The organism is Arthrobacter sp. D5-1, assembly GCF_017357425.1.
Classification (GTDB): Bacteria; Actinomycetota; Actinomycetes; order Actinomycetales; family Micrococcaceae; genus Arthrobacter.
On record NZ_CP014571.1, the window covers coordinates 1,363,539 to 1,421,209 of the forward strand.

The following is a 57,671-nucleotide window of genomic DNA, read 5'->3' on the forward strand; positions in this document are numbered from 1 at the left end:
TCCCGTCGTTCGACGCCAGCTTTGAACAGTTCGCCGCCGACCTGAAAGCTGCCGCCGAGAATACCGACTGACGTCAGAGGCGGCCCCCCCTTGACTAAATAACTGAGTGAACTCATAATTGAGTTAAGTCAGTTAATTAGTCATTGGAGAACCCCCGTGAAAGCCTTCGTCCTCAATCAGTACAAGGAACCCCTGCAGCAGATCGACGTCCCGGAGCCGGTGCTCGGTGACCACGATGTGCTGGTTGAGGTTCACGCGGCCGGCCTGAACCAGCTGGACGAGAAGATCAGGCAGGGGGAGTTCAAGCAGATCCTCCCGTACAAACTGCCGCAGGTTCTTGGCCATGACGTTGCCGGTGTGGTCCTGCAAGTGGGGCCCCAAGTGCGGTCCTTTTCGCCCGGCGACGAGGTATTCGCACGCCCCGGCAAGGACAGCATTGGCACCTTCGCGGAGCGTATCGCCGTGGCCGAGGAAGACCTGGCCATCAAACCGGCCACCGTCAGCATGGAGGAAGCGGGCTCACTTCCGCTGGTGGCTTTGACGGCGTGGCAGGCGCTGGTGGAGCGCGGGAACGTTGGCCCCGGCCACAAGGTCTTCATTCATGCCGGTGCCGGAGGAGTGGGCTCCATCGCCATCCAGCTTGCTAAGTACTTGGGCGCAACGGTAGCTACCACGGTCAGCGCCGGGAACAAGGACTTTGCCCGCGAGCTCGGTGCTGATGTGGTGATTGACTACCGAACCGAGGACTTCGTGGAGATCCTTCACGATTACGACCTCGTCCTGGACAGCCTTGGCGGCGAGAACCTGGAGCGGTCCTTGAAGGTCTTGAAGAAGGGTGGCAAGGCTATCGGCATCGCGGGCCCGCCGGATGCCGGCTTCGCCCGCCAGCTGGGTGGTAACCCTGTACTGCTGGGTGTGACCACCCTGCTGAGCTCGGGTATTCGCCGCAAGGCCCGCCGCCTTGGCGTCACCTACGAGTTCCTTTTCATGCGCGCTGATGGCGGCCAGCTGAAGGAAATTGCTGCGCTCATCGACGCCGGCCACATCAAGCCTGTACTGGGACGCGTGGTGCCGTTCGATCAGACAGCCGATGTCCTTGCTTCCCTGGAAAAGGGCGGCGTCCGCGGCAAGACCGTCGTCAGCCATCTCTAACCACAAACCAACACCCCGACAGGACAAACATCATGAGCAGTGAACAACAGTCGTATATGCAGGTGCCGGCGAAGACGGTGACGGCCAACGGCGTTACCTACGCGTATCGGGAGATGGGTCCCAAGGGCGGGGTTCCGGTGGTCTTCCTGATTCACCTCGCCGGGACCATGGACAACTGGGATCCACGCATCATCGATCCCATCGCCGCCGAGCACCATGTGATCACCTTCAGCAACCGCGGAGTGGGCGCCTCCACGGGCAGCGTTCCGGACAGCATTGAAGGCATGGCCGACGACGCCGCTGCCTTCATTCAGGCCCTCGGCTATCCTCAGGTGGATCTCTTCGGGTTCTCCCTTGGCGGCATGATCGCCCAGGCGCTGGTCCTCAAGCACCCGGGGCTTGTTCGCAAGATGGTGCTCGCAGGCACGGGCCCTGCCGGTGGGGAAGGCATCCAGAACATCATCGGAATCACCTACTACGACGTTCTTCGGGGCACCCTTACCCGGCAGGACCCCAAGGAGTTCCTGTTCTTCAACCGGAACGCCGCCGGTAAGCCGGCCGCCCGGGCCTTCATCAATCGTCTCAAGGAACGCACCACCAACCGCGAGGCACCCTTCAAGCTCGCCGCATTCCAGACGCAACTGAAAGCCATCCGCCGATGGGGATTGTCGCCGTCGGCAGATCTGGGTGTCATCACCCAACCGACGCTGATCGCCAACGGTGACAATGACCGCATGGTGCCATCTGTCCTCTCGAGTGACCTGCACCGCCGGATTCCGGGCAGCGAACTGGTCATCTACCCCGACTCCGGGCACGGTGGCATCTTCCAGTTCCACGACAAGTTTGTCCCTGTAGCCCTCGAATTCCTGGGCCGCTGATACGGTAGCTGAATGCAGCCTGCGCCCCAGACCCTTGGCCGACGTGAACGGAATAAGCAGGAGAAGCTTGACCGCATCACGGCGGCAGCCCGTGAGCTTTTCACCCAGTATGGAGTGGATGAGGTCACCACCCAGCAAGTAGCTGAAAAGGCCGACGTCGGTTCGGGAACCTTGTTCCTGTACGCCAAGACCAAGGCGGAGCTGCTGCTGCTGGTGCACAACGTCAAATACGCCCAAGCGCTGACCAATGGGGTGGACGCAGCGTCCGCTGAAACGGCGGTGCTCGACGCGGTGATGGCCATCATCCGCCCCATCATCGAGTGCAACCGCGTCCAGATCGAGAACGGCCGGACGTACCTGAAGGAGATTGTCTTCGGGGATCCGGCGGAGCCGCACCACGCAGAAGCGTTGTCGCTGACCATACGCACGGAAGAAGCTATTGCCGGCATCCTGGGCCGCGACGAGCAACTGCTGGCCCGCGACCCCGCCAAGCTGGCACGGATCATCACAGCGATCATGTTCATCAGCATGACGTCCTCGGCCACCAAAGAACTAACAGACGCCCAGGTTGGCGACGAGATCCGGGATCAGATCAGCGTGCTCCTGGGCGCCTGACTTCTTAGCTGGGCTTAGCGGTTGAGGAAAGCCTCGTGCTGGCGGTGGGCTTCCTTCACCTGCTCGCGGATCGCCTCCACGTCCTTGGCCTTGTTCCGATACTTGAGCGGCATCTGGACGATCTGCGCTTCCTCGGCGGTCAGTGCGCGGTAGATGCGCTCGCGCTCGTTGGCGTCAGCGGTGTAGTCGAGGTCCAGGTAGTCCACGGCATGGCGGCGGGCGTTGTTGATGGCCGTCTGGGCCTTGCCCGCCGGGCTGATCAGTGAGAGCACCACGGTGACGATCAGGACGCCGATGATCACACTCAGCGAGAGGCCGGTGGTGATCTCGATGACGTTGACGTGCTCGCCGTCGTTGATGAACGGCAGGTTGTTCTCGTGCAGGGCGTGCAGGATCAGCTTGACGCCGATGAACGCGAGGATGGCTGCCAGGCCGTAGGAGAGGTAGATGAGGCGGTCCAGCAGGCCGTCGATCAGGAAGTACAGCTGGCGCAGGCCCATCAGGGAGAACGCCGTAGCGGTGAAGACGATGAAGACGTTCTGCGTGAGGCCGAAGATTGCCGGGATGGAGTCAAGCGCGAACAGGATGTCCGTGCCACCAATGGCCACCATGACCAGGAGCATGGGAGTCAGGGCACGCTTGCCGTTGACGGTAGTGAAGAGCTTGTCGCCGTCGTACTTATCCGTGGTGTGGAAGAGCTTCTTGGCGAGCCGGATGATGAAGTTGTTGGCTTGGCCGTCACCGTGGTCGCCGGGCTTGAGCAGGTTGCCTGCCGTGAGCAGCAGGATGAGGCCGAAGATGTAGAAGACCCACGCGAACGAGTTGATCAGCGCGGCGCCCAGGAAAATGAAGCCGGTGCGGGCGATCAGTGAGAACACGATGCCGAAGAGCAGGACCTTCTGCTGATCCTCACGCGGCACCCGGAAGCTCGCCATGATGATGAGGAACACGAACAAGTTGTCGACCGAGAGGGCCTTCTCCGTGATGTAGCCGGCGAAGTACTCGGACCCCATTTGGCCGCCGCCGAAGATCAGCACCAGGACGCCGAAGAGCACAGCCAGGCCCACGTAGATGGAGGACCAGATGGCCGCTTCCTTGAGCGAGGGGACGTGTGCCTTGCGGATGTGGAAGAAGTAGTCGAAGGCCAAGAGCGCCAAAATGACGACGATGGTGATGCCCCAGATGAGGGGAGAGACGGTCATATGATCCTGCTTTCGTGAGGCGCGCGAGTGGTGTTGCTCACCGAGGGTCAAACTCTTGGAATCAAATTTACCGGGAGTGGTGGGGCGGGCGCTAACTAGGCTTTCATGGGAAAGTACTTGACAATGTGGAAAGTACTTTCCTAAGTTTGGGGAATTCATCTGTACAACTTTGGGGGAACCATGAACGAGACCACCGGAAATATGTCAGCAGCCGAAGCCCGCGAACTCCTTGCGAGAGCTGACTCAGTGGGTGCCGCCTCGATCAACGCAGCAGCTTGGCCCGTTGCCGTCCTGTTCACCAGCCTCGCCATCATGGGTTCACTGCTCATGATCGGGATGCACATCGTCGCCCATACCGGTTACGGCGCTGCGTTGCTGGCGTGTTCTGTCGGCGCCTGGGGTGCGATCTCCGCATGCATTTGGCCCATGTTCCAACGGTCCACCAAGGCCGGATTCACCAAAAGGTTCCTCACATCGCTGGTCGGGTATTTCGCGCTGTACGTCGTAGCACTGGTGGTTGGTGCCTACTTCTTCCGCGACGGAAACCTGTGGTTCTACATCCCGGCCGCTGTCGCGCTGGCCGGCATTGGCCTCGCCGCCGCCTTCCGCGAGCTGCGCGCATGAGCACGCCGGCGGAACACCCGCGCCACCAGCTCAACGAGGTCGTCCACTCACCGGTCCGTTTCTCCATCATGGCTGCGCTCGCTAAGGCCGAGTCGCTGGACTTCAAGGACCTGCGCGATGCGATTCAGGTCAGCGACTCTGTCCTCAGCAAGCAACTGGCCATCCTGGAGAAGGCCGAGTTTGTGAAGATCAAGAAGAGCTTCGCCGGGAAGTTTCCGAGGACCTCTGCCAGCCTGACGAACGCTGGGCGGGGCGTGTGGGCAGCGCACCTGCAGACGCTACGGGACATTGCGGGCGGCTGAGGGGTTTTTGTTGTTGGTGCACGACGGCGGCTGGTTGCGTGGGTGGGTCAGCTAACCTCCCGCGGCCAACTGCCACTCGTCCTGGTTATGCGGCCTGTGCCAATGCTGACGGGGCTCCCCGGATTCGCGGACTACGTGGTTGAGCCAGAATGTGGTGCCGGGGTTCCATCCGGCGATGACACTTGCCGTTCCTTCCACAGGGTCCACGTCGAGCGCCCGCCCAGCAAGGTGCAGGTAGCCGATGATGGGGAGGTGCACAGCGTCCCATCGTGAGCTTGCCCGTTCCCAGTCGGGGATAACCCATCGGCCATCGCGACCTGTAGTCCGGAACCAGTCATGTCTACGAGATGCAGTCACCTCGAGTGGGAACATCCTGCACAGCTCGATCCAGACCTTTACGGACTCGATTTCCAGGATCCTGCCCGTTCCTGCGACAGGGATGGCGGTGGCGTTCTCCCACCCCAACGAGTCCTCCACCAGATTCAGCCCCTGGGGAATCTGACCGGTTGACTGCATGAGGTTGTGGGGTATCGACCACCACTCGCCGCCCACGTTGGCCCTGATGTCTGCAGGGCGTTCCCATGCAGCGCGGGCCTCTCCGGTTCGTTGATTGCGCGCCCACTCTGCCAGCTTCGGACGGGGATTTCCGTCGAGTGGCGCAGGGTCTCCCGCAGAGCGCCAATCGATGCTCCACTGCCTCACCTCAGCCTCAAGGGTCCACGATTCTGCCGCAGATGTCCCGAGGACGCCCTCCGCGACGTGGCATAGGGCATTCGTTATCTCGGGTGCGGCGGCGAGGATGTCTTCGCCGTCGGGCTCCTGCCAGTATCTGGCAGCGTCCACTGCGCGTTGTAGGGCGTGTTGAACCAGATCGTCCGTGATGTTCCGAAAATCCAAGGCCCTGATCAGTGCTGCGAGCTCATCCACCGTCGGCTCCGGCGGGGGAGACGGCGCCTCTCCGGAGGGATTCATGGTCAACAAGACTCGGGACGTGCCGGCGCCGGGATCGAGGTTGTATCCCAGATGGAAGACGGCGATCCGGATGTCCTGGTCCAGCTCCATCGCGAGTTCGAGGCACAGGCGACGGCCTCGCGGGCCCTGCAGCAGTGAATCCATGGCACTAAAGGGTTCTGCGGAGGCGTAGGCCTCCGCTCATGTTAGTCAGCCGAGGCTTCGCGTAGAGCCACACCACAACTCCGAACAGCGGCACCACGAAAAACAGCAACACCCACATGATCCGGGCAGTTTGATCGAGACGGTCCTGCTGTAGGACATCGAAAATAGCCCAAATGTTCGCTCCCATGACGAACACCGCGGACAATCCCGCCAGCGACGCCAAGACCCATTCCCAAGCTTCCATGCCATCCCCCTGAACCGGCAGCTTCCGTACAAAGTAGCACTGGCGCTGCAGATGCACGACGGCGGAGCCGCCTTGGGTGCCTGCCGCTTAGTCGCGCTTCGGTTGGGTCAGATCAGCGCTGTCATGACGTTCCAGCCTTCCCCGATCTTCTTCCGTGGTTCGAGGTTTCGGCTGCCGACGCCGGGGTAGAGCCAGAGGTCCCCGTTGGCATCACGGGCGATGATCTGCGAGTAGCCCGGGTAGTGGCCGTCGAATCTTCCCGTGGAAATGATCGCTGTCATGGCATTCCAGCCTTCGCCTACCTGCATGCGGGGCAGCCACCCGCCCTTGCCGTCGCCGGGGTAGAGCCACAGCCGTCCGCTGGTGTCGCGTGCCATGACGTCCCGTTTGCCGTCCTCGTTGAAATCGCCGCGGCCGATCAGCGCTGTCATCACGTTCCAGCCGACGCCGATTTGGGTGCGGGGTTTCCAGCCGCCAGTGTGATCGCCGGGATACAGCCAAAGCCGACCTTCGACGTCTCGGGCGATGACGTCCGCACAGTAGTCGCCGTCGAAGTCGCCAGGGCCCATGATGGCGGTCATGGCGTTCCAACCGACACCCACCTTGGTCCGGGGTTTGAGGTATCCGTAGCCGCCGGGGTAGAGCCACATGTCGCCATTGATATCGCGGGCAAGGATGTCGTCGTTGAACTCGCTTTGGAACTTGCCCGCACCGATGATTGCAGTCATCACGTTCCAGCCCTCGCCCATCTTGAAGCGGGGCTTCTTCCAGCCGCCCTGGCCGTCGCCGGGATATACCCAGAGATCCCCTGCAGTATCTCTGGCGAGGACATCGTCGTTGTAGCCCGTGTTGATGTTGACGTAGTCCCAGTTGTTTGTTGGGACATTTGCTGCACGGGTGCCCGGCTGGCCTGCCTGTGCTGGAAGGGCAGCTGTGCCCAAGAGCAATGCCGCGGTCGCGGCCAGGGTTGTCCCTATGAAGAGTGGGCGCCTTCGATTTTCGGGTGTTTTATGGCATGAATTCTTGCTCGACTTTGATCTGAACATCACTGTTACCCCCAGTAGCAACATGTACATCAAACGATTCACCGGAGCATAGTCCTGTTGGGTGGCTTTTGTTAGTGGTGGGGAGGTTCGGCTGGCTAACGGTCGCCAGGTAACGCTGCAGTCCGCATGTTCATACCTGTGCATTTCGTTGCCCCAAACGCACAGCCCGCAAGAAACTCCTTGAGGAAACCCACTCAATGAGGAGCCACACTTGCACCCACACCCCATGGCCAGACGTCTGGCAGCAGTAGCCGCATCAACCGCATTAACGGCAGCGGCGCTGGCAACCGGAATCGCAGCCAGCCCAAGCGCAACCGCAGCCGAACTACCCCCGCCACCCACCGGCGTCGTCTATGCCAGCGACGTTCCGTGGTCGAGCATGACCAACGGTTGGGGACCGGCGGAACTGGACATGAGCAACGGTGGCCAAGCGGCGGGCGATGCGAATCGCCGGCCGCTGACCATCGGCGGCACTGTCTATCCAAAGGGCATTGGCACGCACGCAGCGTCGTCCATTACGTACAACCTTGGCGGGCAATGCCGGCAGTTCCTCGCCCAAGTTGGTGTGGATGACACTCAGGGTGACCGCGGTCGAGTGGACTTCAAGGTGCTGGTGGACGGAGTGGAACGGTTTACGGGGGAGCGGAAGGGGACGGACGGAGCCCTCCCCATCAACGTGAACCTGGAGGGCGGCAGCACGCTGCAGCTCAAGGTGGAAACCGGCCCGGAAGGGAACGGCAACGATCACGCCGACTGGGCCGATGCCAAAATCAACTGCTCGGACGCGTTCATCGCAGCACCGCTGCGGGTCGAGGGCTCAGCCGGGACCAATCTCAACGGGCTGGTCCCCGGAACGCCAGCTACCGTCGTCGTGCGTGACCTCAAGCCTTTGAGCCCCGTCAGCCTGGGCCTCCGGGGCGAAAAGATGGCCGACGCCGTTGCTGACGCCACCGGCGCGGCAGCCTTCACCTTTGTGGTGCCGGCCGGAGCCGCAGGCGGGGCGACAGAACTGGTCGCCACGGGCACGGGTCCGTTCGATGTGGCCACCACGGGCAGGATCGGCGCGTTCATTGTGCAGATCAGCGATGCGAAGTTTTATGTGGACTGCTCGGTCCGGACCCCAGGTAATGGCAGCCAGGCAAGCCCGTTCAACTCGATCGCACAGGTCAACGGCCACGGCCCGTTCAACGCCGGCGAGTCGATCCTGTTCCGGGCCGGCACTGACTGCATCGGCGCACTCACGCCGGCGGGCACCGGCGTCGCCAACCATCCCATCACGCTCTCCAGCTACGGGGACGGTGCGAAGCCCACCATCAACGGCGGTGGTGCTGTAGCGGCCATCCAGATCACGAATGCCAGTCACTGGACCGTCAGCGGATTGCATGTGGTGAACCCGTCGGACACTCCGGTGCGCAGGGTTGGGATTCTCTTCGAGAACAGCGGAACGGCGCAGACCGCAGGAATTGTGGTCACGGGAAACCACGTGGAGGACGTGGCAGGGTGGCGGAACAAGGCGACGAACGGCGCTGGCTTCGCGCAGTCGGCCGGCATCATGGTGCGGACGTGGGGCAAGGGATCGGTGGACGGCATCACCATCACCGATAACGAGGTCAACGACGCTGCCGGTGGTGGCGTGAAGATCTCAGCTCCCGATACCACCGAGCGCTACAACACCAAGGTTTACGTTGCGCGGAACGAGATCCATGATGTGGGCGGCGACGCGATCGTGATCCATAACTCTGACGCGCCGCTCATCGAGCACAACAGGGGTCTGAATCTCGGCCAGGGCGCCCACCCGTACGAAGGCGGCAACTTCGCGGGCATGTGGCCGTACAACTCCAAGAACCCGGTGTTCCAGTTCAACGTGGTGGGCAACAGCACTACCTCCACGTACGACTCCACCGCCTGGGACTGCGACATGAAGATCGTGGGAACCTGCCTCTTCCAGTACAACTACTCGTACGGGAACGCCGGCGGCTTCTACCTCAACTGCGTCTCCAACTGCGGCGGCGGCGCTACTGCAGCGAACGTGGTTCTGCGATACAACGTGGCACAGGACGACTGCCGTCTGGGCGGCAGCAGCAGCGGTACCGGCAAGCACTACATCTACAACAACACCTTCTACTGCCCGTCGCGTGTGTTTTTGGACGACATGACCGGCCCACGCGAGGTGCGGAACAACCTGTTTGTGGCACCGGGTGGTGTTCTTAAGCCCGCTGCTGCTGTGTATGCGAACAACGCGTACTTTGGCGGGATCCTGCCGCCCTCGGGGGAGATTGGTTCGGTGCTGGGTGATCCCAAGTTGGTTGCCGGTGGCAGCGGCCAGACAACACTGGATGTTCCCGGGTACCGGCTTGCTTCCGGGTCACCGCTGATGGGTGCCGGTGTTCGGATTAACGACGACGGCGGCAGGGACTTCTTCGGTAACCCCACCTCGGGTGCCGGTTCCGTTGGGGTGCCGGGGGCGGCGCCGAATATCGGGGCCTATCAGGGGCCTGGTGTTGCTGTTGCTCCTTTGCCTTTTGCTTCATTGGTGAATCAAACCTCGGTTGCGAATTCGGCTAATCCCCGGAATGGGGCTGTTACGTCCGATCGTCGGACGTTCTCTGAGGAGGCGTTGGCCGCTGCCGGGCTTGGCTCGGGCGAGCCGTATTCGGCGTTTGGCGTCTCGTCCGTGTGGCATCCGACGGCTGTGGGGACGCCGGATACGTTGAAAGCTGCTGGTCAGGAAGTGGCTCTGTCAGGACGCGGACGGACCTTGCTGGTGACGGGATTCTCCACAGGCAACGTGACCTCCGGAGTGGCGACCGTTCACTTCACAAACGGGCAGAGCAGGACCGTGACGATTTCGCTGCCGAACTGGCGCACCGGGGTTGCTACGGATACTTCGGTGGTGGTGGCTGAGTCGGCGTACCACCAGCGGCACACGCAGGCTTACATCGGTGGGCCGTCGACGGTGGTGCGGGTTGATGAGCCGGCCCGCGTCTTCGCCACAAGGATCGACATTCCCCCTGCTTTTGAGGTGTCCAGCGTGACGCTGCCGCAGGGGAGCGCACTGGTGAACGAGGGGCTGAACATCATGGGTATTGCTGTGGGGAATGTTCCGCCTGGGTTGAGGTAGTTTCGTTGGTTGCTTGAGAGCCGAGTGTGGGATCCGCAGGGGCGGGTCCCACACTTGTTTCATCGTGGGGTGCTAGTGAAGGTGGTGCCCGGAAGAGGCCATCCCGGCTCCCTCGCGAACCCCTAGACGCGGCTAGCGGCCACTCATTTTTGGGCGTTTCGGCACCTAGTTTCGCTCTGACAGCACCTAGCTAGGAGAATTTCGCCACCTAGCCGGCATGTGGCGGGCGCACAATGTGCGGGTCAACAAAGACCGTTCTTCACTAGGAGGAAGCATGATGTCGGAGCAGGCAAACAGACATTTCGTGGCCTTCCAGCGCAAGCATCTGGTGAAAATGGCCGATGTGTTGAAAATGGCCGATGCGTAGGGCTAAACGGTTCTCGCTATGTCTGTCCTTGATTTTCGGCGCGGGCATATCATCCGTGGGTCTGGTCCCTGCGCCGCTCGTGTACTTTGTTGGCCTCCTCCTTATGTGTCTCCTCATCGCTGCCACGACGTACTACCGGCGTTGGCGATGGGTTCCACTTGGGGTGGGGCCGGCACGTTCGGCCGCTTTGGGGGTGGGGTGCGTGGCGGCGATGAGTGCGGCATCAATGTTCAGGGGAGGCGAATGGAGTTTTGTTCTCATTCCCATGCTCAGCGTCGGGGGAACCGTTGGCATGTTCCACTGGCTGACCAGACGCGGGCGCTTCGTGAGCTCAAAGGGATCGGACCTCGCCTGAGTGCGAGGTCCGGTTCAGACTGCCTTCGTCAATAATGTGCCTGCCGATCACGCGGCGCCCAATCGAAAGAGGGAATGATGAGCAAGGTTCCGCATCCGCTGCAAGTTGTGATGTCATTCGTCATGGCCGTCATCTTCGCGACTTGGCAGCCTTTCGCGTGGTGGCGTGTCGCTGCTGCTGTACTCATGCTGGGGTTCGGTTGCTACGGCGTTTATGTGTTGCGACGGAGCAGGCGCAAGGAGCATAGCGAGCTTGAGTGAACGGAAAGTTGATGATGGCCTGTGGACTAACGTCCGCGGGCCATCTCTTTGTTAATGGGTGTTTTCGTCGGGGCGAAGGCGATTCTGCAAATCTGGGTCACCGAAGCCGGACACGAATCCGAAGTCGTACTTTCCGTTCTCCGGTGGGATCTCACGCTCCAGTTTTAGTGCCGTCGTCGGCGTGAACAGCGTTTTCGCGATTCCGCTTTCTGTATCGAAAGTGAAGGACCCGAAAATTGTCCGATCTACCCTGTGCCTCAGCAGGAGCGTCGTGTCGGAACCGTTCACTTCACAAGCAACAGGGTGATAGTCGTCCAGCTGCCGACCCCAAATGGGCAGGGAGAGTGGGAAAGAGAGCTGTACAGCTTCAGGAAACGAGAACGGGATGCGGTCGATGGAAAGGCTGAAATCATCGACGCCATCTGTCTGCAGAGTGAGGGAGCGGGGATCGAACGTTCTCGTAGGTCCGTCCGGCAGCTCTTTCGCAGACCAGATGAAGGCCCTTGGGTGCACCGAAACTGCATGCCTCACCAAGTGGTTGCCGCTCTGGCAATACGAGGTGCCGGTGTAGGCGCTTGCCTGTCCGCCGCCCAGCGCTTTGCCGATTGCGATCGCCAGCTGCTCAGAGGAAGTGTCCACGCCTCATCCTCGCACGGGTGACGTGCCCGCTCAGGAGGGTTCGCCGTCGTTGTTTGTTAGCAGGAACTTGCGCAGAAGGTTCGCTAGCTGGGTCCGCTCAGTCTTGGTTAGGCCCTCGAGCATCTTTTGTTGGTTTTCGACGTGGTGCTCCACGACGTCGTCCACCAGAGCGAGTCCCTCTGGCGTGAGGCTGATGAGTAGTTGTCGGCGGTTCTCGGGGTTGGTCTCACGATGAACCAGGCCGCGCGATACCAGCCGATCCACTCTGTTGGTCATGGCTGCGGAGCCGATCATGGTGAGGCTGGCGAGTCGCCCCGGCGTCAACGGCGCCTCGGCAGCCGACCGGCGCAGTGTTGCCAGGACGTCGAACTCCCAGGGCTCCAGTCCGAACTGGTTCATGAATTTCTGCACGTCCAATGAGGCGAGGCGGCTCGCCCTGCTGAGCCGGCCCAGAACGCCCATGGAGCTGACGTCCACGTCGGGTCGCTCCTTGTTCCACTGCTCAAGAATCATGTCCACTGCGTCGCGGTCCATCGTCCTCCAATGCTTGACCTCAAACAGTACAGCACCTACATTGTCTTACATCAAATAGTTCGACATCGAAATGTATGGAAGTGAAAGATGAGTACATCTGCAGCGATTGCCAGCAGGGCGGGAGTTGGGGCGTCGAAGGCATCGCCTCGCGACCTCTTCATCACCGCGCTCGCGCCGATGGTCTGGGGCTCCACCTATCTGGTGACCACGGAATTCCTCCCCGCCGATCGGCCGCTCCTGGCCGCAACCGTGAGGGCACTGCCGGCGGGCATTGTGCTCATGTTGGTCACCCGAACGTGGCCGCGGGGGAGTTGGTGGTTCAAAGCTGCGGCGCTGGGCGCGCTCAACATCGGGCTGTTCTTCTTCCTCCTGTTCTTCACTGCGTACCAATTGCCGGGTGGGCTCGCGGCACTGGTCATGTCCATTCAGCCCTTGTTCGTGCTCTTCCTCGGCGTGCTTTTGCTGGGGGAGAGGATCCGCAAGGCGCACATCCTTGCCTGCGCAGTAGGAGCTGCGGGTGTCGGTTTGCTCGTCCTGCGATCCGACGCGACGCTGACTTTTGTGGGTGTGCTCGCCGGGATGGCGGCGGCGCTGAGCATGGCAGCCGGCATAGTTCTCACTAAACGCTGGGGAAAGCCCGACGGCGTGGGGCTGCTTGGGTTTACCGGCCTGCAGTTGGCGATGGGTGGGGTCATGCTTCTGCCGGTGACGTTGGTGGTTGAAGGTTTGCCGGAGTCTGTGTCTGTGCCCAACTTAGCGGGCTTCGCCTACCTCAGCGTCATCGGTGCACTGGCCGCGTATGCCGTGTGGTTCCGGGGGATCCAGCGGCTGCCGACGATGGTGGTGTCGTTCCTGGGATTCCTGAGCCCGCTCGTGGCGACGGTGCTGGGGTTTGTGTTTCTGGGGGAGGTGTTGTCGGGATGGCAGATTGTGGGGGCGGTGCTGGTGCTGGGGGCTGTGTTCTTGGTGCAGCGGGGTGTGGCTGCTGGTCCAAAACTCCCGTGAAGGACGGAGGTGCCCAGTTGATTGGCGCAGCAAACGCTCGCGGCGGCGCAGCACGAACGCCCTATACCTCGGCCGCGCGTGGGCTGCTGGTTACGCCGCTGTCGTAGTCGCCGGCGTCGAGATTCCGACAAAATGCTGTCAGCCCGTAAGTGGGCTGGCACCTGCTGACTGACCAGGGACTGCTACTTGGCGGGGTATTCCCACTCCCAGCCGACGGGCATGAATCCTTGCTGGTGGATCAAAGTACCGGCCGGAGTTGGTACGTCGAGGACGATGACTCCAGTGGCCTTCTCGCCGGGGCCGAGTGCGGAGGGGAAACGCTCGGCGTCTTTCAGGCATGTGAATGACGAACCTGACCAAACGCTCCCGTTAAAGGTGGTGCCGTTTTCGGCTATGACTTTCCATGCATATCCCGCGAGGCCGAACTGGGGATTGACCGAATCGGCAAGGGCGGGGTCTGTCTCCATGGAGACGTTGAGGGCGAGGAAGTGCCCATTAGTCGGTTTCGAGGCGTACTCGGACGTGCATTGAGGATCAAGAGTTATCGAATTTACAACGAAACTGGCCACTGTTTTGCCTTTGTCGGTGACCGAAGCCCCCTCGCCGACCCTCTTGATCAAATTCCCCCTGGACGACTTCGATTCAGTCTCGGAGGGTGTGGGGCTAGGAGCGACGGATTCGACCGTTGGGGCTGTCGCTGGTGCCTGGGCCCCCGCGCAGCCAGCGAGAAGAAACGGTAGAAGGGCAGCAACGGCTGGATACTTGAATTTCAATTGGTCCCCCAAAGGATATAGGCGAATGAAGCTAGCCCAGCATATGTGAAGTGTGCGTTGGCCATGACGGCTGGCCGTCACAGGTCGGTAACAGTGAGTTGTCCGGGGGAGTAGTCCAGTGACGGGCTCTTTCCCGGAGCCTTCGGATTCAATTCGATGCAGGGGCGATAACGCTCACCATTGACTTCTTATGGCCGTCTGGGTAAGCACGTCAGAACTCGGTGCCAATAGGAACTACATCGTCAACTCGAGCGTAATTTTGTAGGCAGCAACAAACGGTCAAGCCGCCTGATGCGTCTTCTGGTAGTAGTCTCTTTCCAGACATGATCAGAGGGTTGAGAGGCGCAAATGGTTCACGCTGAGAATGGCACGCTGGCTGGCGTTTTGGAAGGCAAAAAGCAGTATCAGATTCCCCTCTACCAGCGGGTCTACTCGTGGGGGACGAAACAGCTTGAACAGCTTTGGGCGGACGTTTTTGAGCTGGAACGTTCTGTGGCAATAGATCCCAAAGCCTCGCATTTCATTGGCTCTCTAGTGCTTGCCAGCAGTCCAGACTCCGGTGCGATTGGAGTTAGTAGGTTCTTGGTAGTCGATGGCCAGCAGCGTTTGACTACCTTGACGCTGCTGCTTGCTGCCCTCCGGGATCACTTGGCTGAGACTGGTGATTCTGAACGGGCACATGCCATTGACGTGCAGTATCTGATTAATGTCTTCGACAAGGGCAAGCCTCTGAAGGTTTTGCCGACGCAGGCTGACCGAGCGGCATACCTCGCCGTTCTCAACCGTGCGCCGCGGGCTGGTGGCGAGGATGCCGTTGGCGTTGCATACCGGTTTTTCAGAGCCAAGATCGCTGCGGCAGATGATCCGGAGGATCCGCACGATTTGGAGTTGCTTGAAGCCGCTGTAGTTGGTGGGCTGGCGCTTGTCGTCGTCACTGCGGAGCCCTCAGATAACGCTCATCGTATTTTCGAATCCTTGAACAACACTGGCCTTCGACTCACGCAAAGTGACTTGCTAAAAAACTACCTGTTCATGCGTCTTGGCGACCGCGCAGAGACAGTCTATGAGAACGTCTGGCTTCCGCTGGAACGGATGCTGGATGCGGAAAACATAGAACTCTTGTTTTGGCTGGACCTGGCCCAGCGAGATGAGCGCGCTAAGCAGTCAGATACCTACGTTGGTCAGCAGCAGCGTCTGGAGAAGTTGAAGACCGTTGCTGCCCTTGAGGCTGAGGTTGTCCGTATCGCCGAGTTGGGTGAAGTGCTGGCGACAATTCTTGAGCCATCGAGAGAAGGCCACACCGAGATCCGCCGCCGTCTCACAAGGATCCGGGCCTGGGGTTCGACAACGGCGTTTCCAATAGTCATGCGGATTCTTGCCTTGCGGGCTTCGGGTGCCGCCAACGTTGATGAAGCCGTACGTGCGCTGACGTACCTTGAGTCGTATTTTGTGCGCAGGGTAGTGATTGGAAGAGCTACGGCGAATCTAAATCGGACGTTGCTTCAGGCGGTTGGTTCTATAAGCGATGGAGACCGGATCGATGTGGCCTTGCGTGAGTTCCTTTCCCGAGGACGCAAGTACTTTGCCACGGACGAGCAGGTTCGCGATGCGGCACAGACGGTAGCGTTCTATTGGCAGGGTAGGGGACCACAGAAAAGACTCATCCTGCAGTGGCTAGAGGAGGCATACCGCCCAAAGGAGATTGTCGCACTCGATCCAAGGCACTTAACCATTGAGCATGTTCTGCCTCAGACGATGTCTGATGTCGTGAGGGGGACGTTCGCCGAGGGGTTTGGTGACGGTGCTGATATCGACTTCGAGCACGAGCGCGTGGTGCACACGATTGGCAACCTCACGCTGAGCGGGTACAACAGCGAATTAAGCAACAGGCCTTTCATGGAAAAGCGCCAATTGCTGGCCAAGAGTGGTGTCTTTATGAACCAGCGGATCGCTGAGAACCTCACTTGGGGCGTCGATGAGATCACTGCACGGAACGCCGAGCTGGCCGAGAAGATAATCGACCTATGGCCAGGGCCAGACGAGAGCGTTGCGACTACGGAGAATGAACCTTCACTATTGCGTAGTCAGGTTGCCTCGATTCTGGCTGAGATTCCCGCCGGTCGTTGGACGTCATACGGTGACGTCGCGATAGTGGCTGGTACGTGGGCTCAACCACTCGCCGGGATGATCACTAACGCTCCCATGTCGAATGCTTGGCGTGTTCTGCAGGGCGGGGGAAAGATTTCAACCGGGTTCAGGTGGAGCGAGCCCGGTCGTACTGATGACCCACGGGTGGTACTGGAAGGTGAGGGGATTCGCTTCGATCACGAGGGCCGCGCAGATCTAAGTCAATTCATTGGCGCTGAAGAGCTTGCAGAAGCGGCTGGGCTCGACGTGGACTCGGCGACGATTGCCGACCGTCGCACCGAAATGAGAAGCCATGCCCGCCCAGGAGGGAGCGGCTCACTAAAGGACTCCCAGGTTGCTTTCTTTGAGCGGGTGCGAGCATTTGGACTTGCGCACGCGAAGAACATCGCGTCCTGGCGCGCTCCTTCTCCTCATTACTGGTACGACGTAAGCATTGGTGACTCGCGCGCTAACCTCTCACTCCAAGTCCAATCCCAAAAAAAGATCGCTACCGTTCTCCTTTGGATAACCGACGACAAGGACCTTTACACCCGTTTAGCCTCGCAACGTGAGTCCATCGAAAGAGATCTTGGCCTCGAACTCGAGTGGGATGAGAAGCCCGACCGCAAAGCTTCCAAAATCGTCATCAGTCGCCGCGGCAACTTTCTCGATGACAGCCAAACGCAAGAGCTAGTGGAGTGGCTAGTTACCACTGGAGATGCTTTTGCGAGGGTCCTTCCGAAGTACATGTAGACCTCGAATCCACACATACACGTCGTAGTTCTCCATCTACAGTTGGGCTCCGACGTCAACATAATCGGGTCCACTGGCTCATACCTTCGTGTTCCCGGGCTAGCTAGGTGGATAGATCCTCCGCCCTGGCGCAGGGTGCTCGGACATATTGCAAGGGTTAAAGACCCTGAATGCGTAGCGGGTGACCGACCGCCAGAGTTCATTGCTATGAAGCGATAGCAGCACGAGTGCTAGAAGCTACGGGGAACACGAAGCACAGGAGCAAGACTTTGACAGCACCAACCACACATCGGGGACACAACGTCGGGATCGATCCAAGGGGTTTGTCCAGGAATGTGACGGCTATGGTCTTCTGTTCCAGTCCGCCCAGATCCGAGTCAGCACCTCTCGATGAGGAGTGAAAGCGAGATGCTTCAGATTGTCGCGGGTGATTGCCAATTCGAGCAGTGACGGCCCGTATGGCTCCGCGTGCAACTGGAGCTCAGGGTCTATGCACCAGTAGCCACGATCCAGAGCAAGATGATGGTTCGCGCAAAGAGGAAGGCCATTTCGCGCGTCATCAATGCCGTCCATGCTCTTGGACAATAAGTGTGCGGCCTGCAGGACGCCTTTGACTTTAAGCCCGCAGACGGCACATTCCTGGCCGTAGCGCTTGTAGACATCAAAAGTGAAGCGGGCCTGATTGGGCCTGTTTCTCCGCAGACTATAGCTCGTCGCTGCCTCTCCAGTCAGATTGAAGGGCGCATTCTGTTCCTCTGGAGTGGGTGGCGGCGGAAGCTGTGCTTGCGTGAACGTGATCAACAGAACGTTGTTCGTATCGTCTACGTCTTCAATGTAGCCACGGTAGACGGTCCTAGTGTTGGTCTTGTCTCCAGGGCCAATGACAAAGACGGGAAGGCCACCTTGGTAGGCAGCCCTTGAGGCCTCGATCTCCGACTGGTCATGCCCTGATCGGCCGGTCTTCGGGTAGTGGTAGATAACTCCCGTGGAAGTAAGTTCGTCGTCGTAATGACGACCAGTATGAAGGAACGAAAGGGCGATGCCCTTGGGCGTCTCCGGCTTCCTCGTCTCACCACTTGGAACGAAGATGCCGGCTTGGTTGCCATAAATCTTAAGTTCGCGGAGGAGTCCACGCTGGACATTGGTTGGACCGTCGGCTGCCAGTAGAGACGCCCAGAGCTGTTCCCTGCGCGCGGCTTCTTGCTGAGTTGCCGCAAGTCCCGCATCAGATGTATACCGCCCCTCTCTGGCAACGATATTTCGTTCAGGCACAGCCCTATTACCCCCTAGCCCCTCTTGATGTCCGTCAGAGGGATCTTCTGTCCCCAGTGCTTGGCGGGTCAGCCTCCTGTTGATCGAGAGGATTCCAAGTCGACGTCAGGGCTGAGTCAGCACATGTTTACACAAAAAAGATACAAGACTCGCGTCATTTTTTGCTGATTCCCGACACATATATTGGGGACCTACGTCTCGATTGTCGCGAACTCAGGAGAAATCGGAGCACAAGTGCTATTCCTAGCAACCCGGCCCCGAAACTGGACGGACGAACCCCCGTGCCTGACTTGGGACTACCAATGCTGAGTCCCGAGGTTGGTCAGGACCCGGAAACATCACCCCGCTACTTACTCGGCGTCTAAGCCCCACGCCTGTCAATGGCCAGTTGTTTCTGCCCATGGACGGCCACTAAAAGTGCCCGCTGGTGGCCAGTAAAACTGCCCGGTGATGGCCAACAGATCTGCCCACTGATTGGTTCGGCGGGATTGGCCATCGTGGGGTTGATCAGTTCAGTCGGGTTACTCCTTTCCCGGCGAGGGCCTGGGTGAGGCGGACGGAATCGCCGCTGGTCTGACAGACGTGGGCGTGGTGCAGCAGCCGGTCAACGGTGGCGGTTGCGAGGGTTTTGGGCATGAGCTCGTCGAATCCGGCGGGGTGGAGGTTGGAGCTGATCGCGATGGACCGTTTTTCGTAGGCTGCGTCCACGACCCGGTAGAGACCTTCGGCGGCGTCCGTGGCCACCGGCAACAGGCCAATATCGTCAATGACCACGAGCTCCGCGCGGAGAATCCTGGCCACGGCCCGGGTGACGCTGTCGTCGGTTCGGTGGGCGCGGATCAGGACGCCGAGGTCTTCGAGCCTGAACCAGGCGACCCGCATTCCGGCTTCAACGGCCTGCTGGCCGAGGGCTTCGAGGAAGAACGTCTTCCCGGTCCCGGAGGGCCCGCAGACGACGAGGTTTTCCCTGCGGGTGATCCATTCCAGGGTCCGGAGGGCCTGCTGGGTCGGGGCAGGGATGGAGGACGCTGCAGGGTCCCACGCCTCGAAGGTCTTCCCGGTCGGGAAGCCTGCTGCTTTGCGGCGGGAAGCGAGCATGGACCGGGCCCGACCGGCGGCTTCCTCGGTGAAGAGTGCTTTGATGACCTCGGTTGGTTCCCACCGCTGGGCGCGGGCGGTCGCGATCAGGTCCGGTGCCAGTGCACGGGCGTGGGGCATTTTCAGGGACCGCATAAGGGCTTCCAGGTCCGCCGGCAACGGCGGAGCGGCGGTGTTGGCTGTGGTGACGGGGCTCATCGGGCCTCCTCCGGCGTGATTTTGGTCGTGGTGTTGGTTGTGGTGTTCAGGGTCGGGTTGCCGATCGCGGCCCACGCGCCGGTTCCCTGAGTCAGGGAGGTGGCTTCGTTGGCCGCGTGGGTGGTCGTGCGGCGGATGTTGGCGTTCAGGATCGAGGCGAGGTCCTGGTGCGCGAACCGGCCATGTAGTGCGGCGTCGCCCAGGGCCCGGTCGACCTGGTCGGTGCCGGCGATTTTGGCCAGCGTGACGGCTTCTGCCATTTTCACGTTGATCCGTGCGGTCCCGGCCGCGGCGGCCTCCATCAGCCAGGTCCTGGCGCCTTCGCCGATGGCCAGGAACGCTGCCTCGTCCGCGCTGCGGGCCCTGACCTCGTAATCGCCGGGGACCCTGGTCCGGGTTCCCGGGAAGTGTTCGTCGTTGATGGCGGGACTGCCGGGCCGGGCCCGATCATGGCGGGCGACTTCGACGGGCCCTGCAGTGCCGTGGTGGACGATGATGACCTGCTCGCCGGGCCCGGTCCCGTGGGTGCGGACGAACACCCGGGCTCCGAGCAGGTGGGCCGGGACGGAGTACTGGGCGTTTTCGAAGGTGACCATTGGGGTGTTCTCCGGAACCATGCGGGCGAGTCCGAAGGCGACCGTGTGGGCGGTGTCCGGGATACGGTGCAGCCGCGGGGCTTCCTCGGCGAGCATGGCTGCGGGTTTGCGCCGCGTCGTCCGGTGCTCACGGTGATTGACCTCGTCCATGAACGCCGTGCAGGCGGCCTCGAGCTCGGCGAAGGTGGCGTATTCGTCGCGGAGGTTGGTGTCTTTGGGCACGAGGTCGGCCTTGGCGAGCTTCACGGACGCTTCCACCCCGCCTTTGGTGGCCGGGTCCGCGGGCTGGCAGGTCAGCACGGTCACCCCGTAGTGCCGGGCGAAGTCCAGGGTCTGCTGGTTCCGCACCGGGACCCCGGCAACGTGGGAGGTGGTCACGGTCTTCTCGTTGTCCGTGAGGACATAGGTCGGTGCTCCGCCGAGGATCCGGAAGCACCGGTCCAGGGCCGCGAACACGCTCGGCGCCGTCCTGTCCTTGAGCGGGATCACGATGCGGAAGCGTGAGAACGCCAGCCACGCCACGAACAGGATCGTCTTCACCCCGCCGATCCGTGGCCCGTCGCCGAAGTCGTACTGCAACCACATCCCAGGTTCAGTGATCCACGGCCGATGGACGCGGGTGTGGCCCAGCCGCCACGCGTCCTTGACCTGCGCAATCGCCCGGCGGGTGGAGCGCTCCGAACCCGCATAGCCCAGAGCGAGGAGCTTCTCGTGGGCCTTGTCAGCGCGGATCCGGCCCTTGGAGGCTTCCACCCATTCTTCGATCTTGGGCAGGAACGGGTCGGTGACCCGGCCCCGTGCCGTCGGTTCCCCGATCGGCCGGCCTGCGTCCCGGGCGGTCACGTGTTTGGCAACAGTGTGGTGCGAGCAGCCCGTGAGCTCCGCAGTGGCGCGCAACGATCCGGTCAGGTCGTAGGCAGCAAGAATTTCCATGATTTCTCCGTCAGACTTCATACAGGGCCTCTTCCTGGTTCGCTTGGTGCGCTTAGACACCGTCATCAAACCCCAGGGAGAGGCTCCCACCGCTTAAGACGCGGTCGGTTCAGTAAGGAAGTGGGCAGATCTCATGGCCACCATCGGGCAGTTTTACTGGCCGTCAGTGGGCACTTTCGTGGCCGCCTATGGGCAGTTTTTCATGGCCGCTAACACACGCCGGTGACTATGGCTTTTTAGTGCCAGCTGAGCCACGAAATTCCGACGACATATATGCCAGGCATATCAGTTATTCTGAGCTGGTGTTTGGGTCGCCCCTTTCGTCGACCCGTCGATGGCTTTCCGCATGCGATTGTTGAATCCCGACTCGACTGTTGCGAGGCGTTCGGGGAGGTTGTCGCTGAAAGGTGATGTCGCCGTCGTCGATGTTCTCCAGCCGGGTGTGCAGGCGCATGCCACAGTGGCTCAGTTCGCGGAGATTTGTGGCCGTCGTCGGTGCTGGAGAGGAATGGGTTGTAAGCACAGCGGGTGGCGGGGAACGCAGCGCCCCGCGGATGAGGGCGCAGATGCTGTATTCCGGGCCGAATTGCCGGTCTAGAGGAGTCCGGGGAGGATGTCGCGGCCGTGTTAGGGCGCCGAGAAGATGAGGGACGGGGCGTAGCTCGTTGCCGTCGTCGTAGCTAGTCAGGCTGTCACGCCGCGGCAACCCGCCCTGCCACGTACTCCGCATCCAGTCCCACCCCGCCGACAATGGACGAGCAGTGCCTGGTCAGCCATGGCAGCCCCACCACGAACAATCCGGGAATCTCCGCGACTCCGAGGGAGTGGTTACCGTACACCGCTCGTCCACCAAGGGCAGATCCACGAACTGAAAATTGATCTTGTAACCGGTCGCCTTCAACACCGAGGTGACGTCTTAGTGGGGCAGGCTCGCCTGAGCAGGCTCAGTTGGGGACAAGCGATCTGCCTCTAAGGGCACCTCCTCCGCAGCGTCGCTCCCCGCTGCGGCAGCGTACGCAGCGATCGACTTGCATGAGCGCTGTCCAAACGCGGACTCAACTGCGGCCAGGCGTTCGGGGAGGCCGTCGCTGAAGTTGACGCCGCCGTCGTTTATCGCTTCAAGGTGGCCGTGCAGGTGCATGCCGTGGCGACCGATTCTCTGAGGGGGATGGCGTGTCCGCCGTCGGTGCCGGAGAGCAGGGGGCTGAGGCGAAGCGGGCGGCGCCTGGAGGGCGAGCCGATGGCGACGTACTCGGATCTCGTGTGCTGCTGTCTGAAGAACCGCCCGTCACATATTGACTGTGACCCGCCTCACCGTCACAATAAATGAACGCTATTCATTTCCTCTCAAATTTCACATGACCAGAGGCGTCCACCACCCGCCCTGAGCCACCCCAGCACTTCAGGATCCCGGCGACCCCGTCGATCCCGTTGCCGCTACGAAGTTCTGCAGCGTCGCAGCTTCCCAGCACACACCAGCATGACCACCAAGGATTCCAAATGACCCCCGCGTTTGAAACTGATACACCGGCAGGCGAGAAGCCTGTGGGGCCGGCCTCTGCCCACGCGCCTTCCCAAGGTTGGCGCCGAGTCCTCGGCGTTCCATCCCTGGTCCTGTTGGGCTTGGTCTACATGGTGCCGCTGACGATCTTCAGCACCTACGGCATCGTCGTGGAACTGACCGGCGGGCGGCTCTCGGCTGCCTATGCCGTGACTTTGGTGGTCATGCTGTTCACGGCTCGGTCGTATGGCCGGATGTCGCAGGCGTTCCCGTTCGGTGGATCCGCGTACACCTATGCAACCCGTTCCTTTGGGCCGGGCCTTGGCTTTATGGCCGGGTGGTCGCTCCTGCTGGACTATCTGCTGCTGCCGATGATCAACTACCTGCTGATTGGCATCTACATGGAAGCCGCCTTCCCGGCTATCCCGGCCTGGGCGTTCATGATCGTGTCGATTGTGGCTGTGACCGTGCTGAACATCCTCGGCATCACTGCGATTGCCAAGGCCAACTTTGTGGTGGTGGGACTCCAAGCGCTCTTCATCGTGTTGTTCGTCGCCCTGGGGCTTTCCTCAATCACCGGAACCGGCAACGTTGACCTGCTGGCGCCCTTTACCGGGGCCGAAGGTGCCGAAGGCCTTTCGCCCGTCTTTGCCGGCTCAGCCATCCTTTGCCTCTCCTACTTGGGGTTCGACGCCGTCTCAACCTTCGCGGAGGAAACCAAGGACCCGAAGCGGAATCTGCCCCGCGCCATCATGATCACCACAATCCTTGCCGGCATGATTTTCCTGGGACTCGCGTACATTAGTCACCTGGTTCTCCCCGTCAGCACCTTCAACGACGTGGACTCGGCGGCCATCGAGGTCATTGGCGCAGCGGGCGGCGAGTTGCTCGTGGCCTTCTTCACGGCCGCCTACATTGCCGGCAGCCTGGGATCAGCCTTGACCTCCCAGGCCTCGGTCTCGCGGATCATTCATTCAATGGGACGCAGCGGAGTGTTCCCAGCTGCTTTGGGGCGGCTGCACTCCCGCTTCAGCACCCCCGTGCTGCCCATTCTGCTGACCTCCGCCGTGTCACTACTGGCGTTCGTGTTGGACCTGCTGACGATTTCCTCCCTGATCAGCTTCGGTGCCTTGGTGGCGTTCTCCGTGGTCAACTTGGCCGTCATCAAGCACTACTACTTCGACCAGAATGCCCGCGGTGCCCGTGGTGTGATCCACAATCTTGTGTTTCCGGGCATTGGCTTCGTGCTCACGATCTGGCTGTGGACCAGCCTGAGTGGTTTGTCGTTCACCTTCGGGTTGATTTGGGCCGGAGCGGGATTGGCCTACCTGGCATTCCTGACGCGAGGGTTCCGGAAACCTGCGCCACAGCTGGATCTGAAGGAGGCGTAGGTTTCCTGAGCGGAAGCTCGAGGGATCTTCGCCAGGCGGGTGCACTCCTCCCACAGCCACTCTGGGACCGGAGACGTTAGGCTTCTTGGACGACATCGTAGGGGGAACGATTCTGAAAATGACTACTGCACGTAAGCTCCGCATCTTGAACATTGCATCCACAGTCCTGTTGATGACCGTCGTGATTTTGCAATCCACTCAAGTGATCAGCATGTTCTGGGGCATGGCGCTCCTGGTACTCATCGGGGTCCCGACGACGGTCGTTTGGGTGATTCTTGAGCGGCGCCAGGGCGCCGAGAAGATGAGGGGCGTAGCTCGTCTTCTTCTCCCGGTGTCCGGTGTCCGGATTTTGCCGGCAGCGCCCGCGCAAGGTGCTGTCGCCGTCGTCGTAAATCTCCGGTGACCATTGCCTGGCAGCCTCACCTGTGGAACCCTCAACATGATCCTGTCGCCGGGGTGACGACGGGCAGCAGGGAAGGATCCCGACATGGGACTCATTCACATTGACCTGTTCACGACGCTCGACGGCGTCGCGCAGGCGCCCGGCGGGCCCGAAGAGGACCCTGCTGATGACTTCGCGTTCGGCGGCTGGCAGGCGCCGCTTATCGACGAGGTTGTTGGCGAGCAGATCGATTCCGGAATGGTGGGAATGGACGCACTGCTACTGGGGCGGCGGACTTATGACATCTTCGCCTCGTACTGGCCTCACCAAGATGGCAAAATCGCGGAGCTGTTCAACCGACTTCCGAAGTATGTGGCTTCGCGCCAGTCGCTGGAGCTTGAGTGGGAGGGATCAGCTTTGCTCGGCACTGACACGGTGGCGTCCCTGCGGGCGCTACGCGAGAAGCACCAGAACATCCACGTCATCGGCAGCCTCGACTTCGTCCAGACTCTTTTCTCTGAGCGCCTGTTCGACCAACTCAACCTGTGGGTCTATCCGATCCTCCTCGGCCGCGGGAAAAAGGTGTTCGCAGACGGAGTGGTGCCGACGAACCTCAGGCTTATCGAGCCCGTGGTTGCTTCACCGAACGGTGCGGTGATGCAACGCTACGCCTTGGTTGAGGGGACTCCTGCGGTGGGAAACATGGCGGAGATCGATTAGGCAGAGCAAACACGAAAGTAGCGGCAAGGTGCGATTCGTGAGTTGCATCCTCACCGGCCGCGCCTTTCGCCCACCAGAGCCGCCTCAACCGCCCCGACATACGAAGCACGTCGTCGCTCCAGGCGCCTCAATAGCCCAGGACTCGGGATGCGGGCGCCCTTCCGCCGATTGCATTGACTACAGGCGGCAACGAAGTTTCGGAGCGAAGTCGCTCCACCTTTAGACCATGGATAGAAATGATCTCCATGTTCGGCAGCTTGGGTGCAACGCTTCCCGTAACGTGACTCCAGCTCACATCGCCCCTTTGCTCGAGTCATCCCCTCGCGTCGCTGGTACCGCGTAAACCGGCGCTGCGGATCACGCCTGCGTAGGTCGCCCCTCCGCAAGACGAAAGCTGCAACTAGCAACATCACAATAAATGCTGCTGGCGCTCCGATCGCAACCCAGAGGCCTCCAAATACTTCTCGGATGAATGCCCCGATTGTGCCCGCGCCGATCTCGCCAATGCGCGGGGAAGTAAAGAACAGGTAAACAGCCCCAAACAACCATGCCGCGGAGAGCGCGAAGAGCATGCGAAGGGATTGGCGCGTCCAATAGATACGCCGCAATTCAAATCGAAATGACTGGCCCACTGTCATGACGTGACGTTAGCAGGAACGTAGTTCACCATCAGCGGCACGGGGTACAGCCGTGCCGCGTCCACGCCCGTATGGATCGGTACAGCGATCAGCTCTGCATAGTGTCTGAGGGGGTCACCATTGCGCCGCCGGAGATGAACGCGTCCCGATCCTCGCCGTCGCACGGCATGCCGGGGAGGTCCAGTGCAAGGTTCGGGGTGTTCATGTAGAAGCTGTCCCAGCGGTCCTGGAAGACGCCGCCGAGGTGGTCGCGTTGTCCCAGGAGCTGATGCTCGACACCGAATTGCGTGAGCCAGTAGCTCGTCGTGAGGCTGGCTTGGCCTGCGCCGATGATGACCGCATCCGGAGTCGGTCCGTGGGGGTGGAGTTTGCGCTTGGGGGCTGTTGTGCCTGTTTCTGCTCGTCAGCGGTCTATTGGACAACTTCTGGGCGACGGCGTGCCTTATAGCGACCGCTGCACCGTCAATTGCCAGTTGGGTGCTCAAAGGCAGGCTCAATGGCGCCACCAACGGTGACGAGCCGCGGCCGCGGTAGCGAGCTGCCTGCCCGGGCTCATCGGCAGCAGCCGAGCGGGACTCCACTGCCCTGTAAACGGTGGATATTGAAGGCCCGGTTTCGGGCCTGCAGGAAACATCCAATGGATAAATATTTCCCAGCACTAGCTATCTGCTCAGAACTCTGTAGACTTGATGGTGTTGTTGTGTTTGGCATTTGGTAGTTCAGGCAGTCCCCACGGTCCCTCTGGATCGTGACCTTCTGAAGTAACGGTGGAGAACACCCCACACCGGAGACCCGAAAGTCGGGAGCATCTCCACCTTCAGTAAGGACTGAAAAAATGGCTACAGGTACCGTAAAATGGTTCAACTCCGAAAAGGGCTTCGGCTTCATCTCTCCTGAAGATGGCAGCCAGGACGTTTTCGCTCACTACTCTGCGATCAACTCCTCGGGCTACCGCTCCCTCGAAGAGAACCAGAAGGTTTCCTTCGACGTCGAGCAGGGCCCCAAGGGTCCCCAGGCAGTAAACATCCAGGCTATCTAGTCTTCGGATAACAAAGAAGCAGGGCCGGTCATTGACCGGCCCTGCTTTTGTTTGCCCACGTGCAGGTGATCCCGGCCTTGCAGCAGCGCCGGGTGCGTCCCACTGGGGGTGTAGCAAGCCCATGCTAAAACAGGCTGAGACTCGCTTGCGCGTCCGAATCGAACATACTTACTAATCCAATAAACCTCGATCGAACACACATCCACATAGCGAATTACACCCATGTAACTCTCGCTCAGCCCTCCGTAGCGTTGGAGATAATCCACCCACAGAGCTGAGGGAGCATCCCATGGATCACCTGATTTCCGAACAGCCCCACCACCTAGACGAGTCCCGCCACCACCTATATTTGCCCAAATCACCACCTAGATGGACCCAAATTGGCCTGTGCAAGGCCGTTTTGCCACCTAGTCCCGATTTCTCGATCTAGCCTGCGAAGTGAGCCGCATGTCGGGCATCCACAGAAACAGAAGGTTGGGTCGAGTGTTCGATTCTGAGGTTCAGCGAATCCTCGACTTTGTCGCACGCGGAATCGGCGTGCGGGTCGTCGGTGCGCCGGGCAGCGGCAAAACGTCCGTGGTCCGCAGTGTGATGAGCAATCTGGAAAAGACCGGAGTAGCCGTTCACTTCATCACCGGACTGCGCACGCACCGCACCCTCCCCTTCGCGGCCATCAAAGGACTGGGGCTGGACTTGCGGCCCGGCCGCAGCGGCGTCTTCGACATCGCGGACGTGCTGACCAGCCAACTGGCCACCAACGGAAAGCACCTGCTTGTCGTCGACGACCTTCACCTCGTTGACAGCGAATCACTGGCGGTTCTGGAGGCGGTTCGGCGCCGATCCACTTGTCCTATGGTTGCCACGGCGCCCGAGACCTGGGCATTCTCCAAAGGGCAACTGGCCATCCTCAACAACGGCCGCGAGGCACACCTGCAGCTGGACCCGCTCCACTACGAGCAGGTTCACATGCTGATCGCACAAGTCCTCGGTGCCCCAGCGGACGCAGACACCACAGCCCGGATCCTCACCAAGTCTGCCGGCAACCCGCGCCTCATCGTGCGGATTGCCGAGACCGCTTCCCTGAGCAACCTCTTGGTCATGAAGGACAAGCAGTGGGGCATGACCACCAACACCCTCTGGAACGAGCACCTGCGGGGGACACTTGAGTCGCTCCTGGCAGAGCTCAGCGCCGACGAGTTCACAGCCCTGCACACCATGGCAATCCTCGGCACCGCGCGTGTGGACGTCCTGCAGAAGGTCATCGAGCCCGATGCCCTGGAAGGTCTCGAACGCAGGGGGTTCCTCTCCGTCATGGACGACCACCACAACGGCTCCATCGCCGCCATCAGCCCACCCGTCATCGCTGATTACTTCCGCGGCAACAAGAACCTCAGGGACCGGAAACTGCTGCGACGAAAGATCGCCGGCGTTCTGGAGGCCGCGCCGCGCGCGGAACAGGAAAACCAAACAACGGCAGACTGCCTCGTCCGGGTTTTGGCTACGCTGCGTCTGGAAAAGGGCGACGGCGACGCCGTCACCGCCCGCCACTTCCACGACCACAGTTCCGATCGTGAACGTATCCGTTTCGAGCGATGGGAAGCCAACAAGTCCGCCGCCAACGCTGCGGCCCTGCTTCGGATCTATTGGGGTGCTCCCGTGGATGTCCAACGGGCAGCCCGCGTCTGCAGTGAAACAACAACGTCCGACGCCGACCCCAAGGACGTCCTGTTTGTCACCATTACCCGCGCAATGCTCGCGGTCCACACCGGGCAAGGCCCAGGTGCCGCCGTCGACATCCTCCAAAAGTTCGCTGACGATAATCCGCACCATGCCGCGGAATCCGCCCACGCGATCACCTTCCTGAGTGCCTCCCACGGAAGGGTCCCTGTGGACACACCCACAAGCGCGCCCGAAACCAAGCCGTCAGGGATGGGCAGCCTGGTCCACGGGCTGCTGGAGCTCTACCGCTTCAGGCCAGCTGCAGCCTACGAAGCTGTCGACGGTCAGACCGATGACGACACCTTCTCCCATCTGCGGCCCTTCATTCGAGGTTTCGCGCTGTTCGCTGCCGGACGAATCGAGGAATCTCTCGTCTTTGCGCTGGACTGGCGGGCCGAAGCACGCAAGAACCTGGACCAGTTCGGGGTGGTCACCAGCAGCTACGTCGCTGCCCACGGACTGCTGTATCGCGGGCACTTTGAGGAAGCGGAGTACCTCATGAGCAGTGTCTTCGCCATGGGCCGGCCAGGCTTTGTGGTGGACGCCCTCTACGACGCGATGCTGCGCCTGGCGGGGCTTCGCCACGCGACCACCGCCACACCACCGGCCCTCTCGATTGCCGCGCAGGCGCGGACAGAAGTACCCGACGTCGGCCCCTTGCCTGGCATTGGAAAGGGAGCCTACGAACTGATTGCCCACGACAGCGCGCAACCTTCGACGTTCGACCGCAAAGCCGCGAAACTCGTCAGGCGTCAGCTGAAGAGCGGCTACGTGCTGGAAGCCATGATGACGGCGCTCCTCTGCACGTGTCTGAACCCTGGACGTCCAGTTCTGGACCTGCTGCAGAAGATCCTGCGGGACAGTGGCGTCACGGTTCACGATCAACTCATCGGCATTGCCACCGCCGTTGTTGAAGGGGACCACCAGCTCCTTGGTCTGCTGCTGAAGCACTACGAACCGGACATCGACACCTACCAGGTGGGGATGCTTCTCCGGGGTGCACTCAAGAGGCACGTCATCGAGGGGAATACTGCCGCAGCCGACGCCATGGCCCAGGCCTCATCCATGTTCGCGGTCCGGTTCCCGTCAGCCAATGAGCAACTTTCCTTCAACTCGTTCAGGACCACGCCACTGACTGAGCGGGAGATCGAGGTTGCCGTGCTGGCGGGCCATCGCACCAACGTGGAGATTGCCGAACACCTGGGCATCAGTGCCAGGACAGTGGAAAACCACATCTCCAACGCGCTGCGCAAGACAGGCGCAACGTCCCGCAACGGACTCTTCATGCTCGTCGGGAATTCACTTCCACCGCGAGGAGCCGGGATAAGCTAAAACCAATTCTCCCAACGCCGGTCTCCGACGCCACGCCCTGAGCCCGGCCCCTCAGCGTGAAGGGTGTCAGTGAATAACTCCCCGGCTTTGGCCCGCCGACTCGGCACGTTCGATGCTTCGCTTATCGGCTTGGGTTCCATGATCGGCGCCGGGGTGTTCGCAGCTTTCACCCCGGCCGCTGCCGCGGCGGGATCCGGACTGCTGATCGGCTTGGTAGTGGCTGCATTCGTAGCCTTCTGCAATGCCACGTCGTCAGCTCAGCTCGCTGCCAGATACCCAACCTCCGGTGGTACCTATGTCTACGGACGGGAACGGTTGGGACCGTGGGCCGGGTTCCTTGCCGGCTGGGGTTTCATCATTGGCAAGACCGCCAGTGCTGCTGCCATGGCCATGACGTTCGCCGCCTATGCCGCACCGCAAGGGTGGGAACGCCCGGTGGCGATTGCCGCCGTCGTACTTCTGACAGCGGTGAACTATCACGGGGTGACCCGGACAGCTGGGCTGACCCGTGTCTTGGTGATCGTGGTGCTGGCGGCCCTGGCCATTGCTGTCACCGCAGTGTGGGGTGGGTCAGGGCCCGACTTTGGCGACTTTGCGGGGGAGGGGCTGCTGGCGGAGGGCTGGTACGGGATCCTGCAATCCGCAGGGCTGCTGTTCTTCGCATTCGCCGGGTATGCGAGGATCGCGACCATGGGCGAGGAAGTCCGTGAGCCCAAGCGCACTATTCCCCGGGCGATCGGCATCGCCTTAGGCATCACGATTCTCATCTACGCCGTTATTGCGGTGACACTGCTCGCGGCACTCGGCCCGGAAGGTGTGGCTGCCACGCCGACACCGCTGGCTGATGCAGTGGACGCAGGAACCTTGGCGTGGGCCTCGCCTGTTGTTCGTATTGGGGCCGCCGTTGCCTCGCTGGGTGCCCTGTTGGCACTGGTTGCCGGACTCGGCCGCACGAGCCTGGCGATGGCCCGCGAACACGACCTGCCGAACTGGCTCTCTGCCGTGCACCCGAAATACAAGGTGCCCCATAGGGCCGAGGTAACTCTTGCCGTGGTGATCTGCCTGATCATTGCCGTGGCCGATCTTCGCGGGGCCATCGGCTTCTCATCATTCGGCGTGTTGCTCTATTACCTGGTGGCGAACGTCGCAGCCTACACCCAGCCAGACGAGGATCGTCGCTACCCGAAGTTCCTGCAGGTGGCCGGTGCGGTTGCGTGCGTTGTACTTGTCGCGACGCTGCCGCCGTTGTCCGCCGGGCTGGGTGTGCTGATGTTCGTGGTGGGTATCGCTTACAGGGTGATCCGTCTGCGGGTCAGCCGCTAGGCGGCTGAGCGGGCGGGAACCGGCAAGAATCGGCGGATTGCAACAGCCGAGACCACAGCGATAACGCCAGTGAACAGCCACGGCGAGGCGGCCGCCGTCGACGTCTGGTCAGCAAACTCGTATAACGGTGCCATGGCCGTGTTGCCGATCAGCACCATGGCGCCGCCGCAACTGGCGAGGAGTCCGTAGTAGGCGCCGGTGGGTCGGCCGCCGGCGAAGTCCAGCACGAGCCGCATTGCCGTGGGAGTCGCGCACATGTTCCCCAGGCACAGGCCTGTGACGAGTGCCAGTGCCGGCAGAACCGGCAGCGAGGCGATGGGTGGCTGAGTAGCAAGGATTGCGACGGCGGTGAATCCTGCGGCTTTCAGACTGAGGCCTAAAGTCAGGGCGTTGCGCTCGCCGAATCGGCGCATGAGCTTGGCGACGGGCCACTGCAGTGTGACTGTCAACAACGAGGCGTACGCGAAAACCAAGCCGAGTGTGCCGGCGTCGAGACCGCTGCGTCGCAGCTCCACCGGGAGGCCGAAGTACAACTGATTGTGCGCCAGCAGGCTGACACTGAAGAAGCAGGCGAACGCCACAAAGCGCTTGTCGCGCAGGCAGGCCAGGAGCTGGTGTTTGGGGACTGCTGCGTCAGTTGGCTGTCCGCTGTGGTCGGCGCTTGGCAGGAAGCGCCAGAAGACGAAAGCCATGACCGCGAAGATGGCCGAGGCGACGTAGAGGGAGACTTCGAAGCCGAAACCCAGGAGCAGGCTGCCGAGCAGTGGGCCAGCCACGGCGCCGAATTCGCCGACGATGACCAGCGAGGCGAAGAGGGTTGGCCGGTGTTTCCCGGACGGTTCGCGTCGTTCCTCGGCTGCGGCGACCAGGCTTTCGAGTGCGGGCGAGAACAACGCGCCACCGACGCCGGTGACGATCGCACCCGCGAGGAAGAGACTGAAATTGTCGGCCGCCGCCAACAGCAAATAGCCACTGACCCGGACGATGCACCCGGCGACCATGGTGTAGCGGGCGCCCCAGCGATCGGAGATGGCACCGCCCACCAGGAACATCCCTTGCTGGGCGAAGGTCCGTGCTCCCAGGACGACGCCGATGGCCACCGCACTCATGGCGAAGTCATTGGCCATGGTGAGGGCAATGAACGGCACCACAGAGTAGAACCCGATGTTGAAAATCAGCTGGCTGGAGAGCAGGAGCTTCGGGTTGGGCCTGGCTGGCCGTCCCTCTGTCTGGAGGGGTGTCTGGGTGGAGCTGGTGGCGGGTTTCATGAACGGCTTTCCTTGGCGGCAGGCACGTTCGAGATTATCAATAATCGTTCTCGTTTACTCCTGTGACGACTCGCGGCGTCTCTGGCTTGGGCACGACTCCACCGGGGGGTAGACGGGTGGAGCCGTGCCGTAGTGCCTCCTACGCCAAAGCGGGTGGGGCTCCCGCCGGACACCGGGACTCCCGCTTCGGAGGCACAAGAGGAGACTATGGCCCGTTTCCCGGCACTAGGTGCCAAATCCGGGCAACTAGGTGCCGTCAGTGGAGAAATTAGGTGTTGGTGCGGAAGAAATAGGTGGTGACGCGGAGCGCCTAGGTGGTGGCCGCCCGGCCGCGTGGCTCAGCTGCCCGCGTCGTCCGGTTCGCCCGGCTCACACGGTTCGCGAAGCCGATCACCGCCTGCACCGCGAGGCGAAGAGTGACGGTGACGCTGACGACAATGAGGGAGATGGCGAACCCCCGCGCCATGGCCGGTGCCCAGATGCTCAGCAGCACGTCCCACGGCACTGAATCCGTGCTGGCCAACCAAAAGACAGCAACACCCATGGCACAGAGCGCCAGCATCAGAGGTCCCGCGATGAAAGTAGTGGCAGGACCAGTAGCGGGATTTACCAGGCAGAGCACGGCTGACACGGAAGCCCAGCACAGCACCGTGGTGCTTACCCAGAGGAAATCGGCTTGGGAAGCCGCTTCCGCGGTCCTGATGGGACTGATCCGCAAGAGCTGCGACACAAGGAATATGCTCCCTGCGATGCCTGCCACCAAGCCAAGGATCAAAGGCAACCAGAACGAACTGCCGGGAGCCTTAAGGTGAGGGCGACGCTGGGAGTCAAGGCCGCCGTCGTCGTCCTTGTTGTCTTTAAAGTACATCCAGTCACGGGCTTCACGTCCACGGAAGAACTGCCCATAACAAGCCGCGATGATGGCTGTGATGCCCAGCACCAGGGCAACGCCGATTCCCGGCCACTCGTCGTAGCCGTACTGGATCCACAATGCGCCGCCCAACCACCCGAAGTTTGTGAGGGCAAGATCCAAGCTGTCGGCCATCCAGGTGGTGACCACAAAAGTTGCGGTGCTGAGCAATGCCACAGGCAGCCAGAAATGCCGGGGACGCCTGGCCAGGACTGCCAGGGGGAGACCTATGCTGGCGAAACCCGCGCAGATGAACACTGTTCCGAGCCCGGCGATAATGGGAGCGATCAACGTCACAGGATCCACCGGTGCTGAAACGTCCTGCCCTATCCCCGCGAACGACAGGACTTGTCCCAGCGCCAGGCCCACGGCAACACCGACGGCAACCCTGAAGACACCCGGCAACCCGTGCCCCGACAGTGGAACCCCCGCACCCCGGGCCGAATGAGGGGATTCCGCCGGATAAGCGCCCGCTAACGCAGCAGCGAACCGTGATCGCCAAAGATCAAGGCCGACGGTAAAACCCAGGAGCGATCCCGTCACCACCGCTGAAGCCCAGATGCCACCCAGTACGACGCCGGATCCCGTCAGCAGGGCGGTGGCGGTCCCCACCACCAAGGGACCAAGAATCCCGGCGAGGGCACCGGCGCTCAGCGAGCGGAGGAAGTCGCTGGTGGCGGCTTTACTGGGAGCGTTGAGGACAGTGACTCGAGCTGCGCGTGTCGGGTGGCGCATGCGCAGGCGCCGTATCCACGTGGCAGGAGTGCCGGGTCCGAGGAGTCCCAAGCTGGCACTGACCTTCTCGTATGACCTCTGCCCGGCCCGCAGGTCGGCATCATGCTCGCGTGAGCGGAGCAAGGCAGCTGTCACAATCTCCACCACCACAGCCAGCAGGGCCGCACGCCAGAGGTAGTAGGGAAGCAGCGAAGGCCCTTCCCATATGGCGCCTGCGACGGGAACGAGAAGCACCACCAGAGTCACGTACCACGAGCTCCGAGCCAGCCACGCCAATTCAACGTCGCGGTGACGGATATGCGCGAACTCATGGAGAACGACGCCGTCGGCCGGTCCGGGCCGTACAAGCAGACCGACAATTTTTGGCGGCAGGGCAACCGCCGCTGAGCCGGGCCTGCCGAAGGAGAAAGCATCTCCCATCCGTGCCGGACCGAGGTAGAGCTTGGGTACACGACGCAGGCCGGCCTCGGACGCCAGCTGGCCGAAACGGTCCACCACCGCGCTGTGCTTTGGCGCGGGCACCTGCAGGGCACGCCGCCGTCGAATCATCAGTGGCACAACGAACATGACGGCCACGGCAAACACTGCCATGACCCCCGCTCCGGCCAGAGACCACAGACCCCGCCTGATCTCCAGCGGCGCCGTGCATTGCTGTTGCTGGGCGAAATCCAGGGCCAAACACTTACCCAACTCCTGGACCCATTCCCTGCCAAGGACCACGTTGTGCATCCATGAGCCCACAAACAAGCCGACCGCGAGAAGCGCAGCAATGAAGAGAACATACAGGCCAGTGGTGGGTGCGGGGAGGGCGAGTACGTTAACCCGGCGACGATCAACTGCTGGCGCCAACGGCTTCTGGTCCATGCTGACCGCCTTCTAAGGGTTGAAGAGCTACCTGCTGAGGACCCCGAGGATTGCGTTTCCCAGCAGATCTGCCTTGGTTTCGTCGAGGCCAAGCCGTTTGGACTGCTCTTTTGCGGCGGCGAAGACGCGGTCGCGCTGTTCCGCGGTGAGTTCGATCGCTGCGCTGGTGGAATCCTGTGGGGAGCCCAGCCGCAACACCCTGCGGACGGCTTCCGTCACTGCGGGTCTGGCGGCGTCCTTCACCGCGTCCTTGGCCACATCGCGGAGCAAGTCACCGAGGAAACCGATGATGAACTGGGCCACGGCGAGGGCAAAAGGTGCCAGCAAGGCCAGCTCCAGGCCGAAACCAACGGCCTCATCATTCTGGGCCGGGTTCAGAGTGGATTCGGGATCCGCGTAATACTCGTCGGCGACTTCGTCGAAGGTGAGCAGTTCATCCGGGGCGGCCCGCTCGATCATCAGCCGGGCCAGTTCAGTGCTCACATCACGTGTCTCGCCCATTGGGATGTTCGTGCCAAGCTCTCCCATGGTGCCCCCTTGGTGAGAATCGAACAGACTCGGAGGTCTGCCGTGGGACACATTGTCCGCCTGACGGTGGGGGACCACAAGACCATTGGCCGCCGCCGTTGAGCTTCGCCTTTCGATCAGCGGAACGGAGCCGCTGATCTGGCGTCAGCTGGCTCGGCGACTAGCAACCGAGCGGAAGGATGGTGCCGCGCCAAGTGGCTAGGGCGGCGCGGTCGCGCTCGGGGAGGTCGGCGGCCTCGATGAATTCGTGAAGGTCCAACCCGGCCAAAGCCGTCCTGAAGGCTCCTTCGGTGGTGGTTCCGTGGCGCTCGCAGAGTTCGTTGAGTAGGGATTCGGCATTGTTTCTGTTGCTGCTGGCAGCGCGGACGTCGCCCAGCCTGACAGTTTCGAGGTAGTCATCAACGATTTCCTCGGTGCCGGCGTTCACAGCCGACAGCAGAATCATGGCAATAATTCCGGTCCTGTCCCTGCCACCCATGCAGTGAAAAAGGACGCCGCCCGGCGCCGCGTTGAGTATGGCTGAGATAGCCGCCCCGGCTCGTTCGGGCATCTCATTGAGGTGGGGCAGGAAATACAGTGCCGTTCCCACCAAACCGTTGTCCCAGTAGCCAGCCCAGAACTCGGTGTTCTCAAGGCCGTCGAGATCCACGTTGATCGTGGTGAGCCAGGGTGGGCGTTTCCGGGTGTCCTTTTCACGTTCCCCAGGTTGCCGAAGATCGACGACGGTTCGGATGCCCGACTCGTGGACTTGCTGCCAGCCATCGGGGCTTATCCGGTCCACGTTGTCGCTCCGGAAAAACACCCCGTGCGGCGTCAGGGTTCCGTCTGCACGTTCCAAACCGCCAAGATCACGGGCGTTGACCAGACCTTCGACCCGGAGCGCGCGGTCCTTCCTGCCAGACTCTTCCATGCCCCAAGTAAAGCAAAGGGGCCCTACGCCCGCGCGTGCTTCTTCCCGCCGACACGCGTCGCAGCGGCACCCTCGCCCCGCTCCCCGGCAGTAACCGACGCCCCCGTCCCCAACCCGCGGACCGTCCACCCGGCACTCCGCCAGGCCTCAGCGTCCAGGACGTTTCGAGCGTCCAGCACCATCCGGCGTCGTACTAGGCCTCCCACAACGGAAGGTGACAGCGAGACGTATTCGTCCCATTCGGTGAGCAGTAGCACCAGTTCGGCGCCTTCGAGGGCGCGTTTTGTGTCGGCCTCGAAGCGGATTTGCGGGTAGCGGATCCAGGCGTTGTTGATTGCTTTGGGGTCGGTGACGGTGACGTGGGCGCCCGCGGCAGCGAGTTGTTGGGCGACGTCCAGGGCGGGGGAGTCGCGGATGTCGTCAGTGTCAGGCTTGAACGCTGCGCCCAGGATGGTCACCGTGCGGCCGGAGAGGAAGCCGCGGCACATCTCGCGGGCCACTTCCACGGCGCGGGAACGCTGGTCCAGGTTCACCGAATCAACCAGGGCCATCCACTCATCCACGGACGGCACCGACAGCTCGCGGGCCTGCGCACGGAACGACCGGATGTCCTTCGGCAGGCAGCCGCCACCGAACCCGAGCCCGGCGTGCAGGTATCGGTTGCCGATGCGCGGGTCCAGGCCCATCGCCTCGCTGAGCTCGCTCACGTCAGCGCCCGACGCGTCGCAGAGCTCGGCCATCGCGTTGATGAAGCTGACCTTGGTGGCCAGGAACGCATTCGACGCCGACTTGATCAGTTCCGCCGTCGCGAAATTGCAGACGAGCCGCGGAATACCGGCGCTGATCAGCGGTTCGTACACGGCATCCAGCACGGCGGTGACCGGAGCGCCGGCAGCGGCACCCTTGCCGCCCGGGACGCCGTAAACCAGACGATCGGGAACCAGCGAATCCTTGACCGCAGTGCCCTGGCGCAGGAACTCGGGGTTCCAGCCGAGCAGCACATCGGAGCGTCGGGCCAGTATCGTACGGAGCGTATCCACCGTGCCTACCGGCACCGTCGATTTACCCACGACGGCGGCGCCCTTTGCCAGATGCGGCAGGAGGCTCTTCGTGGCGCCCATCAAGTAGGAGAGATCGGCTGTGTCAGAGGTCTTGGACTGCGGGGTACCCACACAGAGGAAGTGCACCTGGGCCTCTGCGGCGGTGGAGAAATCGGTGGTGAACACGAGGCGGCCAGTGGTGCGCCCGTCCTGAAGGAGCTCGTCCAAACCCGGTTCATGGAATGGCGCCACAGCTTTGTTGAGCTGTTCAACCTTGGAGGAATCGACGTCGATGCCCACCACACTGTGGCCCATCGAAGCGAGCGTTGCTGCGTGGACTGCGCCGAGGTAGCCGCAGCCGATCACGGAAATCTTCATGAGGAGGGTCCTTTGCTTGAGGTGAGTTCTGTGGGCCCGTTTTCGCGGGAGAAGGAGGCGATGACTTCGGTGTAGTGCCGGACCAGGTCGGCGCTGAGCACAGGCCACGTCCGCCCCTGGACCGAGGCGGTTGCTGCCGTCGCGAACGCGCGGCGTTTGGCGTCGTCGCCCATCAGGTCCTGGACGTATGCCCTGAGTTGGGTGAGGTTTCCGGGCTCGTACAGCCAGCCGGTGCGGGAGTTTTCGACCAAGTCCAAGGGCCCGCCGCGTCCGGTAGCGACCACTGGAACGCCCGATGCCATGGCCTCCTGGATGGTCTGGCAGAAGGTCTCGAACTCGCCGGGATGAACAAAGAGGTCAAAACCCGCGACCGCCTCAGCCAGTGCATCCCCGCCGAGGAAACCCGTGAATACAGCGTCTGGCAGTTGAGCTTCCAGCGCCGCACGCTGCGGGCCATCACCCACAATCACCAGCTTCGTATTGGGCAGATCAGCCAGCACGGCAAGATCCTCAACCTGTTTCTCCACGGCGAGCCGGCCGACGTAGCCGATGATCCGGTGACCGTCGGGCGCTACTGAGCTGCGCCACGCCGTCGAACGTTTGGCGGGGTTGAAGCGCGCGGTATCCACGCCGCGACGCCACATGTCCACGCGCAGGATGCCTCGCCCGCGCAACTGGTTCAGCGCGAACGTGGAGGGCACAAGGGTTCGGGTGGCCAGGAGATGGATGTTGTCCACGCGGTTCCAGGCCCAGTTCTCCAGGAACGGCACGCCATAGCGGGCGGCGTAGCTGGGAACCTCGGTTTGGTAGATCGCCACGGTCGGGATGCCGAGTTGGTGGGCGGCCTGCACGGCGCGCCAGCCGAGGACGAACGGGGAGGCGAGATGAACAACATCGGGGGAGAAATCGGCAAGGATTCGCTTGACCCGATTCACACCACCCAACGCAACCCGCACATTCGTGTAGCCGGCCAGCGGCACCGAGGGAAGACGGTGCACATACGCACCCTTCTCGACGCTCGAAACATCAGTGTCCGACGTCGACGGCGCGATCACCATCACCTCATCCCCGCGCTCTTGCAGATGCTCCAGCACCCGCAGGATGGAGTGGGTTACCCCGTTCATCAATGGCAGGAATGATTCGGCGACGATTGCGATCCTCACGCCTTCCACGGTGGTCGCGGCGGTTGGCGTGGCGGGTTCGAACGGGTGGCCTGTGGAGGAAGAGTTGGTTAACAGGTGGGGCTCCAGTTTGTCTCAGGGCGCGCGTAGACTCTGCTTCACCGACGCGCTGGGGCGTCATGACTTCTGGGGGTCTTGCCATGTTTGCTGCTGGGGATAATTCGCGCGCGCTTGGAGTACGACGGCGGCGCTGGGCGGCGGTGCGGTCAGTCGCTGTCGGTTTGGGCTTGGCGCTGTTGTTGGGAGCTTTCGGTTCGCCCGGATCGCCGGCTGTGGCTGATGCGGTGACGGACATCGTTCCTGTGGGCGACAAACCTGGTGCCATCGCCGTAAACCCTGTGACGAACAAGGCGTACGTTGCCTCATTCGAAGGCGTTTCGGTCATCAACGGAACGTCCGACGGAGGCCTCCTGTACTCGGGAGACATGCCCGTGGACGTTGCCGTGAACTCGGCGACGAACAAGATCTACGTCAGCGAGATCGGCGGCTCGGTTGCCGTTGTAAATGGGGTTTCCGGTGCCGTGACGTGGGTTCCCGTGGGGGCTGAGCCGGGCGTTGTGGCGGTGAACGAGACGACCAACAAGATCTACGTGGCCGTGAAGACCGGCCTCACCATCATTGATGGGGCTACGAACACGACCACCTCTGTGCCATTCGACGGAGGTGCGCAGGACATCCTGGTGAATTCCGTGACGGACAAGGTCTATGTTCAGTCCAGTGGCACCATCAAGGTCATCAACGCCAGCGGCAATCTCTCGTCAACGATCGTCATCGGCGCAGGCATCTTGGGCGCAGCGATGAACGAGACAACGAACAAGCTTTACATCACGACGATCAGCAGGTTCGGGCCACGGCTCTCCGTAATCAACGGCGCAACCGACACCAGTGGAGCGAGCCTCACGTTCTCGCAGACCGTCGGCACCCTCGCGGTTAATCCTGGGACGAACAAGATATATGTAGCCGCAGACAGTGCTTCAACGGACGGCTTTGTGAAAATCATTGATGGGGCGACCTTCACGGAAGTGACCACCATCAGCACCGCCACGCGTGTCAGCGAGATCGTCGTGAACCCCGCGAGCAACAAGGTCTATGCGCCGACCAACGGCGGGGGCACCGTCATCATCAATGGCCAGAGCAACAGCAGCTACGCCGTTTACACAGGCAGCGAGCCGGTCTCCGCTGCCGTCAACACCTCCACCAACAAGGCGTACGTCGTCAGCTACGGCACTGCTTCTGTGCGGATCATCGACGGGACCGTGGAGCAGCCTGTCAAGAATGATTTCAACGGGGACGGGTTCACGGACGTTTTGGCTCGGGAAGCTTCCGGCGTCCTGTGGCTCTACCCGGGGGATGGCTCGGGCGGGTGGCTGAATCGCGTTCAAGTAGGGCAGGGCTGGAACATCATGACGGCTCTGGTTACTCCCGGCGACTTCAACGGTGACGGGAATGCCGACGTCCTTGCCCGTGATGGCGGAGGGCTGCTCTGGCTCTACCCCGGCAATGGCTCGAGTGGTTGGCTGCCTCGTGTGCAGGTGGGCATGGGCTGGGCTGGCATGACCGCGATCGAGTCCGTCGGGGACTTCAACGGCGACACCTTCGTGGATATCGCTGCCCGTACCGCCTCAGGCGTTCTGTGGGTGTACCGGGGTAACGGCTCTGGCGGTTGGCTGTCTGCCATCCAGGTGGGTACCGGTTGGAACGGAATGTCCGAGATGACCGGCGTCGGCGACTTCAACAGCGACGGCACGCCCGATGTTGCCGCCCGGGACTCCTCCGGTGTGCTCTGGCTTTACCCAGGCAATGGCTCCGGTGGATGGCTGCCGCAGCGGGCTATTGGGCAGGGCTGGAACGTCATGAACTCGCTGCTTGGTCCAGGTGACTTCGACGGTGATGGACGTGCAGACATCCTCGCGCGGAACGCCGCGGGTGAGCTGTGGTTGTACGCGGGCAGTGGGGGAGCTGCATGGCCCACGGCTTCCCGCGTGGGTACGGGGTGGGGCGGGATGACGGCGATTCTGTAAAACAGGCGGCCAAAACGGGACGTGTCGACGTCATGGTTTGATGCCACCTTCGATTCACCACATCCAGTTGCCCTGTACTCCTTGACTTCTTCTCTTCGGTGGAGAGTGCTCAGGTCCGGGTCCCGGTCAGTGCACTGTTCACTCGCGGACTCAAGCGTCCCCTCCCCGCGCCCGCTTCAGATCCTTCCGCAGCCCACGGTTATCGGCGCGCAACTCCCGGTTGTCGTCAACCAGCCCACGGTTGTCCTCCGTCAGCCCTCGGTTCTCCGCCTCCAACTCGAGCACCAGCTTCACTCCGGCCAGGTTCAGCCCCTCATCCAGGAGTGCGCCGATCCGCCGCAGGGTCGCAAGGTCGTCCTCGCTGTAACGCCGGGTGCCGCCGTCGGTCCTTTCCGGGGTGACCAGCCCTTTGCGCTCGTACTGCCTGATGTTCTGCTGCCCCGTGCCAACCAGTTCCGCCGCCACTGAGATCGCGTAGACGCCGCGAGCGTCCCGGCCACCGGCAGAGGTGCCGTCCGCCCCGGAAGCAGCCGGGCCGCCGTCGTGCGTCTCCGCAGCAGCGCCGTCCGAACCCGCCATCAAGAACCTCCGAAAATCTTCCGAAAACCTACTTGCACTACTTTCTCACCAGTGCTATAAAAAATCTATACCAGCCACCACAGATCAGGGAAGGCTGGGAGAACAACAAATCAGCATCACGACCAGAGGAGTGAGAACAAAATGCTGATGCGCACTGACCCGTTCCGCGAATTCGACAGGCTCGCCCAACAGGTTTTTGGCACAACAGCACGACCTGCCGGAATGCCCATGGATGCCTGGCAGGAGGGCGAGGAGTTTGTCGTTGCCTTTGATTTGCCCGGTGTGAGCCCCGACTCCGTCGACCTCGACGTCGAGCGCAACGTCCTCACGGTCAAGGCAGAACGGAAGTCGCCGGCCGGCGAGAACTCAGAGATGATCGCCGCCGAACGTCCGCAAGGCGTCTTCAGCCGGCAACTGATCCTGGGCGACACCTTGGACACCGAAGGCGTCAAGGCCAGCTACGACGCGGGCGTGCTGACACTCCGCATCCCCGTCGCCGAGAAGGCCAAGCCGCGGCGCATCGAAATCACGTCCAACGAACAACGTCAAGAGATCAACGCCTAATCCTCTGCCCTGCCGGAAGGCTTCCCCGGGGGTGGCCAACCGGCAGGGCGCCGATCGGGAACAACGGAGGCGGCCGCATCGGAATAGTTGGGCGCAGGCTTCGTGCCACGTCACAGCGTTTTTTAGCGCACATGAAAGCGGTCCCCGCCCGTCGTCTCCCGATTGATGGCCCCCGGTTCACCCCGGGGGCCATCCCCAAGTCTGCTGCAGGAAACCGGAACCAACCGTGAGCGATCAACCTGACCACTACGCCACTTTGCACGTGTCGCCGGACGCGACGACCCGTGAGATCGCCCGCGCCTACCGCACGCTGCTCCGGACCCATCACCCGGATACACGCCAAAAGGTCGACGACGGCGACACCACCTCCGCGGCCGACCTCCAGGAACTGCACGCCATCATGCAGGCGTACGTCGTTTTGTCGGACCCAGGAAAGCGGGCGGCTTACGATCAGGCGCGGCGGAGCGGTGTGCCCGCAGGAAGGCCCGGAACGCCGGTCAACGTGCGAGTCCATCGACACGAACCAGCGGCCAGCAAGGAACCAGGGCGTCCCCAGCCGCCCTTGTCTTTCGGGCCAACCCGTTGGGAGCCTTCATCCAGAACCCTCAGAACACCAAGGAGCCATTCATGAGTGCCTGGCGTCCCTACGACGGCCACATCATTCCCGCGTTCTACGAACGGTTCGAGAAACGCTGGGGGAGGGGAACGGCTCCATTCCTGGACCCCGAGGTCCACGAACAGCCGATGCCCCGTGCCCAGTGGATCAACCCGGACACGGGCGCTGCAGTTGCTGTGGTGCCTATCTGGACCGACGACCCCGAGCATCGCTCATTTGGCGTGTTCTACCTCCCGCCGGCTGGGGACATCTGGATGCTCCGACCGGGCCCTACCACGTTCCTGGAACCCAGTGCAGGGGCCAGCGGGGAGCAGGTGACACTCCGCAACGACGCTTTCAAGAAGGCCGTCAACCACGCCAAGGAGTTCATCTACGGGCCCCAGCTCTAGCGGGCTCACCCGAGGGGTTGGCTCTCGGCCCTAAGCGAGCCCTCAAAGTGCTGAGATGTAACCCCTCGGCGCTAGGAGCAAAAGCGGACGCATCCTGACCTCAAGTAGTCGTAGCCTGAAAGTACTGAACTCCCGACGAAGAGGACACAGTCATGACCGCGGCAAACCCGAGTATCAGCACAGTTCCCAGCGGCTACTCCAGCGTCAGTCCGTGGCTCATCACGCGTGACACCAACGCCCTCTTCGAGTTCATCACCGCAGCGTTTGGGGCAGAGGAGATCGACCGCGTCGTCGGGGAAGATGGCACCATCGGGCACGCGGAGGCGCGGATTGGCGACTCAGTAGTCCTCGCGTTCGACAGCCGAGCGCACTGGCCCGAAACGCCGTCGTACCTTCGCCTGTACACGCACGACGCCGACGCCGCCTTCCACGCCGCCCTCGCTGCGGGTGCCACCGCGGTTTCGGTCCTCGACAACAGCGCCTGGGGTGATCGCGGCGCCCGCGTCCAGGACCCGTTGGGCAACGTCTGGTGGATCATGTCGCACATGGGGGACGTCTCCGACGACGAAGCGGCCAGCCGCTGGGACGCCCCGGAATACGCCGCCGGAATGGAGTACGCGGTCGAATCCCTCCGACGGCATATGACCGGTCAGCCGGATGCGCCGGTCCCGGATGAGGTCAAGGCGATGGCTCCGGTGACACGTACCGAAGGAGTCCCTGCCGTCCCGGCCGGATATCGATCCGTCGAGCCCTGGATAATCTCGCGCAGCACTCCGGAACTCCTCGATTTCATCACGGCTGCGTTCGGCGCCAAGGAAGCGTTTCGCGTCCCGATGGAGGATGGGGCGATCGGGCACGCTGAAGCCAAGATCGGCGACTCGAACATCCTCGCCTTTGATTCCCAGCCCGACTGGCCTCCTACTCCTGCTTTCCTGCGGGTCTACGTCGGCGACGGCGATGCCGCCTTCGCTGCTGCCCTCGCCGCTGGTGCCACGGCAGTCACGAATATGACGGAGATGTTCTGGGGAGACGTAGTGGGCCGGGTCCGGGATCCGTTGGGAAATCTTTGGTGGATCCACTCCCGCGTTGCTGAGCCCACCGAAGAAGAGGCCTACGAGCGGATGATGGATCCGAAGTTCGTGAAAGCCATGGAGTACGTGTCGGGAGTGGACTTCTTCGCGAAGGGTTAGCTCTCGGCCGTAAAGCAACCACCCGCCGTCGTACTTCTCGCCGAGGGGTCAGCTCTCGGCACTAAGCGAGCCCCAAAGTGCCGAGACGTCGCCCCTCGGCGCAAGGTGGGGGAGAAGCGACCCAAAAGAAGGCTGGTGCAGCCTAAGGAGAGAATCCCGAGGCGGCTGCACCAGCTGCTAGTACGACTTTCTGTTATGAGTTGTGACACCTATCCATTGGCCGCTCCTAGTTCCCGGCTTCGATTGTTTCCGGGCCTTGCAAAGTCTGTGCAGGTGGGGCGGAGCTGAGATGGTCGGTGAGGGCTCCGTGCCCCGGGAGAACACCTCCCATTTTACGGCGGCTTCGTGGAAAAAGCGCTGGAATTCGCGGTATTTCAGGGGCGCCTGCGGGGTGGGAGCGGCCTGCCGTGGCACGATAGATCACGATGAAACTGCGCGCTGATCAGACCGGAAACCGTGGCCTCCCGATGCCCCTTTGGCTGCAGGGTGGTTTGGAAGCGGCGCAGGCAGCGTTCATTTCGGCCATCGTTGTGGTGTTGCCGCTGGTGGGAGTGTGGGCAACCGATGGTTTCCAGGACCGGAACGTCGACTCCCTGGCCCGTTTGGGCGGCCAGGCGTGGCTGCTGATCCATGGTGTTCCGCTGGAGCTGGCGCAGGTCAATATCGGGACTGCGGCCCAGCCGGGGTCGGGTCTGCTGTCCCTCATTCCGCTGGGGTTGACGCTCATCCCGTTCCTGCTTGCGTGGCGTGCGGGTCGTCGGCTCGCCCGGGCCTCCTACACCGACCAACTGTGGCAGGCATTTCTCGGCGCTTTCGTTGTGTACGCGGCGTTCGGGGCCGCCACCGGCTTCGTGTGCCGCACCCCTGAAGTAGTCATCAACCTCTGGTTCGCCATGACCATCCCCCTGGTGTCCTTCGGCCTTGGCATGATCGTGGGCGCTCGGCGAGAGGCCGGTTCGTGGAGCCGACTGATCGGCGTCGACGCCGTTGCGTGGCTCGCGAAGACCAGCCAGCATTCGCGCTGGGCGGGCTCCTACGTGGGCTCGGCGTTGAAGGCCGGATTCGTCGCGGCTATGGCTTCGGTCTGTTTGGCCGCGGTCCTGCTGGCCGTCACCATCGTGTGGCACTGGACGGACATCATCGCCGTCTACGAAGGAATCCAGGCCGGCGCCCTCGGGGGAGCCGTGCTCACCATCGCGCAGCTGGGCTTCCTGCCGAACCTCGTCATTTTCGCTCTTTCATGGTCCACCGGTGCGGGCTTCTCGCTCGGCGTCGGCTCCACGGCGGGTCCGCTGGGTACGGCGGTCGGGCCGCTCCCGGCCGTTCCGGTCCTCGGTGCCCTCCCCGCAGGACAGCTCGACGCCGGCGCCATGGCACTCGCGCTGCCCGTCGTCGCCGGTATCCTCGCGGGCTGGTGGTTCCTCCGCGAAGGCGAGAACCACTTTGACGAGTGGCTCTCCATCAAGATCAAAGCCCGATGGTTCACAGCCGCCGCCTCAACCCTGTTCCTGGGTGTGTTCATTGGCGCCGTTGCGGGTCTCCTTGGTGGTGCCTTGGCGTGGATCTCCCGCGGTTCGGCCGGGATTGGGCGGCTCACGGAAATCGGACCCCACCCGCTGTGGACGGCAGTCTGGCTGGCCGCGGAAGTGGGTATCGGCGTCGTGATTGGCTACGCAGTGGGGCCGTGGCTGGAACGCAGCCAGAAGCAGCGCGAAGCGAACCTCGACGAAGCAGCGTACGACGACGAACACGCCTGAGCTGGTCCTCTTCCGTCAGCGCTGGCTACTGCCGCGAACGGGGGTTAGCGAAGCGGTCCCGGCATGGAGTTCTCGAGCTGCGTCAGGCACTGCGTCTTGGCGGATTCCGTCAGCGCCCCGCGGGAGCAGTCCTGGTACTGGCTGACCTGGTTGAAGAAGAGCACCGACGTCAGGATGAGCAGGCACATCACGGCCGTGACCACCAGGCCTGAGATCGTCCCGAAGAGAATCAGCCGGGGGTGCTTGTACTTCAGCGTGCGGACCAGGACGACGATCCCCAGCACCATACCCGCGACCGTCAGAATGGCGCTCAACCACACATAGTTCACGTTCAGGGAGAACACGAAGAACGCGCCCAACGCCGTCAAAAGGAATGCACGGAACAGGATCTGGGTCTTGCCGAGGGCGGACTTTTCGGCCTCGGAGCGGGGTTGCTGGCTCGGCTTGGGACCGACGTCGGGATTCATGTTTTCCAGCCTACGCGAGCCGCCCATAAGCTAGTGCAATGCGCATTGTTGTCCTCGTCTCCGGTACCGGTTCCAATCTTCAGGCAGTCATCGACGCCGTGAAGTCGGGTGAACTGGATGTCGAGATCGCCGCCGTGGGCGCCGACCGCCCCGACACGTACGGCGTGGAGCGCTCCGATGAGGCCGGCATTGAGACCTTCGTGGTCAACTTCAACTCGTTTGAAACCCGTGCTGAATGGGACGCCGCCCTCCGCGACAAGGTGCTGTCCTACTCGCCGGACGTCGTGGTGTCCTCCGGGTTCATGAGGATCGTCAGCGAAGACTTCATCAACGCTTTCGACGGCAAGTACGTCAACACACACCCCGCGCTGCTTCCGTCCTTCCCGGGCGCCCACGGAGTACGCGATGCCATTGCGTACGGCGTGAAGGTCACGGGCTGCACCGTTCACTGGGCCGACGCCGGCGTGGACACAGGGCCCATCATCGCCCAGGAAGCCGTTGCCGTGCTTCCGGAGGACTCCGAGGAAACCCTGCACGAGCGCATCAAGGTAGTGGAGCGCCGCCTGCTGGTCCAGACCCTGCGGGACCTCGCAGCCGCCCCCGCGTAGGTCCCCACCCAACTGAGTAACAGCAAGTGTTCCACTCAGCCCTGAGTAGAGCGTTTGCTGTTACCTAGTTGGGTGGCAGGAACGAAAGGCTGTGGTTAACGCCCCACGCTCCCGGCACATTTGCCAGCATGGGCTGATGAAGATCCCGCGGCCGCTCCCGGCAGACCTCACTTCGAAGCCCTTTACAAGGCAGGAAGCGCTCGACGCCGGAGTGTCAGTTGGGCGACTGCGTTATCGGGATCTGGACTCACCAAGCCGTCAGATATATGTACCCGGCTCCGTTGACGAGTTGCAGTTGACCGATCGCGCCAGACCCTTGACGTTGGTCACGCCGTTCTCCGCGGCTTCGCATGCGACGGCGTTCCTTCTTTGGGGGTTTCCCGGATTCCTCCCACGCAGCCATGAGCCGGGTATTCACATTTCGCGACCTGACACCGTCGGAATCCCGCGCCGCCGGGGCGTGATCGGGCATAGGGGACAGTTCTTCGAAGACGAGATCACCGCTTTGGATGGAATGTACATCACCAGCCGGGCCCGGACATGGCTGGACTGTGCCCGGAGAATGGATATTGATGAGATCACTGTCGTGGCTGACCATCTGTTGCGTGTGCCCAAGCCGGAATTTGAAGGACGCAGTTCCCCGTATTGCACCATGGATGAGCTCGAAGAGATGCTTGACCGGCACTGGGGGACACCGGGTATCCGAAAGGCCCGCCCCGCCTTGGAACAAGCTTGCGTGGGTGCCGACTCCGCACCCGAAACGCGACTTAGGCTGGCGCTGAACAGGGCTGGGCTGCCCACAGCGGAAGTCAACGTGCCCACGGAACTGAGTCCCGGCGTCGTACGTCAACCGGACCTGGCGTATCGCGAACAGCGTGTTGCCGTGGAATACGAAGGTGAGGGTCATTCAGATCCGGAGCAGATTGTCCGGGACATAGCCCGTGAGGAAGACTTCAGCCGCGCAGGATGGACCTTGGTGAGGATCTCAAAGCGGCACATGGGCAACGACGCGAGGTCCGCCGTGGCCAAAGTGCGCAGGGCGCTCGAACAACGCGGCTGGGCTCCCAACTAGGTAACAGTAAACGTTCCACTGAGCGCTCAATGGGACGTTTACTGTTACCTAGTTGGGTTAGGAGAGGACGCGCTGCTTCGTCTCCGGGGCGAAGAACGCCATCCACAGCACGGACAGCAGCACCAGGCCACCGGCCATCGCGAACGACTGCGCCAACCCGAACTCGGGCCAGAAGAAGGAGGCAAACACCAGCGGGCCGAAGCCGGCGCCGATGCGGGAGAACGTCGAAGCCCAGCCGAAGCCCGAGCCGCGAAGTTCGGTGGGGTACAGCTCGGACACGTAGGCATAGAGGACCGGAATGGCCACCTGGACCACGAAGCCGAACACCAGCAGCCAGAACACAGCAGCCGATGGCACATCCACGACGAACGCCACGATCACCAGCGTCAGCGCGGACAACGGACCGGTAATGGCAAGGATCCACTTGCGTCCCACCCGCTCCACCAGCAGCGCTGCCACCACCACGCCCAGAAGTCCGACGGCGGCCATGCTCGCCGTCGTGACGAACGCCTTGTACTCCTCGAATCCGGCGCCGATAAGAATGCGCGGCATCCACGTGAGGGACAAGTAATAGACCAACAGGATGCTGAAGAACAGGGCCCAGGCCGCGGTCGTAATCTTCCAATTGAACTGCCAGATCCCGCGCAACTGTGCCCACGCGCTGCCGGGGGAGAGGCGCGGTGCGGCCTGAGGCTCGGGCAAACTGTACGCGCGGGGCTCGGCACCGGTGGCTTCCACCAGACCGTCGATCACCGCCGCCGCCTCTTGCCGTCTACCCGCTCGAATCAAGAACAGCGGAGATTCCGGCACCGAACGCCGAACCCAGAAAACGAGCAATGCGGGCAACACCATGATGAGCATCGTGAGCCGCCAATCGCCGAAGGCAGCAACCAGGCCGGCGGAGACGAAACCACAGAGCGCAGCACCGATCGGCCACCACCCGTCCATGGCCGTCAGCACCTTGCCGCGTTGTTTGCGGGGAGTGAACTCACCCACCAGCGCATAATCCACGGGGATGCAGCCGCCCAGGCCGAAGCCGGCCATGAAGCGGAAGATGCAGAACCACACGATGTCCGGCGCAAAAGCACCCAGAACCGTGAAGATGCTGAAAATCAGGAGGGTCGCTGTGAAGGCTTTCTTGCGGCCAATGGTGTCGGCAATGGTGCCCCACGCGAACGCACCCACGGCCATGCCGATCAGGTTGGCCGTGCCGATCCACGCAGCGTCAGTCGGTTGCAGCGACCAGTGCTTGGACAGCAGTGGTATCAGGATGCCGTTGAGCGTGACATCCCAAGCGTCGAACATGAACCCGAGCCCGCCGATCAGGAAAATCCGTCCCTGGACCTTCCACCGCCATGGCAGTTCCTGCACAACTTGCTCGCCGCTGGGCACGGCTGTGTATGTATTCATTGGGCCTCCTGCATGCAACTTTATGCGCTGTGCACCGAGCGGAAGTCCGCGTTACTTCTGGTTCTCGATGGCCCTCCGGAGGAAACCACCGGCTTCCTCCAACGCACCCTTGGCCTGACCAGCCTCGATACCTGTCAGGAGCACCAAAATTGCCGCCTTCACGGAACCGCCCACGGCGTCCAAAGCAGTGGAGGCTTCTTGGGCCGACACTCCGGTGGCGTGCTGGACCGTCCGTTGCGAACGAGCCAAAAGCTTCTCGTTCGTGGCACGCAAGTCCACCATGAGGTTCCCGTAGGTCTTGCCGAGTTTCACCATCACCAAAGTGCTGATCATGTTGAGGACAAGTTTCTGGGCGGTACCCGAGTTCAGCCTGGTCGAGCCCGCAATAAACTCCGGACCTACGACAACCTCAATCGCCGCGTCCGCCAGATGACTCACGGCCGAGCCCTTGTTGCACGCCAGCGACGCCGTAAACGCACCCCGTTTCCGCGCTTCTTCCAGCGCACCGATCACGTACGGCGTCCTGCCGGAGGCGGTAATACCCACGACGGCGTCTGCTTCCGTCACGTTGATGTCGTGCAGGTCGCGCGCGCCAGCCGTTGCGTTGTCCTCTGCGTACTCCACCGGATGTTGGATGGCTTTGGTGCCGCCCGCAATAAGTCCGACGACGAGACCCGGCGGGGTGCCGAATGTCGGCGGGCACTCGCTCGCGTCGAGCACACCCAACCGTCCGGCCGTTCCCGCTCCCACATACAAAAGGCGCCCGCCGCGCTGGAGTCGCTCCGCAACGGCGTCGACCGTTTGAACGATCGCCGGGCTCGCAGCCTCAACGGCAGCATGTACTCCTGCACTGTGGGCAAGCATCGCCGAAACGAGTTCTTCAGTGCCCAGGATGTCCAGATTGTCCAAACCCTCGGCAGTGGCCTCGGTCGCCAACCCGGCGAGTTCCGTGCGCAGGCCCGCAAGTTTGTCGGCGTCAGTCGGGCCAGTTTGTTCCGTCACGGTGGATGTACCTTTCCTGGATGAGCCCGCGGCGCGTCGCAGCGAGGGCAGCACCGTCCAAGCCATCGCCGAGCGGCGCCACCACCTCAATCCCAGCCGAAGCGAGGGACTTCCGCAAGAGCGCCGCGAAGAACTCCGATCCCACCACTCCACCCAGGAGCGCCACGCGCGGCGTGCTGCCGCGCTCACCACTGGACGCGAGCTTCACCGTGTGGGTCAGAATGCGGCATGCCTCGCCGATGATGTCATGCGCGACGGCGTCACCCGCCTCCGCTGCGTGCAGAACCAGCGGCGTGAACCGGGCCATCGCACGGTACGGGTTTTCGCTGTCAGCGAGCCAGCCCGGGAGCATCTCCGGCGACTCGACCAGGGCACCGGCCGCGGCCGACAACGAGGTGGCGGGGCCGCCGTCGTGCGCTTCAAGAACTGCCTGCAGACCTTGCTGGCCAATCCATCGTCCGCTGCCGCGGTCGCCAAGGTAGGGGCCCCAGCCGTCGGCCCGGTGCAGGACTCCGGCTTCATCGAAACGGAAGGCCACGGCGCCGGTCCCCACGATGAGCGTGGTGCCCGGAGCGCCTTGGAGAGCCCCGAGTTGGGCGGCTGTCGCGTCGGAAAGGACGGCTGCGGGGACACTGAATCTCTGGGCCAGCATGGTGGCGAGTTCCTGGGATTTTTCGGCGGATGCTTCGACGCCGGCCACTGCGGCGCCGATTCCTGTCAACGTGCTGACGGGGAGACCGGGCGGCAACAAGCTGACCGTCTCGAGGAGCAGCTCGAACGCCAGCGTGGGCCCGTTGTCCACGTGCACGCCGGGGAAGCCGTGCTGGTCGGCCGCGCCCAGCAACTCGCCACCGCTGCGCAACTCCACGCGGCAACGGCTCTTCCCTACATCGGCAACAAGAACGACCTCGGTGGCTTCCATGGATCAACCCTATGTTGTGAGGCCCGTTCTGCAGGGTATGGGTCTCGCTTTGCCTGCAGAGTGGGCCTCGCAACGCGTTGGCTGGCAACGCGGGCGCAACTTCTGTGGAGGAACAGTCGCAGCGCCCCCAGGGGCCAAATCTGTGGATAACGCAACACCGCCGACCGTTTCCGGCAAGCATGGTCCAATGCTGAAACCCACGCCCCTGCCGTCGGAGATCGACCCGGATGGCTTCCTTGTCCGAGATGCGTACGCGGCTGGCGTTCCCCGCGGGAGGTTGCAATCGGCGGGCCTCGTCACACCCAGCCGGGGAATCCGGCTCAACCGAAGCGATAGCCCCAACGTGGCGCTACTTGCACGACTGCATACGGCCATCACTCCCAGATGTGCGGTGAGCCATGTAACCGCGGCGCTCCTCTGGTCGATCCCACTTCCGATCTATCTGGAGGAGGAGGGCAACAACGGCGTTATCCATGTGACGCGTCGACACGAGATTGGGCGGGTTAAGCGTCGCGGTGTGGTGGGGCATCGGGCGCCGCTCTTGGCCAGGGATGTTCGTGTTGTGAACGGGGTCCAACTGACGTCGCCCGAGTGGACCTGGATGGATTTGGCCCGGCAGATAGGGCGGTCTTCGCTTGTGGCCGCCGGAGACTTTCTGTTGGCCCGGGAGAATCCGTTGTCCTCCATTGAGGCGATCCAGGAAGTCATTAACCGGCGACCGAAGGTAAAGGGAATCAGGATGGCCCGGGAGATACTGCCGTTGCTGCGCGTTGGAGTCGATTCTCCGCAGGAATCCCGGCTGCGGTTGAAAATCGTCGACGCCGGCCTGCCGGAGCCAGCGGTCACGCAGCCGATCTTTGATGAGCATGGCAGGTACATATCCACGCCGGACCTCCAGTACAAGGAATACAAAATTGCCATGGAGTATGAGGGGGACCATCACCGCTCCGATCCCGTGCAATGGGGTAAGGACATCGAACGTGACGATCGGCTTCGGGCTATGGGATGGATCGTGCTCAGGTTCTCCGATGTCCAGATGAAAGGTGGATGGGCCAACGCGGAACGTAAGGTTCGCGATGCGTTGGTGTCGCGCGGGTGGCGAGGCCCGGCGTCGTAATTCTTGCGCACGGGGTGTTGGGTGTGGAGTGGGCCTCGCATTGTGGGGGCGGGATTTGTGGGGCCTGGTGTGCAGGGGTTGGGCGGGGTGTTGGGTGTGGAGTGGGCCTCGCAACGCAAGGGGTGTGTTTGTGGGGCCTGGTGTGCAGGGGTTGGGGAGGGTTGATGGGTGTGGAGTGGGCCTCGCATTGCAGGGGGTGTGTTTGTGGGGCCTGGTGTGCAGAGGTTGGGCGGGTTGATGGGTGTGGAGTGGGCCTCGCAGTGTGGGGGGCGGGATTTGTGGGGCCTGGTGTGCAGGGGTTGGGCGGGTTGATGGGTAAGGAGTGGGCCTCGCAACGCAGGGGGCGGGATTTGTGGGGCCTGGTGTGCAGGGGTTGGGCGGGTTGATGGGTGCGGAGTGGGCCTCGCATTGCAGGGGGTGGGATTTGTGGGGCCTGGTGTGCAGGGGTTGGGGAGGGTTGATGGGTGCAGAGCGGGCCTCGCAACGCAAGAGCCCCCAAAGACGCAAAACGAGCCATCGAGCGAAACGCGATAAACTCTCCGTATCCCACACCCGCGACACCACCCGCGACTTCTACGCGAACTAAGACGGAGACTTTTGTGAGCTTGACGCAGCTTGACCGTGTTCCCATCCGCCGTGCACTGATCTCGGTTTACGACAAGACGGGACTGGAGGAGCTCGCGAGGGGCCTGCACGCAGCCGGCGTCGCCATCGTTTCCACCGGCTCCACCGCCAAGAAGATCGCCGCCGCAGGCATCCCGGTCAAGGAAGTCGAAGAAGTCACCGGCTCCCCGGAAATGCTGGACGGCCGCGTCAAGACCCTGCATCCGCGCGTGCACGGCGGCATCCTGGCCGACCGCCGCGTCCCGTCCCACATGGACACCCTTGCGGGCATGGAGATCGAAACCTTCGACCTCGTGGTGGTGAACCTGTACCCGTTCGTCGAGACCGTGAAGTCCGGCGCAGCGCAGGACGACGTTGTTGAGCAGATCGACATCGGAGGCCCCGCGATGGTGCGTTCGGCCGCTAAGAACCACGCCGCCGTCGCCATTGTCACGGACCCCAACTTCTACGGCGAAGTGGTTGCCGCAGCACAGGAAGGCGGCTTCGACCTGAACACCCGCCGCCGCCTGGCTGCCAAGGCCTTTGCGCACACGGCCAGCTACGACAATGCTGTTGCTTCCTGGACCGCAAGCCAGTTCCTGGACGAAGACGGCGACGGCATCATCGACTGGCCCGCCTACGCCGGCCTGTCGCTGGAACGCTCCGAGGTCCTCCGCTACGGCGAAAACCCGCACCAGCAGGCGGCTCTCTACGTGGACAAGGCTGCTCCGGCCGGCATCGCCCAGGCCGACCAGCTGCACGGCAAGGCCATGAGCTACAACAACTTCGTCGACGCCGATGCCGCCCTGCGCGCTGCCTTCGACTTCGCCGAGCCGGCTGTCGCGATCATCAAGCACGCCAACCCTTGCGGTGTAGCTGTCGGTTCGGCCGACGCTGCAGACCCGATCGCCGACGCACACGCCAAGGCCCACGCCTGCGACCCCGTTTCCGCCTTCGGTGGCGTCATCGCTGCAAACCGCACCGTCACCGCCGGCATGGCCCGCACGGTTGCCGACATCTTCACCGAGGTTGTCATCGCCCCGGACTTCGAGCCCGAAGCCGTGGAGATCCTTTCAAAGAAGAAGAACATCCGCCTCCTCGCCCTGCCCGAGGGCTACGGCCGCTACCCCTCCGAGATGCGCCAGGTTTCCGGCGGCGTCCTGGTCCAGATGAGCGACAAGGTGGGTGCCGACGGCGACAACCCCGCCAACTGGACCCTCGCTGCCGGCGAAGCCGCCGACGAAGCAACGCTCGCAGACCTCGCCTTCGCCTGGACCGCTTGCCGCGCTGCCAAGTCCAACGCCATCCTGATCGCCAACCACGGTGCAGCCGTGGGCATCGGCATGGGCCAGGTCAACCGCCTGGACTCCTGCCGCCTGGCCGTCGAGCGCGCCAACACGCTGGGCGTGCAGGTAGAGTCCGACGTCGAAGGTGCGGGCGGCGCGTCCAACACCAGCGGTTCTGACGCACCTGAGCGCGCCCGCGGCGCCGTTGCATCCTCGGACGCGTTCTTCCCGTTCGCTGACGGCCTGCAGATCCTGATCGATGCCGGTGTCCGCGCCGTCGTCCAGCCGGGCGGTTCCGTCCGCGACGAGGAAGTCATCGCCGCAGCCAACGCTGCAGGCATCACGATGTACTTCACCGGCGCACGCCACTTCTTCCACTAGAGGAAGAGCCCGCCAGGGCCCAGGCAGAAAGCACCACAACGCAACGGCGGCCGCCCCCGGGAGGGGACGGCCGCCGTCGTGCTTTATCCGCACATACTTAACAGGGACGTGCCAGCAAAAGAGGGTCCGCTACGAAGCCGCTGCTGCGGTGTTGTACGTGGACTGGATCACGGTGCCCCAGTAGGGGCCGTACATGGTGGTGGAGTTGCTGCCGTATCCGTAGCTGTTCACGGAGTTCTGGTAGCCGGAGGAGCTGGTGCCGATGAACCACGGACCGCCCGAGGAACCACCGGTCATGTTGCAGGGGATTCCCTGGCTGTTGAACTGCGGGTTGTAGGGATCATTGGTTGCCTTGCCGGAGCAGCTCTTGAGCGATTCACCGTTGAAGGGCGAGCCTGCCGGGTAGCCGAAGGCCTTGTAGCTCAGGCCGCGGGCGGCGTTGAACTGGACGCCGGAGGCCCCGACGACGTCGGCGAGCTTCTGGCCGTTGAGGGTGTTGACCACGGCGAAAGCGGTGTCGTACTGCATGTTGCCGTTGGATGCCCACTGGGTGGGGGCGTACAGCGCCTTTGCCGTCCACTTCCCGTAGGGTGCGGCACCGTTGAGGTAAGCCGGGACAAACACGAAGTTGGTGGCGTATGCGCCCGGGCCTTCGTTGAGGCAGTGGCCTGCAGTGGAGACCGTGCTCTTGTTGGTTGAGGTGACGGAGTTGCCGGAGCAGACGTAGTTGGAGCCGCCCAGGGTGAAGAAGACCTTGCCGATGTGCTTGACGGGGGTTTCGCTCTGGTTGACCTTGCGGTCGATGGTCTTGGAGTCGGTGGTGGCCTGCTGGCCTGCGATGCTGCTGAGGGCGCCCGGGGCTTCGGTGACCGGGGCTTTGCCGAGGTTGAGGAGCTTGCCGCGGTCAAGCGCTTTGGCCGCGAGGATTTCGCCGGACTTGGCATTCTTCATGCGCTCCGGCGTCCAGTAGTCTGCAGCGCCGGTGTCCGACACTACATGGCTGCTGACCGCAGCGCCGCTGGAGTCTGCGTTCTGGGCCGGTGCCGCGTTGGCGCTGGTGGTTCCAACCAGCGCCAGGATTGCGGCAGCGGACAGACTCAGCAGGCTTGTGGCCAGGGTCTTGGTTTTCGTCACGTTGTTCCTACCTATCGAGGGAGTGAGGCGGCCAGTGATGGCGACCGCCGACTGACGGAATTGAAGGTATCGAACGTATGACAAGTTTGTAAAGAGATGTTTCATAGTTTGTGATAATTTGGTGTCACTTCCTCGTCAAGTAGCGCGGTCCCTTTGGTGATCCCAGTGACAGCCCTTGGCAGGAAGCCGTCAGTGGTCTTTGACCGTGACTCTGTCAGGGAGGGGCTTGGGTGTGACGCCAGGCCATGAACCTTCCTGTGAGAGCAGGGAGAGATTGCGCGCTCCCTCGGGATCGTCGGCGCTGAGCGGGATGATGATGGTGTTGTGCTGCGAAGGAGCCGAGGGCTGTCCGCCCATCCAGGCTGATCCCACGCCTGCAGTGGAGAGGTCGAAGAACGGCTCCCCGTCAGCGGTTCGGGCGCTGATCTGAATCTGGGTGTTGGGCATGTAACCCTCGCCTACAGACCAAACATTCCGGACGATGTAATCGACCAGCAAATCGCCGTAAAGAACGGTGTAACCAGGGTCGATGGCTATCTGTACGGAGTATCCGGTGTTGCCCTTCACGTTGGGGGGACCTCCTCCGGCGAAGCCAGTCACCGAGATCCCGGGGACGGCGTCGATTGCCTCGCGGGCTTCGGCCATCGTCTGACCGGTGTCGGCATCGTGCGGGATGGTCTCCCGGGGTGTCGGCGCCGGGACAGCGCAAGCGGTCAGCGCGAGGAGAATCCCGGCCGCCAAAGCGGTCAGCCAGGCAGCAAAGGAGGTGGGTCGAATGGTGCGGGTCATGACTTCACTATGTTCGGTTTCGCGGTGAATGAGATGCTGGCGCGCCCGGGGACCAGACATTTGCCGGCAACCAGCCTGCAGGCAACCAGCTCTCCGCAACCAGGGTCCGACGGCGGCGGGCAGCAGCGGCGGTCAGGCCGCCGTCGGACGTTATCGCCGGAGAGTGGTAACGAACACGTGATCCCGGACACGAAGGGCCGCCTTATCCGTCTACTCGGGTAAGTTAGGAGATGTTGAAATCTGCAGACTTTCAGGGAGAACCCCGCCAATGGCCAAGATTATCTATACCCACACAGACGAAGCGCCGATGCTGGCAACGTACTCATTCCTGCCGATTGTGGAAGCGTACGCCTCGACCGCAGGTGTAGAGGTGGAGACCCGCGACATTTCGCTGGCCGGCCGCATCATCGCCGTTTTCGGCGATTTCCTGACCGAAGAGCAGCGCACGGGCAACGCCCTGGCTGAACTTGGTGAACTGGCAAAGCAGCCGGAAGCCAACATCATCAAGCTGCCCAACATCAGCGCCTCCGTGCCGCAGCTCAAGGCTGCCATCGCCGAACTCCAGGCCCAGGGCTACGCCCTCCCGGACTACCCGGACAACCCCTCCTCGGACACCGAAACGGACATCCGCTCGCGCTACGACAAGATCAAGGGCTCCGCTGTGAACCCGGTGCTGCGCGAAGGCAACTCCGACC

General features: G+C 62.4%; 50 protein-coding genes (2 of these 50 cut by a window edge). 26 read left to right on the forward strand and 24 right to left on the reverse strand.

Going from position 1 to position 57,671, the window contains the following annotated elements; all coding sequences use genetic code 11:
• The 4 genes from AYX22_RS06345 to AYX22_RS06360 all read left to right on the forward strand — a co-directional run.
• Window positions 1–71: the 3' end of an SRPBCC domain-containing protein gene (locus AYX22_RS06345; protein ID WP_207596684.1), read on the forward strand. Its footprint begins 385 nt before the window's first position; 71 of the gene's 456 nt are visible here — the last part of the coding sequence; its start codon lies beyond the left edge, outside the window; it ends in the stop codon at window positions 69–71.
• A gap of 85 nt (window positions 72–156) precedes the next feature.
• The gene (locus AYX22_RS06350; protein ID WP_207596685.1) at window positions 157–1,152 is read left to right on the forward strand and encodes an NADP-dependent oxidoreductase; all 996 of its coding nucleotides are present in this window, start codon (window positions 157–159) and stop codon (window positions 1,150–1,152) included.
• A 32-nt stretch (window positions 1,153–1,184) separates the two neighbouring features.
• The gene (locus AYX22_RS06355) at window positions 1,185–2,030 is read left to right on the forward strand and encodes an alpha/beta hydrolase (RefSeq protein WP_207596686.1); all 846 of its coding nucleotides are present in this window, start codon (window positions 1,185–1,187) and stop codon (window positions 2,028–2,030) included.
• 12 nt (window positions 2,031–2,042) lie between these two features.
• A complete protein-coding gene (locus AYX22_RS06360) occupies window positions 2,043–2,645 on the forward strand; it encodes a TetR/AcrR family transcriptional regulator (protein ID WP_207596687.1) in 603 nt (200 codons plus the stop codon).
• Window positions 2,646–2,659: 14 nt separating this feature from the next.
• On the opposite strand, the gene AYX22_RS06365 is transcribed toward AYX22_RS06360, so the two are convergent.
• The gene (locus tag AYX22_RS06365) at window positions 2,660–3,847 is read right to left on the reverse strand and encodes a TerC family protein (protein ID WP_207596688.1); all 1,188 of its coding nucleotides are present in this window, start codon (window positions 3,845–3,847) and stop codon (window positions 2,660–2,662) included.
• Between the two features lie 180 nt (window positions 3,848–4,027).
• On the opposite strand from AYX22_RS06365, the gene AYX22_RS06370 reads away from it, so the two are divergent.
• Entirely contained in the window at window positions 4,028–4,471 is a 444-nt protein-coding gene (locus tag AYX22_RS06370) for a hypothetical protein (RefSeq protein ID WP_207596689.1), read from the forward strand.
• Window positions 4,468–4,773, forward strand: a complete 306-nt coding sequence (locus AYX22_RS06375) for a transcriptional regulator (RefSeq protein WP_089594042.1) — start codon at window positions 4,468–4,470, stop codon at window positions 4,771–4,773. Before AYX22_RS06370 ends, AYX22_RS06375 begins: the two co-directional genes overlap by 4 nt.
• Before the next feature lie 51 nt (window positions 4,774–4,824).
• Here AYX22_RS06375 and AYX22_RS06380 read toward each other — a convergent pair whose 3' ends face one another.
• From AYX22_RS06380 to AYX22_RS06390, 3 genes are all read right to left on the reverse strand, one after another.
• Complete coding sequence (locus AYX22_RS06380) at window positions 4,825–5,889, reverse strand: hypothetical protein (RefSeq protein ID WP_207596690.1); 1,065 nt, start codon at window positions 5,887–5,889, stop codon at window positions 4,825–4,827.
• Between the two features lie 4 nt (window positions 5,890–5,893).
• Window positions 5,894–6,133 carry a PLD nuclease N-terminal domain-containing protein gene (locus AYX22_RS06385; RefSeq protein ID WP_207596691.1) on the reverse strand — a complete coding sequence of 80 codons (240 nt, stop codon included), beginning with the start codon at window positions 6,131–6,133 and terminating at the stop codon, window positions 5,894–5,896.
• Between the two features lie 107 nt (window positions 6,134–6,240).
• Entirely contained in the window at window positions 6,241–7,074 is an 834-nt protein-coding gene (locus AYX22_RS06390) for a VCBS repeat-containing protein (RefSeq protein WP_207596692.1), read from the reverse strand.
• Between the two features lie 331 nt (window positions 7,075–7,405).
• Between AYX22_RS06390 and AYX22_RS06395 the strand changes: the two genes are divergently transcribed.
• Entirely contained in the window at window positions 7,406–10,300 is a 2,895-nt protein-coding gene (locus tag AYX22_RS06395; protein ID WP_207596693.1) for an NPCBM/NEW2 domain-containing protein, read from the forward strand.
• A gap of 1,033 nt (window positions 10,301–11,333) precedes the next feature.
• On the opposite strand, the gene AYX22_RS06400 is transcribed toward AYX22_RS06395, so the two are convergent.
• Window positions 11,334–11,921, reverse strand: a complete 588-nt coding sequence (locus AYX22_RS06400; protein WP_207596694.1) for a hypothetical protein — start codon at window positions 11,919–11,921, stop codon at window positions 11,334–11,336.
• A gap of 30 nt (window positions 11,922–11,951) precedes the next feature.
• Entirely contained in the window at window positions 11,952–12,455 is a 504-nt protein-coding gene (locus AYX22_RS06405) for a MarR family transcriptional regulator (RefSeq protein ID WP_207596695.1), read from the reverse strand.
• A gap of 87 nt (window positions 12,456–12,542) precedes the next feature.
• On the opposite strand from AYX22_RS06405, the gene AYX22_RS06410 reads away from it, so the two are divergent.
• Window positions 12,543–13,460, forward strand: a complete 918-nt coding sequence (locus AYX22_RS06410; RefSeq protein WP_207596696.1) for an EamA family transporter — start codon at window positions 12,543–12,545, stop codon at window positions 13,458–13,460.
• Window positions 13,461–13,642: 182 nt separating this feature from the next.
• Here AYX22_RS06410 and AYX22_RS06415 read toward each other — a convergent pair whose 3' ends face one another.
• Window positions 13,643–14,029, reverse strand: a complete 387-nt coding sequence (locus tag AYX22_RS06415; RefSeq protein ID WP_207596697.1) for a hypothetical protein — start codon at window positions 14,027–14,029, stop codon at window positions 13,643–13,645.
• Between the two features lie 552 nt (window positions 14,030–14,581).
• Between AYX22_RS06415 and AYX22_RS06420 the strand changes: the two genes are divergently transcribed.
• A complete protein-coding gene (locus AYX22_RS06420; protein WP_207596698.1) occupies window positions 14,582–17,113 on the forward strand; it encodes a DUF4268 domain-containing protein in 2,532 nt (843 codons plus the stop codon).
• A gap of 342 nt (window positions 17,114–17,455) precedes the next feature.
• Here the strand turns inward: AYX22_RS06420 and AYX22_RS06425 are convergent, their stop codons facing one another.
• The 4 genes from AYX22_RS06425 to AYX22_RS06440 all read right to left on the reverse strand — a co-directional run bounded on the left by AYX22_RS06425 (window position 17,456) and on the right by AYX22_RS06440 (window position 22,049).
• A complete protein-coding gene (locus tag AYX22_RS06425; RefSeq protein WP_207596699.1) occupies window positions 17,456–18,385 on the reverse strand; it encodes an HNH endonuclease in 930 nt (309 codons plus the stop codon).
• Between the two features lie 507 nt (window positions 18,386–18,892).
• Window positions 18,893–19,681: an IS21-like element helper ATPase IstB gene (gene istB, locus AYX22_RS06430; protein ID WP_071416162.1), complete on the reverse strand. Its 789-nt coding sequence runs from the start codon at window positions 19,679–19,681 to the stop codon at window positions 18,893–18,895.
• A complete protein-coding gene (gene istA, locus AYX22_RS06435) occupies window positions 19,678–21,231 on the reverse strand; it encodes an IS21 family transposase (protein WP_071416161.1) in 1,554 nt (517 codons plus the stop codon). The genes istB and istA overlap by 4 nt, the downstream gene beginning before the upstream one ends.
• Window positions 21,232–21,902: 671 nt before the next feature.
• Window positions 21,903–22,049: a hypothetical protein gene (locus AYX22_RS06440; RefSeq protein ID WP_207596700.1), complete on the reverse strand. Its 147-nt coding sequence runs from the start codon at window positions 22,047–22,049 to the stop codon at window positions 21,903–21,905.
• 661 nt (window positions 22,050–22,710) lie between these two features.
• Here AYX22_RS06440 and AYX22_RS06445 point away from each other — a divergent pair.
• The 6 genes from AYX22_RS06445 to AYX22_RS06480 all read left to right on the forward strand — a co-directional run bounded on the left by AYX22_RS06445 (window position 22,711) and on the right by AYX22_RS06480 (window position 31,255).
• Window positions 22,711–24,102 (forward strand): APC family permease, encoded by a 1,392-nt coding sequence (locus AYX22_RS06445; RefSeq protein ID WP_207596701.1) that lies wholly within the window; start codon window positions 22,711–22,713, stop codon window positions 24,100–24,102.
• A gap of 118 nt (window positions 24,103–24,220) precedes the next feature.
• Window positions 24,221–24,505, forward strand: a complete 285-nt coding sequence (locus AYX22_RS06450; protein ID WP_207596702.1) for a hypothetical protein — start codon at window positions 24,221–24,223, stop codon at window positions 24,503–24,505.
• An 84-nt stretch (window positions 24,506–24,589) separates the two neighbouring features.
• Window positions 24,590–25,204, forward strand: a complete 615-nt coding sequence (locus tag AYX22_RS06455; protein ID WP_207596703.1) for a dihydrofolate reductase family protein — start codon at window positions 24,590–24,592, stop codon at window positions 25,202–25,204.
• 1,473 nt (window positions 25,205–26,677) lie between these two features.
• Entirely contained in the window at window positions 26,678–26,881 is a 204-nt protein-coding gene (locus AYX22_RS06470; protein WP_011773907.1) for a cold-shock protein, read from the forward strand.
• A gap of 483 nt (window positions 26,882–27,364) precedes the next feature.
• The gene (locus AYX22_RS24000) at window positions 27,365–29,932 is read left to right on the forward strand and encodes a LuxR family transcriptional regulator (RefSeq protein WP_242703549.1); all 2,568 of its coding nucleotides are present in this window, start codon (window positions 27,365–27,367) and stop codon (window positions 29,930–29,932) included.
• 69 nt (window positions 29,933–30,001) lie between these two features.
• On the forward strand, window positions 30,002–31,255 hold the full coding sequence (locus AYX22_RS06480; RefSeq protein ID WP_207596704.1) for an APC family permease: 1,254 nt from the start codon (window positions 30,002–30,004) through the stop codon (window positions 31,253–31,255).
• Here AYX22_RS06480 and AYX22_RS06485 read toward each other — a convergent pair.
• The 6 genes from AYX22_RS06485 to AYX22_RS06510 form a co-directional block, all read right to left on the reverse strand.
• On the reverse strand, window positions 31,252–32,523 hold the full coding sequence (locus tag AYX22_RS06485) for an MFS transporter (RefSeq protein ID WP_207596705.1): 1,272 nt from the start codon (window positions 32,521–32,523) through the stop codon (window positions 31,252–31,254). The genes AYX22_RS06480 and AYX22_RS06485 overlap by 4 nt on opposite strands.
• 310 nt (window positions 32,524–32,833) lie before the next feature.
• Window positions 32,834–35,032, reverse strand: a complete 2,199-nt coding sequence (locus AYX22_RS06490; RefSeq protein WP_207596706.1) for a M48 family metalloprotease — start codon at window positions 35,030–35,032, stop codon at window positions 32,834–32,836.
• Window positions 35,033–35,059: 27 nt separating this feature from the next.
• A complete protein-coding gene (locus AYX22_RS06495) occupies window positions 35,060–35,515 on the reverse strand; it encodes a hypothetical protein (RefSeq protein ID WP_207596707.1) in 456 nt (151 codons plus the stop codon).
• Window positions 35,516–35,720: 205 nt separating this feature from the next.
• Window positions 35,721–36,470 carry a tyrosine-protein phosphatase gene (locus tag AYX22_RS06500; protein WP_207596708.1) on the reverse strand — a complete coding sequence of 250 codons (750 nt, stop codon included), beginning with the start codon at window positions 36,468–36,470 and terminating at the stop codon, window positions 35,721–35,723.
• Between the two features lie 23 nt (window positions 36,471–36,493).
• Window positions 36,494–37,888, reverse strand: a complete 1,395-nt coding sequence (locus AYX22_RS06505) for a UDP-glucose/GDP-mannose dehydrogenase family protein (RefSeq protein WP_207596709.1) — start codon at window positions 37,886–37,888, stop codon at window positions 36,494–36,496.
• Complete coding sequence (locus AYX22_RS06510) at window positions 37,885–39,051, reverse strand: glycosyltransferase family 1 protein (protein ID WP_207596710.1); 1,167 nt, start codon at window positions 39,049–39,051, stop codon at window positions 37,885–37,887. The genes AYX22_RS06505 and AYX22_RS06510 overlap by 4 nt, the downstream gene beginning before the upstream one ends.
• Window positions 39,052–39,269: 218 nt before the next feature.
• Here AYX22_RS06510 and AYX22_RS06515 point away from each other — a divergent pair, with 218 nt between their 5' ends.
• Window positions 39,270–41,090: an FG-GAP-like repeat-containing protein gene (locus AYX22_RS06515; protein ID WP_207596711.1), complete on the forward strand. Its 1,821-nt coding sequence runs from the start codon at window positions 39,270–39,272 to the stop codon at window positions 41,088–41,090.
• A 150-nt stretch (window positions 41,091–41,240) separates the two neighbouring features.
• On the opposite strand, the gene AYX22_RS06520 is transcribed toward AYX22_RS06515, so the two are convergent.
• Window positions 41,241–41,669 (reverse strand): MerR family transcriptional regulator, encoded by a 429-nt coding sequence (locus AYX22_RS06520; protein WP_207596712.1) that lies wholly within the window; start codon window positions 41,667–41,669, stop codon window positions 41,241–41,243.
• Between the two features lie 141 nt (window positions 41,670–41,810).
• Between AYX22_RS06520 and AYX22_RS06525 the strand changes: the two genes are divergently transcribed.
• The 5 genes from AYX22_RS06525 to AYX22_RS06545 all read left to right on the forward strand — a co-directional run bounded on the left by AYX22_RS06525 (window position 41,811) and on the right by AYX22_RS06545 (window position 46,185).
• Window positions 41,811–42,233, forward strand: coding sequence for an HSP20 family small heat-shock protein (locus AYX22_RS06525; protein ID WP_207596713.1), 423 nt, complete (start codon window positions 41,811–41,813; stop codon window positions 42,231–42,233).
• Window positions 42,234–42,459: 226 nt separating this feature from the next.
• Window positions 42,460–42,864 (forward strand): J domain-containing protein, encoded by a 405-nt coding sequence (locus tag AYX22_RS06530; RefSeq protein ID WP_207596714.1) that lies wholly within the window; start codon window positions 42,460–42,462, stop codon window positions 42,862–42,864.
• Window positions 42,861–43,238, forward strand: coding sequence for a hypothetical protein (locus tag AYX22_RS06535; protein WP_207596715.1), 378 nt, complete (start codon window positions 42,861–42,863; stop codon window positions 43,236–43,238). The genes AYX22_RS06530 and AYX22_RS06535 overlap by 4 nt, the downstream gene beginning before the upstream one ends.
• Before the next feature lie 152 nt (window positions 43,239–43,390).
• A complete protein-coding gene (locus tag AYX22_RS06540; protein WP_207596716.1) occupies window positions 43,391–44,428 on the forward strand; it encodes a VOC family protein in 1,038 nt (345 codons plus the stop codon).
• A gap of 425 nt (window positions 44,429–44,853) precedes the next feature.
• On the forward strand, window positions 44,854–46,185 hold the full coding sequence (locus AYX22_RS06545) for a DUF6350 family protein (protein WP_207596717.1): 1,332 nt from the start codon (window positions 44,854–44,856) through the stop codon (window positions 46,183–46,185).
• 44 nt (window positions 46,186–46,229) lie between these two features.
• Here the strand turns inward: AYX22_RS06545 and AYX22_RS06550 are convergent, their stop codons facing one another.
• On the reverse strand, window positions 46,230–46,679 hold the full coding sequence (locus AYX22_RS06550; protein WP_207596718.1) for a hypothetical protein: 450 nt from the start codon (window positions 46,677–46,679) through the stop codon (window positions 46,230–46,232).
• A gap of 11 nt (window positions 46,680–46,690) precedes the next feature.
• Between AYX22_RS06550 and purN the strand changes: the two genes are divergently transcribed.
• Both purN and AYX22_RS06560 read left to right on the forward strand, forming a co-directional pair.
• Window positions 46,691–47,260: a phosphoribosylglycinamide formyltransferase gene (gene purN / locus AYX22_RS06555; protein WP_207596719.1), complete on the forward strand. Its 570-nt coding sequence runs from the start codon at window positions 46,691–46,693 to the stop codon at window positions 47,258–47,260.
• 136 nt (window positions 47,261–47,396) lie between these two features.
• Entirely contained in the window at window positions 47,397–48,332 is a 936-nt protein-coding gene (locus AYX22_RS06560; RefSeq protein WP_207596720.1) for a hypothetical protein, read from the forward strand.
• A 57-nt stretch (window positions 48,333–48,389) separates the two neighbouring features.
• Here AYX22_RS06560 and AYX22_RS06565 read toward each other — a convergent pair whose 3' ends face one another.
• The 3 genes from AYX22_RS06565 to AYX22_RS06575 are packed head-to-tail and all read right to left on the reverse strand — an operon-like array spanning window position 48,390 to window position 51,666.
• Window positions 48,390–49,742, reverse strand: a complete 1,353-nt coding sequence (locus AYX22_RS06565; protein WP_207596721.1) for an MFS transporter — start codon at window positions 49,740–49,742, stop codon at window positions 48,390–48,392.
• Window positions 49,743–49,793: 51 nt separating this feature from the next.
• Window positions 49,794–50,744 (reverse strand): N-acetylmuramic acid 6-phosphate etherase, encoded by a 951-nt coding sequence (gene murQ / locus AYX22_RS06570; protein ID WP_207596722.1) that lies wholly within the window; start codon window positions 50,742–50,744, stop codon window positions 49,794–49,796.
• Window positions 50,719–51,666 (reverse strand): BadF/BadG/BcrA/BcrD ATPase family protein, encoded by a 948-nt coding sequence (locus AYX22_RS06575; protein WP_207596723.1) that lies wholly within the window; start codon window positions 51,664–51,666, stop codon window positions 50,719–50,721. Before AYX22_RS06575 ends, murQ begins: the two co-directional genes overlap by 26 nt.
• 391 nt (window positions 51,667–52,057) lie before the next feature.
• Between AYX22_RS06575 and AYX22_RS06580 the strand changes: the two genes are divergently transcribed.
• The gene (locus tag AYX22_RS06580) at window positions 52,058–52,783 is read left to right on the forward strand and encodes a DUF559 domain-containing protein (RefSeq protein ID WP_242703550.1); all 726 of its coding nucleotides are present in this window, start codon (window positions 52,058–52,060) and stop codon (window positions 52,781–52,783) included.
• 599 nt (window positions 52,784–53,382) lie between these two features.
• Window positions 53,383–55,053, forward strand: coding sequence for a bifunctional phosphoribosylaminoimidazolecarboxamide formyltransferase/IMP cyclohydrolase (purH, locus tag AYX22_RS06585; RefSeq protein WP_207596725.1), 1,671 nt, complete (start codon window positions 53,383–53,385; stop codon window positions 55,051–55,053).
• Window positions 55,054–55,182: 129 nt separating this feature from the next.
• On the opposite strand, the gene AYX22_RS06590 is transcribed toward purH, so the two are convergent.
• Window positions 55,183–56,187 (reverse strand): hypothetical protein, encoded by a 1,005-nt coding sequence (locus AYX22_RS06590; RefSeq protein WP_242703551.1) that lies wholly within the window; start codon window positions 56,185–56,187, stop codon window positions 55,183–55,185.
• A 189-nt stretch (window positions 56,188–56,376) separates the two neighbouring features.
• Complete coding sequence (locus tag AYX22_RS06595) at window positions 56,377–56,976, reverse strand: hypothetical protein (protein ID WP_207596727.1); 600 nt, start codon at window positions 56,974–56,976, stop codon at window positions 56,377–56,379.
• A 268-nt stretch (window positions 56,977–57,244) separates the two neighbouring features.
• Here AYX22_RS06595 and AYX22_RS06600 point away from each other — a divergent pair, with 268 nt between their 5' ends.
• Window positions 57,245–57,671 carry the beginning of an NADP-dependent isocitrate dehydrogenase gene (locus AYX22_RS06600; RefSeq protein ID WP_207596728.1) on the forward strand. 1,796 nt of this gene lie beyond the right edge of the window, so only the first 427 of its 2,223 coding nucleotides appear in the window; it begins with the start codon at window positions 57,245–57,247; its stop codon lies off the right edge, out of view.

Bases quoted from the DNA above. Each gene is read 5' to 3' on its own strand.
- AYX22_RS06355 (WP_207596686.1), top strand. From the start codon at position 1,185: ATGAGCAGTGAACAACAGTCGTATATGCAGGTGCCGGCGAAGACGGTG.
- AYX22_RS06360 (WP_207596687.1), top strand. From the start codon at position 2,043: ATGCAGCCTGCGCCCCAGACCCTTGGCCGACGTGAACGGAATAAGCAG.
- AYX22_RS06365 (WP_207596688.1), bottom strand. From the start codon at position 3,847: ATGACCGTCTCTCCCCTCATCTGGGGCATCACCATCGTCGTCATTTTG.
- AYX22_RS06370 (WP_207596689.1), top strand. From the start codon at position 4,028: ATGAACGAGACCACCGGAAATATGTCAGCAGCCGAAGCCCGCGAACTC.
- AYX22_RS06375 (WP_089594042.1), top strand. From the start codon at position 4,468: ATGAGCACGCCGGCGGAACACCCGCGCCACCAGCTCAACGAGGTCGTC.
- AYX22_RS06380 (WP_207596690.1), bottom strand. From the start codon at position 5,889: ATGGATTCACTGCTGCAGGGCCCGCGAGGCCGTCGCCTGTGCCTCGAA.
- AYX22_RS06385 (WP_207596691.1), bottom strand. From the start codon at position 6,133: ATGGAAGCTTGGGAATGGGTCTTGGCGTCGCTGGCGGGATTGTCCGCG.
- AYX22_RS06395 (WP_207596693.1), top strand. From the start codon at position 7,406: ATGGCCAGACGTCTGGCAGCAGTAGCCGCATCAACCGCATTAACGGCA.
- AYX22_RS06405 (WP_207596695.1), bottom strand. From the start codon at position 12,455: ATGGACCGCGACGCAGTGGACATGATTCTTGAGCAGTGGAACAAGGAG.
- AYX22_RS06410 (WP_207596696.1), top strand. From the start codon at position 12,543: ATGAGTACATCTGCAGCGATTGCCAGCAGGGCGGGAGTTGGGGCGTCG.
- AYX22_RS06420 (WP_207596698.1), top strand. From the start codon at position 14,582: ATGGTTCACGCTGAGAATGGCACGCTGGCTGGCGTTTTGGAAGGCAAA.
- istB (WP_071416162.1), bottom strand. From the start codon at position 19,681: ATGAGCCCCGTCACCACAGCCAACACCGCCGCTCCGCCGTTGCCGGCG.
- istA (WP_071416161.1), bottom strand. From the start codon at position 21,231: ATGAAGTCTGACGGAGAAATCATGGAAATTCTTGCTGCCTACGACCTG.
- AYX22_RS06445 (WP_207596701.1), top strand. From the start codon at position 22,711: ATGACCCCCGCGTTTGAAACTGATACACCGGCAGGCGAGAAGCCTGTG.
- AYX22_RS06450 (WP_207596702.1), top strand. From the start codon at position 24,221: ATGACTACTGCACGTAAGCTCCGCATCTTGAACATTGCATCCACAGTC.
- AYX22_RS06455 (WP_207596703.1), top strand. From the start codon at position 24,590: ATGGGACTCATTCACATTGACCTGTTCACGACGCTCGACGGCGTCGCG.
- AYX22_RS06470 (WP_011773907.1), top strand. From the start codon at position 26,678: ATGGCTACAGGTACCGTAAAATGGTTCAACTCCGAAAAGGGCTTCGGC.
- AYX22_RS06485 (WP_207596705.1), bottom strand. From the start codon at position 32,523: ATGAAACCCGCCACCAGCTCCACCCAGACACCCCTCCAGACAGAGGGA.
- AYX22_RS06490 (WP_207596706.1), bottom strand. From the start codon at position 35,032: ATGGACCAGAAGCCGTTGGCGCCAGCAGTTGATCGTCGCCGGGTTAAC.
- AYX22_RS06500 (WP_207596708.1), bottom strand. From the start codon at position 36,470: ATGGAAGAGTCTGGCAGGAAGGACCGCGCGCTCCGGGTCGAAGGTCTG.
- AYX22_RS06505 (WP_207596709.1), bottom strand. From the start codon at position 37,888: ATGAAGATTTCCGTGATCGGCTGCGGCTACCTCGGCGCAGTCCACGCA.
- AYX22_RS06520 (WP_207596712.1), bottom strand. From the start codon at position 41,669: ATGGCGGGTTCGGACGGCGCTGCTGCGGAGACGCACGACGGCGGCCCG.
- AYX22_RS06525 (WP_207596713.1), top strand. From the start codon at position 41,811: ATGCTGATGCGCACTGACCCGTTCCGCGAATTCGACAGGCTCGCCCAA.
- AYX22_RS06535 (WP_207596715.1), top strand. From the start codon at position 42,861: ATGAGTGCCTGGCGTCCCTACGACGGCCACATCATTCCCGCGTTCTAC.
- AYX22_RS06540 (WP_207596716.1), top strand. From the start codon at position 43,391: ATGACCGCGGCAAACCCGAGTATCAGCACAGTTCCCAGCGGCTACTCC.
- AYX22_RS06545 (WP_207596717.1), top strand. From the start codon at position 44,854: ATGAAACTGCGCGCTGATCAGACCGGAAACCGTGGCCTCCCGATGCCC.
- AYX22_RS06550 (WP_207596718.1), bottom strand. From the start codon at position 46,679: ATGGGCGGCTCGCGTAGGCTGGAAAACATGAATCCCGACGTCGGTCCC.
- purN (WP_207596719.1), top strand. From the start codon at position 46,691: ATGCGCATTGTTGTCCTCGTCTCCGGTACCGGTTCCAATCTTCAGGCA.
- AYX22_RS06560 (WP_207596720.1), top strand. From the start codon at position 47,397: ATGAAGATCCCGCGGCCGCTCCCGGCAGACCTCACTTCGAAGCCCTTT.
- AYX22_RS06565 (WP_207596721.1), bottom strand. From the start codon at position 49,742: ATGAATACATACACAGCCGTGCCCAGCGGCGAGCAAGTTGTGCAGGAA.
- AYX22_RS06575 (WP_207596723.1), bottom strand. From the start codon at position 51,666: ATGGAAGCCACCGAGGTCGTTCTTGTTGCCGATGTAGGGAAGAGCCGT.
- AYX22_RS06595 (WP_207596727.1), bottom strand. From the start codon at position 56,976: ATGACCCGCACCATTCGACCCACCTCCTTTGCTGCCTGGCTGACCGCT.